68 protein-coding genes and 1 tRNA gene (1 of these 69 cut by a window edge) are annotated in these 54,115 nt (G+C 54.6%); 54 read left to right on the top strand and 15 right to left on the bottom strand.

The window, feature by feature from the left end; all coding sequences use genetic code 11:
• From rplC to ABJM03_RS13435, 13 genes are all read left to right on the top strand, one after another.
• On the top strand, nt 1-411 hold the 3' portion of the coding sequence (rplC, locus tag ABJM03_RS13495) for a 50S ribosomal protein L3 (protein WP_348418308.1). Its footprint begins 324 nt before the window's first position; the window shows 411 of its 735 coding nt (coding positions 325-735); the start codon falls outside the window, past its left edge; the stop codon is at nt 409-411.
• Nucleotides 408-1,025, top strand: a complete 618-nt coding sequence (rplD, locus tag ABJM03_RS13490; RefSeq protein ID WP_348418306.1) for a 50S ribosomal protein L4 — start codon at nt 408-410, stop codon at nt 1,023-1,025. The genes rplC and rplD overlap by 4 nt, the downstream gene beginning before the upstream one ends.
• Complete coding sequence (locus ABJM03_RS13485; RefSeq protein ID WP_348418304.1) at nt 1,022-1,318, top strand: 50S ribosomal protein L23; 297 nt, start codon at nt 1,022-1,024, stop codon at nt 1,316-1,318. Before rplD ends, ABJM03_RS13485 begins: the two co-directional genes overlap by 4 nt.
• A gap of 413 nt (nt 1,319-1,731) precedes the next feature.
• Complete coding sequence (locus ABJM03_RS13480; protein ID WP_267167296.1) at nt 1,732-1,938, top strand: cold-shock protein; 207 nt, start codon at nt 1,732-1,734, stop codon at nt 1,936-1,938.
• A 167-nt stretch (nt 1,939-2,105) separates the two neighbouring features.
• Nucleotides 2,106-2,516 carry a hypothetical protein gene (locus ABJM03_RS13475; protein ID WP_348418302.1) on the top strand — a complete coding sequence of 137 codons (411 nt, stop codon included), beginning with the start codon at nt 2,106-2,108 and terminating at the stop codon, nt 2,514-2,516.
• Nucleotides 2,517-2,522: 6 nt separating this feature from the next.
• On the top strand, nt 2,523-3,431 hold the full coding sequence (locus ABJM03_RS13470; RefSeq protein ID WP_348418300.1) for a hypothetical protein: 909 nt from the start codon (nt 2,523-2,525) through the stop codon (nt 3,429-3,431).
• A 195-nt stretch (nt 3,432-3,626) separates the two neighbouring features.
• Nucleotides 3,627-4,469: a 50S ribosomal protein L2 gene (rplB, locus tag ABJM03_RS13465; RefSeq protein WP_348418298.1), complete on the top strand. Its 843-nt coding sequence runs from the start codon at nt 3,627-3,629 to the stop codon at nt 4,467-4,469.
• Nucleotides 4,470-4,472: 3 nt separating this feature from the next.
• Nucleotides 4,473-4,751 (top strand): 30S ribosomal protein S19, encoded by a 279-nt coding sequence (gene rpsS, locus ABJM03_RS13460; protein ID WP_348418296.1) that lies wholly within the window; start codon nt 4,473-4,475, stop codon nt 4,749-4,751.
• Between the two features lie 3 nt (nt 4,752-4,754).
• Nucleotides 4,755-5,135, top strand: coding sequence for a 50S ribosomal protein L22 (gene rplV, locus ABJM03_RS13455; RefSeq protein WP_348418294.1), 381 nt, complete (start codon nt 4,755-4,757; stop codon nt 5,133-5,135).
• On the top strand, nt 5,135-5,842 hold the full coding sequence (rpsC, locus tag ABJM03_RS13450; RefSeq protein ID WP_348418292.1) for a 30S ribosomal protein S3: 708 nt from the start codon (nt 5,135-5,137) through the stop codon (nt 5,840-5,842). Before rplV ends, rpsC begins: the two co-directional genes overlap by 1 nt.
• An 11-nt stretch (nt 5,843-5,853) precedes the next feature.
• Nucleotides 5,854-6,267: a 50S ribosomal protein L16 gene (gene rplP / locus ABJM03_RS13445; RefSeq protein ID WP_348418291.1), complete on the top strand. Its 414-nt coding sequence runs from the start codon at nt 5,854-5,856 to the stop codon at nt 6,265-6,267.
• Nucleotides 6,268-6,401: 134 nt separating this feature from the next.
• Nucleotides 6,402-7,025: a hypothetical protein gene (locus tag ABJM03_RS13440; protein WP_348418289.1), complete on the top strand. Its 624-nt coding sequence runs from the start codon at nt 6,402-6,404 to the stop codon at nt 7,023-7,025.
• A 133-nt stretch (nt 7,026-7,158) separates the two neighbouring features.
• Entirely contained in the window at nt 7,159-7,356 is a 198-nt protein-coding gene (locus ABJM03_RS13435) for a hypothetical protein (RefSeq protein WP_348418287.1), read from the top strand.
• A 51-nt stretch (nt 7,357-7,407) separates the two neighbouring features.
• On the opposite strand, the gene ABJM03_RS13430 is transcribed toward ABJM03_RS13435, so the two are convergent.
• Nucleotides 7,408-8,016, bottom strand: a complete 609-nt coding sequence (locus tag ABJM03_RS13430; protein ID WP_348418285.1) for a 2OG-Fe(II) oxygenase family protein — start codon at nt 8,014-8,016, stop codon at nt 7,408-7,410.
• A gap of 169 nt (nt 8,017-8,185) precedes the next feature.
• On the opposite strand from ABJM03_RS13430, the gene rpmC reads away from it, so the two are divergent.
• The 15 genes from rpmC (at nt 8,186) to ABJM03_RS13355 (ending at nt 16,512) form a co-directional block, all read left to right on the top strand.
• Nucleotides 8,186-8,392 (top strand): 50S ribosomal protein L29, encoded by a 207-nt coding sequence (gene rpmC, locus ABJM03_RS13425; protein ID WP_335750290.1) that lies wholly within the window; start codon nt 8,186-8,188, stop codon nt 8,390-8,392.
• A 15-nt stretch (nt 8,393-8,407) separates the two neighbouring features.
• The gene (rpsQ, locus tag ABJM03_RS13420) at nt 8,408-8,644 is read left to right on the top strand and encodes a 30S ribosomal protein S17 (RefSeq protein WP_348418283.1); all 237 of its coding nucleotides are present in this window, start codon (nt 8,408-8,410) and stop codon (nt 8,642-8,644) included.
• Between the two features lie 113 nt (nt 8,645-8,757).
• The gene (gene rplN, locus ABJM03_RS13415; RefSeq protein WP_025045929.1) at nt 8,758-9,126 is read left to right on the top strand and encodes a 50S ribosomal protein L14; all 369 of its coding nucleotides are present in this window, start codon (nt 8,758-8,760) and stop codon (nt 9,124-9,126) included.
• Between the two features lies 1 nt (nt 9,127).
• Nucleotides 9,128-9,433 carry a 50S ribosomal protein L24 gene (gene rplX / locus ABJM03_RS13410; RefSeq protein ID WP_348418280.1) on the top strand — a complete coding sequence of 102 codons (306 nt, stop codon included), beginning with the start codon at nt 9,128-9,130 and terminating at the stop codon, nt 9,431-9,433.
• Nucleotides 9,433-9,996: a 50S ribosomal protein L5 gene (gene rplE, locus ABJM03_RS13405; RefSeq protein ID WP_348418278.1), complete on the top strand. Its 564-nt coding sequence runs from the start codon at nt 9,433-9,435 to the stop codon at nt 9,994-9,996. Before rplX ends, rplE begins: the two co-directional genes overlap by 1 nt.
• A 19-nt stretch (nt 9,997-10,015) precedes the next feature.
• A complete protein-coding gene (rpsN, locus tag ABJM03_RS13400) occupies nt 10,016-10,321 on the top strand; it encodes a 30S ribosomal protein S14 (RefSeq protein ID WP_348418276.1) in 306 nt (101 codons plus the stop codon).
• Between the two features lie 12 nt (nt 10,322-10,333).
• Nucleotides 10,334-10,726 (top strand): 30S ribosomal protein S8, encoded by a 393-nt coding sequence (gene rpsH, locus ABJM03_RS13395; RefSeq protein WP_348418274.1) that lies wholly within the window; start codon nt 10,334-10,336, stop codon nt 10,724-10,726.
• A 10-nt stretch (nt 10,727-10,736) separates the two neighbouring features.
• Nucleotides 10,737-11,270, top strand: coding sequence for a 50S ribosomal protein L6 (rplF, locus tag ABJM03_RS13390; protein ID WP_348418272.1), 534 nt, complete (start codon nt 10,737-10,739; stop codon nt 11,268-11,270).
• A gap of 12 nt (nt 11,271-11,282) precedes the next feature.
• Nucleotides 11,283-11,642 carry a 50S ribosomal protein L18 gene (gene rplR, locus ABJM03_RS13385; protein WP_348418270.1) on the top strand — a complete coding sequence of 120 codons (360 nt, stop codon included), beginning with the start codon at nt 11,283-11,285 and terminating at the stop codon, nt 11,640-11,642.
• Between the two features lie 102 nt (nt 11,643-11,744).
• Entirely contained in the window at nt 11,745-12,326 is a 582-nt protein-coding gene (gene rpsE, locus ABJM03_RS13380; protein ID WP_348418268.1) for a 30S ribosomal protein S5, read from the top strand.
• Between the two features lie 2 nt (nt 12,327-12,328).
• The gene (gene rpmD, locus ABJM03_RS13375; protein ID WP_299025152.1) at nt 12,329-12,517 is read left to right on the top strand and encodes a 50S ribosomal protein L30; all 189 of its coding nucleotides are present in this window, start codon (nt 12,329-12,331) and stop codon (nt 12,515-12,517) included.
• A 178-nt stretch (nt 12,518-12,695) separates the two neighbouring features.
• Nucleotides 12,696-13,712: an acyltransferase gene (locus tag ABJM03_RS13370; protein ID WP_348418266.1), complete on the top strand. Its 1,017-nt coding sequence runs from the start codon at nt 12,696-12,698 to the stop codon at nt 13,710-13,712.
• A gap of 190 nt (nt 13,713-13,902) precedes the next feature.
• Nucleotides 13,903-14,388 (top strand): 50S ribosomal protein L15, encoded by a 486-nt coding sequence (gene rplO / locus ABJM03_RS13365; RefSeq protein ID WP_348418264.1) that lies wholly within the window; start codon nt 13,903-13,905, stop codon nt 14,386-14,388.
• Nucleotides 14,389-14,503: 115 nt separating this feature from the next.
• Complete coding sequence (secY, locus tag ABJM03_RS13360) at nt 14,504-15,868, top strand: preprotein translocase subunit SecY (RefSeq protein ID WP_348418263.1); 1,365 nt, start codon at nt 14,504-14,506, stop codon at nt 15,866-15,868.
• Complete coding sequence (locus ABJM03_RS13355; RefSeq protein WP_348418262.1) at nt 15,865-16,512, top strand: adenylate kinase; 648 nt, start codon at nt 15,865-15,867, stop codon at nt 16,510-16,512. Before secY ends, ABJM03_RS13355 begins: the two co-directional genes overlap by 4 nt.
• Before the next feature lie 61 nt (nt 16,513-16,573).
• Here ABJM03_RS13355 and ABJM03_RS13350 read toward each other — a convergent pair whose 3' ends face one another.
• Entirely contained in the window at nt 16,574-17,251 is a 678-nt protein-coding gene (locus ABJM03_RS13350) for a DUF2461 domain-containing protein (RefSeq protein ID WP_348418261.1), read from the bottom strand.
• 273 nt (nt 17,252-17,524) lie between these two features.
• Here ABJM03_RS13350 and rpsM point away from each other — a divergent pair, with 273 nt between their 5' ends.
• The 14 genes from rpsM (at nt 17,525) to ABJM03_RS13280 (ending at nt 30,384) form a co-directional block, all read left to right on the top strand.
• Nucleotides 17,525-17,893, top strand: a complete 369-nt coding sequence (rpsM, locus tag ABJM03_RS13345; protein WP_348418259.1) for a 30S ribosomal protein S13 — start codon at nt 17,525-17,527, stop codon at nt 17,891-17,893.
• Between the two features lie 15 nt (nt 17,894-17,908).
• Nucleotides 17,909-18,298, top strand: a complete 390-nt coding sequence (gene rpsK / locus ABJM03_RS13340) for a 30S ribosomal protein S11 (RefSeq protein ID WP_007206630.1) — start codon at nt 17,909-17,911, stop codon at nt 18,296-18,298.
• 117 nt (nt 18,299-18,415) lie between these two features.
• Nucleotides 18,416-19,432 carry a DNA-directed RNA polymerase subunit alpha gene (locus ABJM03_RS13335; protein ID WP_025059518.1) on the top strand — a complete coding sequence of 339 codons (1,017 nt, stop codon included), beginning with the start codon at nt 18,416-18,418 and terminating at the stop codon, nt 19,430-19,432.
• Between the two features lie 140 nt (nt 19,433-19,572).
• On the top strand, nt 19,573-19,989 hold the full coding sequence (gene rplQ / locus ABJM03_RS13330) for a 50S ribosomal protein L17 (RefSeq protein WP_025059519.1): 417 nt from the start codon (nt 19,573-19,575) through the stop codon (nt 19,987-19,989).
• Nucleotides 19,990-20,123: 134 nt separating this feature from the next.
• Nucleotides 20,124-21,497 carry a trypsin-like peptidase domain-containing protein gene (locus tag ABJM03_RS13325; RefSeq protein WP_348418256.1) on the top strand — a complete coding sequence of 458 codons (1,374 nt, stop codon included), beginning with the start codon at nt 20,124-20,126 and terminating at the stop codon, nt 21,495-21,497.
• Nucleotides 21,498-21,501: 4 nt separating this feature from the next.
• The gene (locus tag ABJM03_RS13320) at nt 21,502-22,809 is read left to right on the top strand and encodes a replication-associated recombination protein A (RefSeq protein WP_348418254.1); all 1,308 of its coding nucleotides are present in this window, start codon (nt 21,502-21,504) and stop codon (nt 22,807-22,809) included.
• 42 nt (nt 22,810-22,851) lie between these two features.
• Nucleotides 22,852-23,232, top strand: coding sequence for a fluoride efflux transporter CrcB (gene crcB, locus ABJM03_RS13315; RefSeq protein ID WP_348418252.1), 381 nt, complete (start codon nt 22,852-22,854; stop codon nt 23,230-23,232).
• On the top strand, nt 23,229-24,278 hold the full coding sequence (locus tag ABJM03_RS13310; protein ID WP_348418250.1) for an RluA family pseudouridine synthase: 1,050 nt from the start codon (nt 23,229-23,231) through the stop codon (nt 24,276-24,278). Before crcB ends, ABJM03_RS13310 begins: the two co-directional genes overlap by 4 nt.
• Nucleotides 24,275-24,955: an HAD-IA family hydrolase gene (locus ABJM03_RS13305; RefSeq protein WP_348418249.1), complete on the top strand. Its 681-nt coding sequence runs from the start codon at nt 24,275-24,277 to the stop codon at nt 24,953-24,955. Before ABJM03_RS13310 ends, ABJM03_RS13305 begins: the two co-directional genes overlap by 4 nt.
• A gap of 3 nt (nt 24,956-24,958) precedes the next feature.
• On the top strand, nt 24,959-25,672 hold the full coding sequence (locus ABJM03_RS13300) for an ATP12 family protein (protein ID WP_348418247.1): 714 nt from the start codon (nt 24,959-24,961) through the stop codon (nt 25,670-25,672).
• 198 nt (nt 25,673-25,870) lie between these two features.
• Nucleotides 25,871-26,887, top strand: a complete 1,017-nt coding sequence (locus ABJM03_RS13295; protein ID WP_348418245.1) for an amino acid ABC transporter substrate-binding protein — start codon at nt 25,871-25,873, stop codon at nt 26,885-26,887.
• A gap of 125 nt (nt 26,888-27,012) precedes the next feature.
• Complete coding sequence (locus tag ABJM03_RS13290; protein ID WP_348418243.1) at nt 27,013-28,251, top strand: ABC transporter permease subunit; 1,239 nt, start codon at nt 27,013-27,015, stop codon at nt 28,249-28,251.
• Between the two features lies 1 nt (nt 28,252).
• Nucleotides 28,253-29,578 carry an amino acid ABC transporter permease gene (locus ABJM03_RS13285; protein WP_348418241.1) on the top strand — a complete coding sequence of 442 codons (1,326 nt, stop codon included), beginning with the start codon at nt 28,253-28,255 and terminating at the stop codon, nt 29,576-29,578.
• Nucleotides 29,579-29,619: 41 nt separating this feature from the next.
• Nucleotides 29,620-30,384 (top strand): amino acid ABC transporter ATP-binding protein, encoded by a 765-nt coding sequence (locus ABJM03_RS13280; protein ID WP_348418239.1) that lies wholly within the window; start codon nt 29,620-29,622, stop codon nt 30,382-30,384.
• A gap of 47 nt (nt 30,385-30,431) precedes the next feature.
• On the opposite strand, the gene ABJM03_RS13275 is transcribed toward ABJM03_RS13280, so the two are convergent.
• From ABJM03_RS13275 to rpmH, 11 genes are all read right to left on the bottom strand, one after another.
• The gene (locus ABJM03_RS13275; protein ID WP_348418237.1) at nt 30,432-30,926 is read right to left on the bottom strand and encodes a histidine phosphatase family protein; all 495 of its coding nucleotides are present in this window, start codon (nt 30,924-30,926) and stop codon (nt 30,432-30,434) included.
• Nucleotides 30,923-31,585, bottom strand: a complete 663-nt coding sequence (locus tag ABJM03_RS13270; RefSeq protein ID WP_348418236.1) for a ferredoxin — start codon at nt 31,583-31,585, stop codon at nt 30,923-30,925. The genes ABJM03_RS13275 and ABJM03_RS13270 overlap by 4 nt, the downstream gene beginning before the upstream one ends.
• Nucleotides 31,586-31,590: 5 nt before the next feature.
• Nucleotides 31,591-32,454, bottom strand: coding sequence for an acetylglutamate kinase (gene argB, locus ABJM03_RS13265; RefSeq protein ID WP_348418235.1), 864 nt, complete (start codon nt 32,452-32,454; stop codon nt 31,591-31,593).
• Between the two features lie 36 nt (nt 32,455-32,490).
• Nucleotides 32,491-33,141, bottom strand: coding sequence for a ribosome biogenesis GTP-binding protein YihA/YsxC (gene yihA, locus ABJM03_RS13260; protein ID WP_348418233.1), 651 nt, complete (start codon nt 33,139-33,141; stop codon nt 32,491-32,493).
• Nucleotides 33,141-33,878 (bottom strand): MOSC N-terminal beta barrel domain-containing protein, encoded by a 738-nt coding sequence (locus ABJM03_RS13255; protein WP_348418231.1) that lies wholly within the window; start codon nt 33,876-33,878, stop codon nt 33,141-33,143. The genes yihA and ABJM03_RS13255 overlap by 1 nt, the downstream gene beginning before the upstream one ends.
• On the bottom strand, nt 33,878-35,704 hold the full coding sequence (yidC, locus tag ABJM03_RS13250; protein ID WP_348418229.1) for a membrane protein insertase YidC: 1,827 nt from the start codon (nt 35,702-35,704) through the stop codon (nt 33,878-33,880). Before yidC ends, ABJM03_RS13255 begins: the two co-directional genes overlap by 1 nt.
• A gap of 119 nt (nt 35,705-35,823) precedes the next feature.
• Nucleotides 35,824-37,383, bottom strand: a complete 1,560-nt coding sequence (locus ABJM03_RS13245; protein ID WP_348418227.1) for a bifunctional diguanylate cyclase/phosphodiesterase — start codon at nt 37,381-37,383, stop codon at nt 35,824-35,826.
• Between the two features lie 105 nt (nt 37,384-37,488).
• Nucleotides 37,489-38,319: a tRNA 2-thiocytidine(32) synthetase TtcA gene (gene ttcA, locus ABJM03_RS13240; protein ID WP_348418226.1), complete on the bottom strand. Its 831-nt coding sequence runs from the start codon at nt 38,317-38,319 to the stop codon at nt 37,489-37,491.
• A 66-nt stretch (nt 38,320-38,385) separates the two neighbouring features.
• Complete coding sequence (yidD, locus tag ABJM03_RS13235; RefSeq protein ID WP_348418224.1) at nt 38,386-38,622, bottom strand: membrane protein insertion efficiency factor YidD; 237 nt, start codon at nt 38,620-38,622, stop codon at nt 38,386-38,388.
• Nucleotides 38,619-39,038 (bottom strand): ribonuclease P protein component, encoded by a 420-nt coding sequence (gene rnpA, locus ABJM03_RS13230; protein ID WP_348418222.1) that lies wholly within the window; start codon nt 39,036-39,038, stop codon nt 38,619-38,621. The genes yidD and rnpA overlap by 4 nt, the downstream gene beginning before the upstream one ends.
• Before the next feature lie 22 nt (nt 39,039-39,060).
• Entirely contained in the window at nt 39,061-39,195 is a 135-nt protein-coding gene (gene rpmH / locus ABJM03_RS13225; protein WP_025063397.1) for a 50S ribosomal protein L34, read from the bottom strand.
• Nucleotides 39,196-39,493: 298 nt separating this feature from the next.
• On the opposite strand from rpmH, the gene ABJM03_RS13220 reads away from it, so the two are divergent.
• The 11 genes from ABJM03_RS13220 to ABJM03_RS13170 all read left to right on the top strand — a co-directional run bounded on the left by ABJM03_RS13220 (nt 39,494) and on the right by ABJM03_RS13170 (nt 51,017).
• Nucleotides 39,494-40,222 (top strand): TVP38/TMEM64 family protein, encoded by a 729-nt coding sequence (locus tag ABJM03_RS13220; RefSeq protein ID WP_348418221.1) that lies wholly within the window; start codon nt 39,494-39,496, stop codon nt 40,220-40,222.
• A gap of 1 nt (nt 40,223) precedes the next feature.
• Complete coding sequence (locus ABJM03_RS13215; protein ID WP_348418220.1) at nt 40,224-41,642, top strand: FAD-dependent oxidoreductase; 1,419 nt, start codon at nt 40,224-40,226, stop codon at nt 41,640-41,642.
• Nucleotides 41,643-41,709: 67 nt separating this feature from the next.
• The gene (locus tag ABJM03_RS13210; RefSeq protein ID WP_348418218.1) at nt 41,710-43,095 is read left to right on the top strand and encodes a HAMP domain-containing sensor histidine kinase; all 1,386 of its coding nucleotides are present in this window, start codon (nt 41,710-41,712) and stop codon (nt 43,093-43,095) included.
• Nucleotides 43,096-43,173: 78 nt separating this feature from the next.
• Nucleotides 43,174-43,250: transfer RNA gene (locus ABJM03_RS13205), tRNA-Arg, on the top strand.
• Nucleotides 43,251-43,497: 247 nt separating this feature from the next.
• Nucleotides 43,498-44,337, top strand: coding sequence for a hypothetical protein (locus tag ABJM03_RS13200; protein WP_348418217.1), 840 nt, complete (start codon nt 43,498-43,500; stop codon nt 44,335-44,337).
• A 32-nt stretch (nt 44,338-44,369) separates the two neighbouring features.
• Complete coding sequence (locus tag ABJM03_RS13195; RefSeq protein WP_348418215.1) at nt 44,370-45,197, top strand: abortive infection family protein; 828 nt, start codon at nt 44,370-44,372, stop codon at nt 45,195-45,197.
• Between the two features lie 617 nt (nt 45,198-45,814).
• On the top strand, nt 45,815-47,119 hold the full coding sequence (locus ABJM03_RS13190) for an extracellular solute-binding protein (RefSeq protein ID WP_348418213.1): 1,305 nt from the start codon (nt 45,815-45,817) through the stop codon (nt 47,117-47,119).
• A gap of 70 nt (nt 47,120-47,189) precedes the next feature.
• The gene (locus ABJM03_RS13185; protein WP_348418211.1) at nt 47,190-48,071 is read left to right on the top strand and encodes an ABC transporter permease subunit; all 882 of its coding nucleotides are present in this window, start codon (nt 47,190-47,192) and stop codon (nt 48,069-48,071) included.
• Nucleotides 48,072-48,083: 12 nt separating this feature from the next.
• Entirely contained in the window at nt 48,084-48,965 is an 882-nt protein-coding gene (locus ABJM03_RS13180; protein WP_348418209.1) for an ABC transporter permease subunit, read from the top strand.
• Nucleotides 48,966-48,975: 10 nt separating this feature from the next.
• A complete protein-coding gene (gene ugpC / locus ABJM03_RS13175) occupies nt 48,976-50,013 on the top strand; it encodes a sn-glycerol-3-phosphate ABC transporter ATP-binding protein UgpC (RefSeq protein WP_348418207.1) in 1,038 nt (345 codons plus the stop codon).
• Nucleotides 50,010-51,017 (top strand): endonuclease/exonuclease/phosphatase family protein, encoded by a 1,008-nt coding sequence (locus ABJM03_RS13170; protein ID WP_348418205.1) that lies wholly within the window; start codon nt 50,010-50,012, stop codon nt 51,015-51,017. Before ugpC ends, ABJM03_RS13170 begins: the two co-directional genes overlap by 4 nt.
• 487 nt (nt 51,018-51,504) lie before the next feature.
• On the opposite strand, the gene ABJM03_RS13165 is transcribed toward ABJM03_RS13170, so the two are convergent.
• On the bottom strand, nt 51,505-52,458 hold the full coding sequence (locus ABJM03_RS13165; RefSeq protein ID WP_348418203.1) for an SDR family oxidoreductase: 954 nt from the start codon (nt 52,456-52,458) through the stop codon (nt 51,505-51,507).
• 160 nt (nt 52,459-52,618) lie between these two features.
• Here ABJM03_RS13165 and ABJM03_RS13160 point away from each other — a divergent pair, with 160 nt between their 5' ends.
• A complete protein-coding gene (locus tag ABJM03_RS13160) occupies nt 52,619-53,500 on the top strand; it encodes an AraC family transcriptional regulator (RefSeq protein WP_348418202.1) in 882 nt (293 codons plus the stop codon).
• A gap of 266 nt (nt 53,501-53,766) precedes the next feature.
• On the opposite strand, the gene ABJM03_RS13155 is transcribed toward ABJM03_RS13160, so the two are convergent.
• Nucleotides 53,767-54,115: M24 family metallopeptidase (locus ABJM03_RS13155; protein ID WP_348416964.1), on the bottom strand; the 349-nt coding region annotated here is incomplete at its 5' end.

The raw sequence follows: 54,115 nt of genomic DNA, 5'->3' as shown, positions 1-54,115 counted from the left end.
GTCGACGTTGCAGGCACTTCTATCGGTAAAGGTTTTGCCGGTGCGATGAAGCGTCACAACTTTGGCGGTCTTCGTGCGACACACGGTGTTTCCATCTCTCACCGTTCGCATGGTTCCACAGGTCAGTGTCAGGATCCCGGTAAGGTTTTCAAAGGCAAGAAAATGGCCGGTCACATGGGTGCTGCCCGTGTTACCACTCAGAACCTTGAAGTTGTTAAAACAGACGCAGCACGCGGCCTGATCATGGTCAAAGGCGCTGTTCCTGGCTCCAAAGGTGGTTGGGTGACTGTTAAGGATGCGGTTAAAAAGCCCTTCCCTGACGCCGCTGTTGTCCCTGCTGCTCTGAAATCAGCAGCTGCTCCTGCAGCTGAAGCACCCGCAGACGCTCCTGCGGAAGGTGGTGAAGCATGAAACTAGACGTCATCAAACTCGACGGCGGCGCCGCCGGATCTATTGATCTGGACGAAGCGCTGTTCGGTCTTGAGCCACGTGCAGACGTTCTGCACCGTGTGGTTCGCTGGCAGCGTAACAACGCTCAGGCGGGTACGCACAAGGTTAAGACACGCCGTGAAGTCAGCTACTCCACCAAGAAGATCTATCGCCAAAAAGGCACCGGTGGCGCACGCCACGGCGCTCGCTCGGCTCCGATCTTTCGTGGGGGCGGTATCTACAAGGGTCCAACTCCTCGTAGCCACGGCCACGAGCTGACCAAAAAGTTCCGTAAACTGGGTCTGCGCATGGCGCTCTCCGCTAAGGCAAAAGCCGGCGCGTTGGTCATCATCGACGATGCAGCATCGGACGGGAAAACATCCGCACTGGCCAAACAGGTTAAATCCTTGGGTTGGAAGCGGGCGTTGATCATTGACGGCGCAGCCGTGAATGAGAACTTCCTGCAAGCCGCGCGCAACATTGACGGTCTGGACATCCTGCCGACAATGGGCGCTAACGTATATGATATCCTCAAGCGTGATACGCTCGTCATCACCAAAGCAGGTATCGAAGCACTGGAGGCCCGTTTGAAATGAGCGCGAAGCCAGAACATTACGACGTGATCCGCAAGCCGATCATCACAGAAAAAGCGACAATGGCATCAGAAGCCAATGCCGTGGTTTTCGAAGTGGCGATCGACAGCAACAAGCCAATGATCAAAGAAGCTGTTGAAGCTCTCTTTGGTGTTAAGGTGAAGGCCGTGAACACGTCCATCACCAAAGGCAAAGTAAAGCGCTTCCGCGGCCGCATTGGTACACGTAAAGACGTGAAAAAAGCCTATGTGACGCTGGAAGAAGGCAACACAATCGACGTATCCACCGGCTTGTAAGCCTAAAGGATGCTGAATTTAGAAGGCCCTGCTGGCAACAGCGGGGCCTTTTTCCGTTTGGCCTGTGACGGATCGCTTCCAGCACCACTCAGGCGCCGCACTGTCCTCCAGTCCTTCTCGTGGGGGCATTGCTCATTGTCGGGGGGGGGGCGTCCATGCTCTCCTACGCCTCGTCACTGTGTACGACACCCCGATAGATCAACGGTTCGGCCGGGCTTTGCCCGAGCTTGGTGCGCGACAATTGGCGGGCAACAGAGATAGCGCTTGCGTTCGAACTCACAAAGGCGCATGGCAGGGGTGCGACGTTACTATATCTATCGGAATTACTGCTCCTTACGGCTCAGTCTTACGATCTTTGAACGACTTAGCCGACCTGCCGCATTTCGTGGGCAGTTAAAACAAGGAATACACTAATGGCCACTGGTACAGTAAAATGGTTCAACACAACTAAAGGCTTCGGCTTTATCGCTCCCGATGGCGGCAGCAAAGACGTGTTTGTACACATCTCTGCAGTTGAGCAAGCAGGCCTCACAGGCCTGTCCGATGATCAGAAAGTTACTTTCGACATCGAAGCCGGCCGCGACGGCCGCGAATCCGCGACAAACATCGCACTGGCATAAGCTGGTTCGGCCCTGCGAGGGGCTGAGGTTTTAGAGAATTTGGAAGGGCGTAGCTGTGAGGCTGCGCCCTTTTTGTTTGGTTTGAGGTGTCCCATTACATTGAAGTCTTCTTGTGCTTAGTAAGTAACTCTGAAATCACTGCGGGTTATCAGACTTGAGGATTTGAAATGGCGAGCGACTTTCAGCTGAAGCGCATTGACGATAGAAGTTTATTCAAAATTTTGAAAAAGGCTAAGGAGGCTGGGCAGTCCAAGCTGAATTCTCTTGAGGGGGATATCGGCGGGAGCGCAGCCGAAATTAAAATGACCTTTTCTTCCGCGTTGCCATGGACGATTTCCGAAGAGGACTTGCAGTCGGCGCCATCGGGGCAGTTTGTGATATCGGCAGCAAGCCTCACATTCACGGTGCAAGTCGCTGAGCGAAATCAATCTCGACAAGAGAGCGTTAGTTTTCAGTTCTCAAGAGGTGGCAATGGCACACTGCTTGATAAACTAAGTATCTCACAAAGTAGTCAAATTTCTGCTATGAACAAAGAGAGCAATCAAGCTGTGCAAAAGGCAATACATGCTGAGCTATAGACGCTATTGCAGCCAGTTGCACCGGAGGACGGAGGTTTAATTCCGACACTCTCAAATTTATCTGAAGCCTTTAATACTACCTATCAGCGGATTGCTGAGGAACTGTCTGATGCAGTTGCTTCAGTTAGTAAGGAGCGGACCGCGCAAATTACTGAGTTTGAAGCTGAAAGGAAACGTCTTCAAGAAGTAGTTGCAATCGAAAAGGCTTCAGTTCTGAAAGACGCGCGCGCCGAAATTGAAATGCAAAAAGAAGACCTGGCGAAAGAAAAAAGAAGAATTTCAGAAGAGTGGTTAAAGCTTGAGGTGAGTAGTCATAAAGACTCTCGACGAAAGCAGTTTGAGTTACTTCAAGATAATCTTAAGCAGGATCTACTTGAACCTTTGGCAGATAGGGGGCTTCGCAAGACACGGTGGGCTGTATTTGTAGCACTTGTTTTTGCAGGTTTTGGAGCGGGTTTTTTTTCCTATATCAGCATTGTTGCCCAGCCAGCCAATCTAGAAACTACTGCAGGCTGGGTGTTCCCCGCAATTCGGTCTTTGGTGCTTACGTTCGCTTCACTTGCTTCGTTTCTTGGTGCAGCTGCATGGTTGAGGTACTTTTATATTCGAGACTTTCAGGCTCAGGAGGAATTGCGACGATTCCGTAACGACATGGCTCGTGCATCATGGGTAATGGATGCAGCGCTTGAAATAAGGAAAGAGCACGATGAGGAAATTCCACCGGAATGGATAGACGGCGTCACCGAAGGACTTTTTTCGTCTCAGAAAAAGGATGCCCTTGAAGATGGCGCGCAGGCACTTGCTGCGCTGTTGGGGATGAGTGCTTCAGCTTCATTCGGGCCGAACGGAACATCTGTTGAGCTTGGAAAGAAAGGTGCGAAGGCAATAGCCACAGCCGCTAAAGATCGAGAATAGTACATAATAACGTTCTTCACTCTTCCTCTCCCTTGACCCCGCTCCCACCACACCCTAAGGAACCCCATCGGCACAGCCCCAGATTCGTCTGGGGTTTTGTTGTTGTTCGCAAGAACATCTCTACTGGGACCTTCGGGGCCCTCTAACCACAGCGGACCTACGGGGCCGCATACAAGCAAACGGAAGACAGAGAACATGGCACTCAAGTCGTACAAACCGACGACGCCAGGCCAGCGCGGGCTGGTACTGATTGACCGTTCGGAGCTTTGGAAAGGCCGCCCAGTTAAAGCCCTCACAGAGGGTCTTAGCAAGCATGGCGGACGGAACAACACCGGACGGATCACAATGCGTCGCAAGGGTGGTGGTGCAAAGCGCCTCTACCGCATCGTAGATTTCAAGCGCAACAAGCTGGACGTAACAGCAACTGTTATGCGCATTGAATATGACCCTAACCGGACCGCGTTCATCGCACTGGTAAAATACGCAGACGGCGAGCAGGCTTATATCCTCGCGCCTCAGCGGATCGCGATTGGTGATCAGGTCGTGGCATCTGCCAAGGCAGACATCAAACCCGGTAACGCAATGCCCTTCTCCGGCATGCCGATCGGTACAATCATTCACAACATCGAGATGAAGCCAGGCAAAGGCGGCCAGATCGCCCGTGCAGCCGGTACATACGCCCAATTCGTTGGTCGTGATGGTGGCTATGCGCAGATTCGTCTGTCATCCGGTGAATTGCGTCTTGTCCGTCAGGAATGCATGGCCACTGTTGGTGCCGTGTCCAACCCCGACAACTCCAACCAGAACTACGGTAAAGCGGGCCGCATGCGTCACAAGGGCATCCGTCCAAGTGTTCGTGGTGTGGTCATGAACCCGATTGACCACCCACACGGTGGTGGTGAAGGTCGTACGTCTGGTGGTCGTCACCCGGTTACTCCATGGGGTAAGCCAACCAAGGGTGCCAAGACTCGTAACAAGAAAAAAGCGTCAAGCAGCCTGATCATCCGGTCGCGCCACGCCAAGAAGAAGGGGCGTTAATTTATGTCTCGTTCAGTATGGAAAGGTCCTTTTGTTGACTCTTATGTCCTCAAAAAGGCCGAAGCTACTCGTGAGAGCGGTCGTAACGAAGTGATCAAAATCTGGTCGCGCCGTTCCACGATCCTGCCTCAGTTTGTTGGCCTGACATTCGGTGTCTACAACGGTCACAAGCATATCCCTGTAAACGTCACAGAAGACATGATCGGTCAAAAGTTTGGTGAGTATTCGCCAACGCGTACCTATTATGGTCACGCAGCTGACAAAAAAGCGAAGCGGAAATAAGCCATGAGCAAGGATAAAAATCCCCGCCGCGTGGCAGACAATGAAGCACGTGCAAAACTGCGCATGTTGAAAACGTCGCCGCAGAAACTTAACCTCGTCGCCGCGATGATCCGTGGCAAGAAGGTAGACAAGGCCCTCACGGACCTGACCTTCTCCAAAAAGCGTATCGCTGTTGACGTGAAGAAATGCCTTCAGTCCGCGATCGCCAACGGCGAAAACAACCACAACCTCGACGTGGATGAGCTGATCGTGGCCGAAGCCTATGTCGGCAAGAACATGACACTCAAGCGCGGTCGCCCGCGTGCACGTGGCCGTTTCGGTAAACTGCTCAAGCCGTTTGCAGAAATCACCATCGTCGTACGTCAGGTTGAGGAGCAAGCATAATGGGTAATAAAGTAAATCCGATCGGCATGCGTCTTCAGGTCAACCGCACCTGGGACAGCCGCTGGTACGCTGATACCAAAGACTATGGCGATCTGCTTCTTGAAGACCTCGCAATCCGCGCGTTCATCAAGAAAGAGTGCCATCAGGCCGGTATCTCCCGTGTGATCATCGAGCGTCCGCACAAAAAGTGCCGTGTTACGATCCACACAGCACGTCCTGGTGTGATCATCGGCAAAAAAGGTGCGGACATCGAAGGTCTGCGCAAGAAACTTGCCGCGTTCACAGATTCTGAATTGCACCTCAACATCGTTGAAGTTCGCAAGCCAGAGCTGGATGCTGCTCTTGTTGGTGAATCCATCGCGCAGCAGCTCGAGCGTCGTGTATCCTTCCGTCGCGCTATGAAGCGTGCGGTACAGAACGCCATGCGTATGGGTGCCCTTGGTATCCGTGTGAACCTTGCTGGCCGTCTTGGCGGTGCAGAAATCGCGCGTACCGAATGGTACCGTGAGGGTCGCGTTCCGCTCCACACACTGCGTGCGGATATCGACTATGCACATGTCGAAGCAATGACTGCCTATGGCATCATCGGCATCAAGACGTGGATCTTCAAAGGCGAGATCATGGAACATGATCCAGCTGCCCGTGACCGTAAGGCACAAGAAATGCAAGACGGCCCAGCACCTCGTGGTGCCGGCGGTCGGCGTTAAGGAGTAGATAGATGCTACAGCCAAAACGTACGAAATTCCGTAAGCAGTTCAAAGGCTCCATCAAGGGGCTGGCGAAGGGCGGGTCTGACCTGAACTTCGGTACTTACGGCCTCAAGGCGCTGGAGCCCGAGCGGGTTACAGCACGCCAGATCGAAGCTGCACGCCGTGCCATGACGCGTCACATGAAGCGTCAAGGCCGTGTCTGGATCCGCATCTTCCCTGATGTTCCAGTAACCTCCAAGCCCGTCGAAGTTCGTATGGGTAAAGGTAAAGGTTCCGTGGACTTCTGGGCATGCAAAGTGAAGCCTGGCCGCGTGATGTTTGAAATCGATGGCGTCACTGACGACATCGCCCGTGAGGCCTTGCGCCTTGCTGCGATGAAGCTGCCGATCAAAACACGCGTCGTAGTCCGCGAAGACTGGTAAAGGACGAAAACGCTTAGCGTTTTCTGTCCAGCCGGAGGCAGGGTATTTCTACGAAATGCCCGTTCCGGCACCGCTTGAAATAAGGAGCCCCCGCTGTGATGAACGGCGGGGGCTTTTCCCATTGGAGTGACGAGATGCGTATTACGTTTGACTGGAATTGTATAATCGAAGTTGAAGAAGGTAGGTCGCAAGCGGGGTCCGTGCGAAAATTAGTTGAGCACCACCGTATGGGGAATGTTGAGGTGGCTTTGCTAGCGGCATCCGCTTCTGAGAACACTCCATCCACGGATTTGAGCGGAGGGCGCAAATTTCCGGGAAGTGCACTACTATTTAAGGAACGTGTAGACAGCTTGGGATGGGGCGATTTACCAATCGTGCTGATGCCAGCGGTATTCGGTCTGAGCTATTGGGATTATTGCTACTTTGTTGGTGATGGAGACGCCTTTGAGAGTGATATTGATGCTCTGTGGGCTGTGATTGCACCGAAAGTACCAAGAAAACCGAAAGATTTTCTACCAGCTGGAGAAGAGATGAACGATGAGATGGTTCAATCACCACAGTTAGCAAAATGGCGAAACACTTGGTGTGACGTGATCTCAGCGTACTCACATATTAATGATGGCCGCGACGTATTCATAACTCGGAACACTAAAGACTTTCAGAAAAAGTCGGAAGCATTAGCCGAATTGGGAATGCGCGATATTGCTGATCCAAATGAAATGCTCAAACGAATAGTTGGTAGTCAGCATTACGACTAAAGACCATTCCTCTCCCATCAGTTGCGCTCGAACATTGGAAGAACGGAACCTCATTTTAATGTCACTACTGGATATTAGCTGTTTCCAAGGGTAGCGTCGACTTACTTCGAGAGCCACACCCAAAGGACACCCCATGAAACACGTCCCAAAGCCCACCACAGACGAAGACCTTATCAAAGCCTTCCTCGACAAAGGTGGTGAGATCAAGAAGGGCAAGACCAAGCCCATGCCCGAGGACCTTGGCCTGTCCAACAATCAGTGGGGCAATAAGATGACCAAGGAAGAGAAGGCCTTGGTCAAGGAGCAGGAAGAGGCGCGCAAAAAGCGGTAGGGTGGGTGCAACCCATCACTTTGCCTCGCTCAAAGGTGGGTTTTACCCACCCTACGCCCAGCTGTAGTTAAAACTCACCGAAATCCGGTCGTCCTCGGACATATTCATCGGCACCTCGTGGCGGATGAAGCTTTCCCAAAGCAGCACATCGCCCACAGCCGGCGCGACATAGTGAAAGTTCTTCAGCTCCTCTGGTGCGTCTTTCTGGCGGGCAGGGGAGGCCATCATCATTGGCAGGCGGGGGTCTTCGAATTTTATCGCGCTGGCATCTTCTGGCATTGCGACATAGGTTGTGCCGCTGATCACCGAGTGAGGGTGGATGTGGCCGGTGTGGATGCCGCCTTCGGGTAGGATGTTAATCCAGATATCTTCCAGCTTCAGTTCGCGGCCATCCAGATTCAGGGCCAGATCCTTTGCAAAGGCCGCGACATGTGCGTCCAATGCCTTGATCACCTCGGCAAAGATCGGAAAGCGCCAACCTAGATCGGTGAGGGAGGCATAAGACGTATAGCCCGGATATCCGTTTTCCTCACACCATTCCTGGCCGGCCTCGTCATCCTCGGCAATGGAGTAACAGGAGGCCTCCAGTTCATTTGCATCAATCGGGCCAAGGGGCGCTTGGTACAGGCGGGTCACGAAGAGGGATTTGATCTGTGTCATAGGCTGTCTTTATGCTGCAATTGCCAATACCACCAGTAGGTATGGTCGATAAGGTGCAATAGGGGTTGCGTCAAAGGGGGATTGCGCCTAAACGGCAGCTTCATCATGAACTCCACCAGAATCATGGTCACCCTCTTGGGGCCTACTGGTGATGTTGAAAGGAAGCGATATGATCGCCAAAGAACTGCATGACAAGACGCCGGACCAGCTCCGTGACGAACTTGTTAACCTGAAGAAAGAAGCGTTCAACCTGCGTTTCCAGCAAGCCACCGGCCAGCTGGAAAACCCAGCACGCCTGCGCACAGTCAAACGTGACGTGGCCCGTGTGAAAACAGTGTTGAACCAAAAAGCAGCATCCGCTGCGACAGACGCGTAAGAGGAGCCTAGACCTATGCCAAAGCGTATCCTGACAGGCACCGTAACCTCGGACGCCAATGAACAGACAGTAACTGTATCCGTAGAGCGTCGCTTTACGCACCCGGTTCTGAAAAAGACCATTCGTAAGTCCAAAAAATACCGGGCGCACGATGAGAACAACACATTCAAAGTGGGCCAGCAGGTCCGCATTATTGAATGCCCACCACGTTCCAAAACCAAGCGTTGGGAAGTAATCACTGCGGAAGCATGATTCTTTGCGCGGTCACCCTTGTGGGCGGCCGCGTTACTCGTTCCTGAGTAACAACTTAATCGAAACCCTAGGGATCAGGCACGCATCGCCCCCTACAGGTCGGGAGAAACCAAATGATCCAGATGCAGACCAACCTGGATGTTGCTGACAACAGCGGCGCTCGCCGTGTTCAGTGCATCAAGGTCCTGGGTGGTTCCAAGCGTAAGTACGCATCCGTTGGCGACATTATTGTCGTCTCGGTAAAGGAAGCCATTCCACGCGGCCGTGTTAAGAAAGGTGACGTGCGTAAAGCCGTTGTCGTTCGTACCGCAAAAGAAGTTCGTCGTGACGATGGCACAGCCATCCGTTTTGACCGCAACGCAGCTGTTATTCTGAATAACAACAACGAGCCAGTCGGCACCCGTATCTTTGGGCCGGTTGTTCGTGAGCTTCGCGGCAAAAACTTCATGAAAATCATCTCGCTCGCTCCGGAGGTGCTGTAATATGGCTGCCAAGCTGAAAAAAGGTGACACTGTCATCGTGCTGGCCGGTAAGGACAAAGGCAAAGAGGGCAAAATTGCCTCCGTTGATCCTAAATCCAACAAAGCTGTCGTAGACGGGATCAACGTCTATGTCCGCGCCACACGTCAAACCCAAGAGTCCCAGGGCGGCCGCATCCCCAAAGCGATGCCAATCGACCTGAGCAACCTCGCAATCAAGGATGCCAACGGCAAGCCTTCGCGTGTCGGGTTTAAAATGGATGGCGAAAACAAAGTTCGTTTCGCCAAGACAACAGGGGATGTAATCTGATGCTCGACACTGCAACATATACACCCCGCCTTAAGGCCGATTTCCAGAACCGCATCCGTGCGGCGCTGAAAGAAGAGTTCGGCTATAAGAACGACATGCAGATCCCACGTTTGGACAAAATCGTTCTGAACATCGGTTGTGGCGCAGAAGCTGTTCGTGACAGCAAGAAAGCCAAATCCGCTCAGGAAGATTTGACAGCGATCGCTGGTCAAAAAGCACTCACCACCATTGCCAAGAAATCCATCGCGGGTTTCCGGGTACGTGAAGAGATGCCTTTGGGCGCGAAAGTTACCCTTCGCGGTGACCGCATGTATGAATTCCTTGATCGTCTGATCACGATTGCAATGCCACGTATCCGCGACTTCCGCGGCATCAAAGGCACCTCTTTTGACGGCCGTGGCAACTATGCCATGGGCATGAAAGAGCACATCGTGTTCCCTGAAATCGACTTTGATAAAGTTGATGAAACATGGGGTATGGACATCATCATCGCCACTACGGCGAAAACCGACGCAGAAGCGAAAGCCATGTTGAAGCTCTTCAACATGCCGTTCAACTCGTAAGCGCGGGAAGGGAAAAGATATGGCTAAGAAATCCATGATCGCACGCGAGAAAAAGCGTGAAGCACTGGTCAAGAAATACGCCGCCAAGCGTGCGGAGTTGAAAGCAATCATCTCCGACGAGACAAAGCCAATGGAAGAGCGTTTCCGCGCCTCCCTGAAGCTGGCGAAACTGCCACGCAACTCTTCTGCTGTGCGTCTGCACAACCGTTGCCAGCTGACAGGTCGTCCTCACGCTTACTACCGTAAACTGAAAATCTCGCGTATCGCGCTTCGTGATCTTGGCTCCGCAGGCCAGATCCCGGGCATGGTCAAGTCGAGCTGGTAAGGAGCGCATCACATGAACGATCCTATCGCAGATATGCTGACACGCATCCGCAACAGCCAACTTCGCGGCAAGTCCACAGTCATGACACCAGCTTCCAAGCTGCGTGCGTGGGTGCTCGACGTGCTGGCCGACGAAGGCTACATCCGTGGCTATGAAAAGATGACAGGTGCCGATGGCCACCCCGCCATCGAGATCAGCCTGAAGTATTACGAAGGCGAGCCCGTCATTCGTGAACTCAAGCGTATCTCCAAGCCAGGCCGCCGCGTCTATTTGGGCGCACAAGACATCCCAACAGTCCGTCAGGGCCTGGGTGTGTCGATTGTCTCCACCCCTCAGGGTGTGATGTCGGACGCAAGCGCACGCGCAGCCAACGTTGGCGGCGAAGTGCTCTGCACCGTATTCTAAGGAGAAATTGATGTCTCGTATTGGTAAAAAAGCGGTCGAACTGCCCAGTGGCGTTACTGCCTCTGTCAGCGGCCAAACCATCGAAGTGAAGGGCCCTAAAGGGGTCCGGACCTTCAAAGCAACCGATGATGTCACGATGACCGTTGAAGAGAACGCTGTAAGCGTTACTCCTCGCGGGAAGTCCAAGCGCGCGCGTCAGCAGTGGGGTATGAGCCGCACAATGATCGCAAACCTGGTCACTGGTGTAACAGCGGGTTTCAAGAAAGAGCTTGAGATCCAAGGTGTTGGTTACCGTGCTGCCATGACTGGCAACACATTGAAACTGAACCTCGGCCTGTCCCACGACGTTGACTACACCGCACCTGAAGGTGTGACTGTAACAGCGCCAAAGCAGACCGAAATCGTTGTGGAAGGCATTGACGAACAGCTTGTTGGTCAAGTCGCTGCGAACATCCGCGCATGGCGCAAGCCCGAGCCCTATAAGGGCAAAGGCATTCGCTATAAGGGTGAATTCGTCTTCCGCAAAGAAGGCAAGAAGAAGTAAGGAACGCAAAAGATGGCAAACAGCAAAAGACAACTGTTCATCAAACGCCGCTTGCGCGTTCGGAACAAACTTCGTCGTACCAACCGTGGGCGCATGCGTCTTTCGGTTCACCGCTCCAACAAGAACATCAGCGTTCAGCTGATTGATGATGTAAACGGCGTAACAGTCGCTTCCGCATCCTCGCTTGAAAAGGATTTCGGTGTTGTTGGTAAAAACAACATTGAAGCGGCTCAAAAAGTAGGCGCGGCAATTGCCGAGCGTGCGAAAGAAGCTGGCGTTGAAGAAGCGTATTTCGATCGCGGTGGTTTCCTCTTCCACGGTAAAGTGAAGGCCTTGGCCGACGCTGCCCGTGAAGGTGGTTTGAAAATCTAAAACTTGTAGGCGGCCCTCGTGGCCGCCTCGATGACCCGGGAGCATCCGCTCACCAAGGGTTGAGACAGAAGGGCAATTGCCCGCAAAACTAAGGAGGCCAAGATGGCCAGAGATGAAAACCGCGGCGGTAACCGCCGTAACCAGCGCGACGAAGCGCCAGAATTCGCTGACCGTCTGGTCGCGATCAACCGCGTATCCAAAACTGTAAAAGGCGGTAAGCGCTTTGGTTTTGCTGCGCTCGTCGTTGTTGGCGACCAAAAAGGCCGTGTAGGTTTCGGTAAAGGTAAAGCGAAAGAGGTTCCTGAAGCCATTCGCAAAGCCACCGAGCAAGCCAAGCGCCAAATGATCCGCGTGCAACTGCGCGAAGGTCGTACGCTGCACCACGACATGTCCGGCCGTCACGGCGCAGGCAAGGTGATCATGCGCACAGCGCCAGAAGGTACTGGTATTATTGCTGGTGGTCCAATGCGCGCCGTGTTCGAGATGCTGGGCGTCAAAGACGTTGTGTCCAAATCGATCGGTTCGCAGAACCCTTACAACATGATCCGCGCCACCATGGACGGATTGAAAAAAGAACAGTCCCCACGTTCTGTTGCGCAGCGTCGCGGTAAGAAAGTGGCTGACATTCTGCCCAAGCGTGAAGATGCATCCGATTCTTCCGCTCAAGTGGCTGAGGAGGCATAAGCATGGCCAAGACAATCGTGATCAAGCAGGTAGGTTCCCCTATCCGCCGCCCCGCAAAACAGCGTGCAACGCTGGTAGGCTTGGGCCTGAACAAAATGCACCGTGTGCGTGAGCTGGAAGATACACCTTCCGTCCGCGGTATGATCAACAAGATCAGCCACATGGTCGAGATCATCGAAGAAAAAGGCTAAGCTACTTTAGCTTTGACCCTTTAAGTTACAAAAGCCCTGCACGGTTGTGTGGGGCTTTTGCGTTTCATGTGTCCAAAAGTGTTCTGTGCTTGGAAATATCAATATATTGACGAAAAGTTTCATCGAATTCCCCTAATCTCATGGTTTAGTCTGAGCCATGACTGGTGGAATGCAACCGATGACGAACACACTGGGCGGATCAACTCCGCACGATCCGACACGTAGGGCCTATGCGATCGACAGCGCAAAGGGCGTCGGAATCCTGTTGGTGGTTTTCGGGCATGCGTGGCGTGGTTTGATGGGGGCAGGGGGGCTGCCTGACGGCGTTCTTTTCCGCACCGTTGATTATGCAGTCTATGCATTTCACATGCCGTTGTTCTTCTTCCTGTCCGGCTTACTGTTTCTCGATGTGCTCCGGCGATATAAGGGGCGAACATTGCTGCGGGGCAGGGTGGTGCGCCTGCTGTGGCCGATGGCCTTGTGGAGCTGGGTGTTCTTCGGGCTCAAGCTAGCCGCCGGGTCTGATGCCAACACGCCTGTGACCCTTGCTGATTTTCCACTTATTCCACTTCCACCCTATGAGCATCTATGGTTTTTGTGGGCACTGTTTTTATGCCAGACGTTGGTGATCGGAGCCTACGTCATTTGTGGTAAGCGACTTAACAACGGCGGCATTCAGGCAGCGGCGGCTGTTGCCGCTGTTGGCCTTGCGCTTTTGAACCCTTTCCTCTCGGTCCCCTCGCTAATTTGGGGGCCAATGGTCGAACATCTTCCTTATTTCCTAGCTGGTATTGGGGCCGGACGCTTTGTTTACTGGCGACCACGCGCCTTTATCGGGCTTTGTGCAGGGTTCGGTTTTGCATTGATGATTGCGTTACTCGGCCCGCAAAAGGCCAGTGTGCTCTGGTCGCTTGTTCTGGTGCTGTTGGGCTGGACCGTATGGCAAGCACTTGATCGAAGCGGCGATCATAGCGGGCTGATGTTGCGGCTGTTACGTTACCTCGGGGAGGTTTCAATGGTAATTTATCTGACCCATACAGCCTTTTCCGCAGCTTTGCGTATCGTTCTTATCAAGGCGGGCGTTGACGGGGTTACGGTGCTATTGGTGCTGACAGTTCTTATTGGGGTCGTGGGGCCGATTGTCGTCGGGATGATTGCGCGGCAACTGCGGTTTGCACGGGTTTTGGGCTTCTGACGGCTGGCTTTTGATCAACACGTTTTATTGAGTGGTGTCGCTGTTGTGTTTAGGGGGGACAAGCGACTTGATCCGGTCGCGTGCGGCGTCTATACGCCACCGGTAGCCTTGATTCCGGCTACACTAATTGAAACGCCGAGGTCATCCGCTCCCGTCGCTGGGGGGTGTATCCGGCAATAGGAGAAGCGACATGAAACTTCACGAACTTTCAGACAACCCGGGCGCAACCAAACCACGCAAACGCGTAGGCCGCGGTCCTGGTTCCGGCACCGGTAAAATGGGTGGCCGTGGTATCAAAGGTCAAAAATCCCGCTCGGGCGTGGCGATCAAAGGGTATGAAGGCGGCCAGATGCCCCTCTACCAACGTCTGCCAAAGCGTGGCTTCAGCAAGCCAAACCGCAAGACATACTCTGCCATCAACCTGGGCCTGATCCAGAAATTTGTTGATGCCGGCAAAATCGATATCAAAGCCGTCATCACCGAAGACGCGCTGGTCGCGGCAGGTGTTGTGCGCCGCAAGCGCGACGGCATTCGTATTCTGGCCAAAGGCGACTTTTCCGCCAAGCTGAACCTCGATGTAACAGGCGCGTCCAAATCCGCGGTTGAAGCAGTCGAGAAAGCGGGCGGTTCGTTGACCGTCAAAGCAGCGGCACCTGCGGCAGAAGCCTCCGAATAAGTCTTCGGTCTTGTGAGCGGCGCTCAAGCCGCTTACATTAAAGCTTAATGTTTTCCTTACGCCGCCCACCGGAAAACGGTTCGGGCGGCGTTTCGTTTATAAAGAGAGCCCTCACATGGTATCTGCCGTCGAGAATATGGCCGCCAATTCAAGCTGGTCTGCCTTTGGTAAGGCGACTGACTTGCGCCACCGCATCCTTTTTACGCTGGGTCTGTTGATCGTCTACCGTCTGGGGACCTTTATCCCTGTGCCTGGTATTGACGGTACCGCACTGCGCCAATTTATGGAGCAAGCGGGACAAGGCATTGGTGGCATGGTCTCAATGTTTACCGGTGGTGCTTTGGGGCGGATGGGTATCTTTGCTTTGGGTATTATGCCCTACATCTCGGCCTCGATTATCGTGCAGCTTCTGACGTCCATGGTGCCGTCGCTGGAGCAGCTCAAGAAAGAGGGTGAGCAGGGGCGTAAGAAAATCAATCAATACACCCGCTGGGGTACGGTGGCTCTGGCCACGGTGCAGTCCTACGGGCTTGCTGTTTCGCTTCAGGCCGGTGAAATCGCGGCTGATCCGGGCGCGTTTTTTATCGCTTCCTGCATGATCACGCTGGTTGGCGGTACAATGTTCCTGATGTGGCTGGGTGAACAGATCACAGCGCGCGGCATCGGCAACGGTATCTCACTGATCATTTTTGTCGGCATCATCGCCGAAGTTCCCGCTGCGATCGCACAATTCTTCGCCTCCGGCCGTTCAGGTGCGATCAGCCCTGCGGTGATTGTTGTCGTATTGGCAATGGTAATTGCGACGATCATGTTTGTGGTCTTCATGGAGCGCGCATTGCGCAAGATCCATATTCAATACCCGCGCCGTCAGGTGGGGATGAAAGTCTATGACGGCGGCTCCAGCCACCTGCCGATCAAGGTGAACCCAGCCGGTGTGATTCCCGCGATCTTCGCAAGCTCGCTATTGTTGCTACCGGTCACCATCAGCACATTCTCGGGTAACTCCACCAGCCCTGTAATGTCTTGGCTGCTTGCCAATTTCGGTCCCGGTCAACCGCTGTACCTGCTGTTCTTTATCGCGATGATCGTGTTCTTTGCATATTTCTACACGTTCAACGTAGCGTTCAAACCGGATGATGTGGCTGACAACCTCAAGAACCAGAATGGCTTTGTGCCAGGTATCCGTCCGGGTAAGAAAACAGCTGAGTATCTCGAGTATGTGGTGAACCGTATCCTCGTTCTTGGTGCAGCTTACCTTGCCGCGGTCTGTATCCTGCCCGAGATCCTTCGCGGCCAGTTTGCGATACCATTCTACTTTGGCGGTACATCGGTGCTGATCGTTGTTTCGGTGACGATGGACACCATTCAACAAGTTCAAAGCCACCTGTTGGCACATCAATATGAAGGTCTTCTGGAGAAGTCGCAGTTGCGCGGCAAGTCCGGCAAGGGCCGTAAAAAACGGAGCCCGGCGCGTAAATGAATATTATCCTCCTTGGGCCCCCAGGCGCGGGCAAAGGCACGCAAGCACGGCATCTGGTCGAGACCCGTAATATGGTCCAGCTCAGCACAGGTGACATGCTTCGCGAGGCCAAAGACAGCGGTTCGGAGATGGGCAACATCGTTGCTGATGTGATGGCGCGCGGTGCGCTCGTTACGGACGAGATCGTGATTGGTCTTATCCGTGAAAAGCTCACTGATAAATCGGAGCATGGCGGGTTCATTTTTGACGGCTTCCCACGGACGCTGGCCCAAGCGGACGCATTGGGTGAGCTGATGGCTGATGAGGGGCAGACCCTTGATGCAGTCATCGAAATGCGGGTGGATGATGAGGCTCTTGTTGGCCGTATCACGGCTCGTTCGACCTGTGCGGGCTGCGGTGAGGTTTATAACGACAACACCAAACCAATCCCTGCTGACGGCAAATGCGCCAATTGTGGTGCAACAGAATTCAAGCGTCGTGCGGACGACAATGAAGAAAGCCTGAAGACGCGTCTGATGGCCTACTACAAACAGACTTCGCCGCTGATTGGCTATTATTATGCCAAAGAGATGCTTAACGGAGTGAACGGTTTGGGTGAGATCGAAGATGTGCAGGCTGAAATCGCATCGGCGCTAGACGTTTAAATCAACCCACATCGCGAATGAAACGGGCCGGAGCGGTTAACGCTACCGGCCCGTTTCGTTTCTATCGCGCGTCATAGCTTAGGGCATTGCGCAGCCACGCATTCATGGGGCCGATAATCTCGGCGAGTGCGACCAACCGTTCAACAATATCCCCATTAAGCCACACCTCCTTGGGCTGATCCTGCCGGACGGTATATCCTTTGAGCTTTAGATAGGGGGCTAAGGCATGGCCTTCATGCTGTTTAAAGCCGCGCGGCATAGTTTTTAGGGTGTTATGGGTGCTAAGCGGATATCCTTTTGCTTCCAGAGTTTCGGCTATTTCGGCAAAATTTTCCGCATCTGCGATAATCCGGTCGCGCACGAGATTAAGCTGTGCTGTCTCCAGTTGGTAAAAGCCTGCCGCAAGGCGGCCATCTAACGGACCAACCTGAGCATAGACAACACCTGCTCTTTCCTTATTTGTTCCGGTCGGGGTGAGCATCCCGGACACATAGGATTTATAAAGTGTTTTATCCTTGGAAAACCGAATATCGCGGTTTTGCCGGAACATGGTTTTTTCACTGCCGATCAGGGGATAGCGGCTCCCCTCCAATAGCATGGTCGAAATGGATAGCATCCCCGCAAAGGGAAGGCGTGCATGTTCCTTGAGTGCGGCTTTGTTTTCCTCATACCACATGCGGTTGTTATTTTTCTCAAGCTGTCCCAACAGCTCAAAGGTCTTTTCGGTAAAGCCGGTCACATGCGCATCCTGTGTCAAAATTTTGATGGTTGACCGCAGAAGGTTGCAGTAATTAAGCAATCGTCAATTCCTGCTACCCCTGCGGGTTGACGCTTGGCATAAAACGACCTAGTCAGCAATATCTCGAAAGAGAATCAACCTGCGGAGTTGGTTGCTCCAATTCCCGCAAGATCACCTGATCAGCTTTAGCCCGTTGGCCATATTATGCCTCGGGCTTCATGTTGTGAAAAAAGGGTCCGGCATTACGGACCCGCAACGAAAAGGAAAGCTCACGTGGCACGTATTGCCGGCGTAAACATCCCGACTGCAAAGCGGGTTCCAATCGCCCTCACATATATCACCGGTATCGGTAACTCTTCGGCTCAGGCCATCTGCGAAGCTGTAGGCATCGACCTGACACGCCGCATCAACGAGTTGTCGGACACCGAAATCCTGAAAATCCGCGAGCACATCGACGAAAACTATACCGTCGAAGGTGACCTGCGTCGTGACACACAGATGAACATCAAACGTTTGATGGATCTGGGTTGCTACCGTGGCCTGCGCCACCGTCGTAACCTGCCTGTTCGCGGCCAGCGGACACACACCAACGCTCGCACTCGCAAAGGCCCCGCAAAGGCCATTGCCGGTAAGAAGAAATAAGGGAGGGCATAGATCATGGCACGCGATACAAAACGCACCAAGAAGAAGGTCTCCAAGAACATCGCCGCAGGTGTGGCGCATGTTAATTCTTCTTTCAACAACACAAAAATCCTCATCTCCGACGTGCAGGGCAATGCAATCGCATGGTCGTCTGCGGGTACAATGGGCTTCAAAGGGTCGCGTAAATCGACACCTTACGCTGCTCAGATGGCCGCCGAAGATGCAGGCAAAAAAGCACAAGATCACGGCGTGAAAACGCTGGAAGTCGAAGTGCAAGGCCCCGGTTCGGGCCGCGAGAGCGCGTTGCGCGCTTTGGCTGCTGCCGGTTTTAACATCACCTCGATCCGTGATGTAACGCCAATGGCCCACAACGGCTGTCGCCCACCAAAGCGTCGCCGCGTATAATTACGCCGAATTAATATTGGGGTCCGCGTTATTTTGCGCGGGCCCCGCACGAATTTCTGAAACCTCGGGAGTTTGCCCCGGACGGACATACGGGCGCGAACAAGAATGGAGGGACTAATGATCCACAAAAATTGGGCCGAACTGATCAAGCCAACACAGCTTGATGTAAAACCCGGCAACGATCCTGCACGTCAGGCGACCGTGATTGCAGAACCGCTCGAGCGCGGCTTTGGTCTCACAATGGGTAACGCGCTGCGCCGCGTTCTGATGAGCTCGCTGCAAGGTGCGGCCATCACATCTGTACAAATTGACAATGTTTTGCACGAATTCTCCAGCGTTGCTGGCGTTCGTGAAGACGTGACTGACATCATCCTGAACCTCAAAGGTGTTTCCATTCGCATGGAAGTCGAAGGGCCAAAGCGCCTGTCGATTTCGGCGAAAGGCCCTGGCGTTGTGACGGCGGGCGACATCAGCGAATCCGCTGGTATCGAAATCCTGAACCGTGACCACGTGATCTGCCACCTTGATGATGGTGCAGACATCTACATGGAGCTGATGGTTAACACTGGCAAAGGCTATGTGTCCGCGGACAAGAACAAGCCAGAAGACGCGCCAATCGGTCTTATTCCGATCGATGCGATCTACTCGCCTGTGAAAAAAGTCAGCTACGATGTTCAGCCTACCCGTGAAGGTCAGGTTCTGGACTATGACAAGCTGACAATGAAGGTTGAGACGGACGGCTCCCTGACACCTGACGATGCTGTAGCATTCGCTGCGCGCATCTTGCAGGATCAGCTGGGCATTTTCGTCAACTTCGACGAGCCTGAATCAGCTTCGCGTCAGGACGACGACGACGGCCTCGAGTTCAACCCGCTTCTGCTCAAGAAAGTGGACGAGCTGGAGCTGTCTGTACGTTCGGCGAACTGTCTCAAGAACGATAATATCGTGTATATTGGCGATCTGATCCAGAAAACCGAAGCAGAAATGCTGCGCACCCCGAACTTTGGCCGCAAATCTTTGAACGAGATCAAAGAAGTGTTGTCAGGCATGGGTCTGCACCTTGGCATGGACGTTGAGGACTGGCCACCGGACAACATCGAAGATCTGGCCAAGAAGTTCGAAGACAACTTCTAAGAACATGCGGGTTTCACCCACCCTACAGGGTGAAACCCGCCACAAACGATGGGCATCTGCCCCAAGGAGAGTTGACGCTACGCACGTCAGCCAGACAAAGCAAAACCGCCCGTAGAGGGCATATCTATTGGAGAACTAAAATGCGTCACGCACGTGGATACCGCCGTCTTAACCGCACACATGAGCACCGTAAGGCGCTCTGGGCCAACATGGCCGGCTCGTTGATCGAGCATGAGCAGATCAAGACAACCCTGCCAAAAGCCAAAGAATTGCGCCCGATCATTGAGAAAATGATCACGCTTGCCAAACGTGGTGATCTGCACGCACGCCGTCAGGCCCGCGCACGCCTTAAAGAAGACCAGTATGTCACAAAATTGTTCGACATCCTCGGCCCCCGCTACAAAGACCGCCAAGGTGGTTACGTGCGCGTGCTGAAAGCGGGCTTCCGTTATGGCGATATGGCGCCAATGGCGATCATCGAATTCGTAGACCGTGACCGCGACGCCAAAGGCGCTGCAGACAAGGCACGGGTTGCAGCTGAAGAAGCCGCAGAATAAGATTTCTCACTTTGTTGAGACGGAAAGCCCTGCCATTTGGCGGGGCTTTTTTTGTGTCGGTTGTGCATGAGTATTTTGGGCTAAGGGAAATAGAGTGGTTGCATGAACGCAGAGGGCTGCGCATATCTTAAGCTATGAAATATCTAGCTCTCATCCTCGCCTTTTGTGCCAGCACCCTTAGCGCACAAGAAGTCCCTCAATCGGCCGCACAGATGCAGCTCAGTTTTGTACCATTGGTCAAGCAGGCCACCCCGGCGGTGGTCAGCATCTATGCCAAGATCATAACGCAGGAACGGCGCACACCGCTCCAAAGTGATCCGTTTTTCGAACGCTTCTTTCGAGAGCAGGCCGCACCACGGCCAAGAGTTCAGAATTCGCTCGGATCCGGTGTGATCCTGTCGGCTGACGGGATTGTTGTGTCGAACTACCATGTGGTGGGCATGGCGACGGAGATCACGGTTGTGCTGAGTGACCGGAGGGAGTTTTCTGCGCATGTTCTGCTTGGGGATGCCGAGGCTGACCTTGCTATTCTCAAGATTGATGCCCCCGAAGATCTTCCGTTTTTGCCTTTGCGTGACAGTGACAGCGTCGAAGTGGGAGAGCTGGCCTTGGCCATCGGGAACCCTTTCGGTGTCGGGCAGACAGTCAGTAGCGGGATCGTGTCGGGGCTTGCGCGGTCAGGCGTGTCCGGTGACACGGGAAGGGGATATTTCATCCAGACTGACGCGCCGATTAACCCCGGGAACTCCGGAGGCGCGTTGATTGACATGGCGGGGCGGCTGATCGGTGTGAATACCTCTATTTTGACGCGCTCTGGCGGCTCTAACGGGATTGGTTTTGCCATTCCGGCGGATCTGATTGCGGCCTTTGTGGCGCAAGCGGAGGAGGGCCAGACCGAGTTTGCGCGCCCGTGGGCTGGTGTGAGCGGTCAGTTGCTTGATTCGGATATGGCTGCGACGCTGGGCCTTGATCGTTCGGGAGGTATTATTCTGTCAGGATTGCATCAGGCCAGCCCGTTCCGGCAGGCGGGGCTAGAGGTGGGGGACGTGATTGTTGAGGTCGGCGGCGAGCAGGTAAATACCCCCTCCGAGATGATCTACCGGATGGGGGTGGCCGGCGTGGAAAAGCAGGTCGAGATACGCTATCTACGCGGCAGCCAGGAGCACAGCACGCGGGTCCGTTTGATGCCCGCACCTGATTTGCCCTCGCGCGATATGCGGATCATGAAGGAACCACATCCCTTTGCGGGCTTGACGCTTGTGCGGATTAATCCGGCAGTCTTGGCCGAGTTGAGCCTGCGGCTGGAGATCGAAGGTGTGGCGGTTTCCGAGACTGGTGCGGGTGCAGCGCGGGCCGGGCTGCGCGTTGGTGACGTGATTCAGGCTATTAACGGTGTAGAGATGGCGCACCCTGATGAGGTGGTTGATGCTCTGTCACAGGGGCAGCGGCATCTTGAGATGGTCGTCCTGCGCGGCACACGGCGCATTACCATGCGCTTCAGAGGTTAGGCGGTTGGCCGATTTATTTGGCAGCGCTTCCGTGCCGGAACAAACCGGCCACCGTCCGCTTGCCGATCGCTTGCGACCGCAGACATTGGGGGAGGTAATTGGCCAGCCTCAGGTCATCGGCCCCGAAGCACCTCTCACGGTGATGCTCGAAGGTGGCGCATTGAGTTCGTTGATTTTCTGGGGGCCGCCCGGTGTTGGAAAGACGACCATCGCGCGCTTGCTTGCGGATGAAACTGACCTTCATTTTGTTCAGATCAGTGCGATCTTTAGCGGGGTGCCAGAGCTGCGCCGCGTTTTTGATGCGGCCAAGATCAGGCGGCAAAACGGACAGGGGACGCTGTTGTTTGTGGATGAAATCCACCGGTTTAACAAAGCACAGCAGGACGGTTTTTTGCCACATATGGAGGATGGCACGATCCTGCTGGTGGGCGCGACAACCGAGAACCCTAGTTTTGAGCTGAACCGCGCGGTTTTGAGCCGCGCTCAGGTCTTGGTGCTGGAGCGGCTAGGTCAACAGGATTTGGAGCTGCTGGTGGCCCGTGCTGAGGCCGAGCTCGAGGTGGGTTTGCCGTTGGACGCGGGCGCGCGGCAGGCGTTGTTGGATATGGCTGATGGTGACGGGCGTGCTTTACTTAACCTGATCGAACAAGTTGCTGCATGGAAAACGGACGCCCCGTTGGATAAGGCGGCGCTTGGGAGGCGGTTGAGCAAACGTGCCGCGCAATATGATAAAGGCGGGGATGAGCACTATAACCTGATCTCGGCGTTGCATAAATCAGTGCGGGGCAGTGACCCCGATGCGGCGGTCTATTGGTTTGCGCGTATGTTGGAGGGTGGCGAGGATCCGCGCTATCTTGCGCGGCGGTTTGTGCGGATGGCGGTTGAGGACATCGGTTTGGCCGACCCGCAGGCACAGGCCGTATGCCTGCAAAGCTGGGACACCTACGAGCGGCTCGGCTCGCCGGAGGGCGAGTTGGCACTGTCGCAGGCGGTGATCTATCTTGCCTTAGCCCCCAAGAGTAACGCGAATTATGTGGCCTATAAAGCAGCGCGGCGCGCGGCCAGGGCAACGGGATCGGCACCGCCGCCAAAGCATATCCTCAATGCGCCCACCTCTATGATGAAAGAACAGGGGTTCGGTGCGGGTTATGCTTATGATCATGATGCAGAGGATGGGTTTTCGGGGCAGAACTATTTCCCCGATGAAATGGAGCGACCGGCGCTGTATCAACCGGTCGAGCGCGGGTTCGAGCGGGATTTGAAAAAGCGGGTCGACTATTTCGCCAAGCTGCGTTTGCAGCGCGAAACGTAACACACAGTTGACTCTGCGGGCCATGCGCGCGATGGGGACTGCATGATTTCAACTGTTTCTCTTGTCGCCCTTGGTGGGGCTATTGGTGCTTCACTGCGCTATCTTGTCGGGCTTGGCATGATCCGTTTGATTGGTATCACGGCATTTCCGCTGCCTATTATAACGGTCAATATTCTTGGCTCGGTTATGATGGGGGTGTTTGTCGTGGCTGCCGCTCAAAAGGGGCTGACCCATCTTAGCCCGCTTGTGATGACCGGTATGCTGGGTGGGTTTACGACATTTTCGTCCTTTTCGCTTGAAACAGTGAATTTGATCGAACGCGGGCAGATTGGAACGGCGGCGACCTATGTGGCGCTGTCAGTGGGGCTTAGCATCGGTGGGCTGATGTTGGGGCTGTGGTTTGCCAGAGGAATATTCGTATGAGCCGTGTTCAAATTCTTACCATTGCCGAGGGCGACGGCGACCAACGGTTGGACCGTTGGTTTAAATCGGTCTTTCCGCATGTGCCTCAAGGGCGGATCGAGAAAATGTGCCGCAAGGGTGAAATCCGTGTGGATGGAGGGCGTGTAAAGGGCTCTACCCGTGTGGAGGTTGGCCAACAGGTGCGGATTCCTCCGCTGCCAACGGGCGAGGCACCACCGCCGCCAAAACGGACGACCGTCACGGATGCCGAGGCCAAGATGATCCGCGCTTGCGTCATTTACCGTGACGATCATGTGATTGCATTAAACAAGCCGCCTGGTCTGCCTGTTCAGGGTGGATCAGGGCAGGGGGAGCGGCATGTTGATGCGCTCTCTGAGGCGTTGATGTTTGATCTGGATGAAAAGCCGCGGCTTGTGCACCGTTTGGATAAAGATACCTCTGGTGTTTTGGTCCTCGCGCGCACGCGCGAAGCGGCCAAGGCATTGACCGCCAATTTCCGCCACCGCGAGACCCGCAAGATTTACTGGGCGGCTGTCGCTGGTGCACCGCATCCGCGCAATGGCACGATTAAATTTGGTTTGGTCAAAGCAGGCGGTCATGGCCAGCGTGGCGAAGGTGAGAAAATGTATGCCGTCCATCCTCGCGATGTTGATGACACCGAAGGAGCAAAGCGCGCTACAACCGATTATTCCTTGATGGAACAGGTGGGCACGCGTGCGTCTTGGATGGCGCTGAGCCCTGTTACGGGGCGTACCCACCAGCTGCGTGTGCATATGGCCGAGATCGGGCACCCGATCATTGGCGACGGTAAATACGGCGGCTCTGGTCAAGAAAATATGGGCGATGGATGGGGCGCGCAGCTGGGAGGGGATATCTCGAAGAAATTGCACCTGCATGCGCGTAGCTTGACGATTCAGCACCCTGCGACAAAAGCGATGCTTAATCTGGTGGCCCCGCTGCCGGATCACATGCAGCGCACGTGGGATACTTTTGACTGGCACACGAAATTCGCGCCTGCCGATCCGTTTGGAGACACATGGGGATGAGCGGGACGCCTTTGCGTTTGGTCATCTTTGATGTGGATGGCACGCTGGTCGACAGTCAGGGTGATATTCTGGGGGCGATGCAGCTTGCGTTTGCATCTGAAGGCTTGCCTGTGCCCCCGCGTGAGGCCGTTCTTGGCGTTGTTGGTCTGTCACTTGATATCTTGATGCCACAGCTGGCACCGGAGCAGGATGCGGGCACACAGGCGCGTTTGGTGCAGGCGTATAAGGATGCTTATATGACCCTGCGTGCTGATACATCGCGCGGGCCTTCTTCGCCTTTCTATCCCGGTGCACGTGCCGCGCTAGAGCAGTTGCAGGCACAGCCGGATACGCTTTTGGGTGTTGCCACGGGTAAATCGCGGCGCGGCTTGGACAAGTTGCTTGAGGCGCATGATCTGCAGGACATGTTTGTGACCCAGCAGGTTGCGGATTTTCACCCCTCCAAGCCAAATCCCGCAATGCTTTTGGAGGCATTGCGTGAGACCGGGGTACGGGCACAGGACGCTGTTATGGTGGGTGATACGAGTTTTGACATGGAGATGGCAGCTTCGGCCGGCATTTGTGGAATCGCGGTGGACTGGGGCTATCACCCGGCATCCCGGTTGGGTGCTGCGCGGCATAAATTGGCGCGGTTCGAAGATCTGGCTCCCCTGCTTGATACGATCTGGACGGAGTGAGACATGGGTGATTGGAAAGCCAAACGGTTCTGGAAAACGGTGGACGTTGTATCGGGTGATGACGGCTTTGCTGTCGTTCTGGATGGCCGCCCGGTCAAGACACCTGCAAAGCGCCCTCTGCAACTGCCCACGCGGGGCTTGGCGGAAGCGGTTGCTGTTGAATGGGATGCCCAAGAGGATGTGATCAATCCCGCCACAATGCCAGCGACCCGCACGGCGAATGCGGCACTTGATAAGGTGAGCATACAACACGCCGAGGTCGCAGAGATGCTGGCCGCCTATGGCGATAGTGATCTGTTGTGCTATCGTGCAGAATCGCCAGAAGAACTGGTGGCACGGCAGGCCGCGCATTGGGATCCGATGCTGGCATGGGCCGAGGCAACACTGGGGGCGCCTTTGGCCTCTCGCACCGGTGTGATGCATATCCCTCAAGCGGCTGATTCTATTTCTGTCCTACGGGCGCGAACACATGCGCTGAGCGATTTTGAACTGGCCGCCTTTCACGATCTGGTCAGCCTGTCCGGTTCGCTTGTTCTTGGCTTTGCCGCGGCCCTTAAAGCACGTCCTGTGGATGAGCTTTGGGCGCTATCGCGGTTGGATGAGACATGGCAGGAAGAACAGTGGGGCGAGGACGATGATGCCACCGCTCTGGCCTTGGTAAAACGGGAAGCATTTATGCACGCGGATCGTATGTTTGCCCTCGCTCAGGTTGAATAGCTGATAATTCAATCTGAGTAGCGTTTCATGAGGAATGAGACTGGTGTTTTTAGTACAGCGGCACTTGACCTTCCTGTGCAAAGTAGAAGACACTTACTGCCACTATGCAGGGCGAACCTGCGGAGTATCACCACCGGTGTTGTAAAAAGCATCGGAGTATTCGCCCAAAAAGTGGCGGAAAATCAGGAAGAGGTACAAATGAAAAAATCAATTATTCTTGGCGCACTCACGATTGCCGGTTTGACTGCAGGTGCAGCAGCCGCCGCAACGCTGGATGACGTCAAAGCGCGCGGCAAGCTGAACTGCGGCGTGACAACAGGTCTGGTTGGCTTTGCTGCACCGGACGCAAACGGCGAATGGCAGGGTTTTGACGTTTCCGTATGTCGCGCTGTTGCCGCGGCTGTTCTGGGCGATGCGACTGCTGTCGAATTTATCCCGACAACCGGTAAGACTCGCTTTACTGCTTTGGCATCGGGTGAGATCGACCTGCTGGCGCGTAACACCACATGGACATTCTCCCGTGACGTCGACCTGAAGTTCGATTTCGTCGGCGTGAACTACTATGACGGCCAAGGCTTCATGGTTCCAAAAGAGCTGGGTGTTTCCTCGGCCAAAGATCTTGATGGTGCGACAGTCTGTATCCAGACCGGTACAACAACCGAGCTGAACCTTGCTGACTTCTTCCGCTCCAACAACATCAGCTACGAGCCTGTGCCAATCGAGACAAACGCCGAAGCACAGCAGCAGTACCTTGCCGGTGCATGTGACGTTTACACAACCGATGCGTCCGGCCTTGCGTCCACGCGTGCCACATTCGAAAACCCCGATGAGCACATTCTGCTGCCGGAAATCGTATCCAAAGAGCCACTCGGCCCACTGGTACGTCACGGTGACAACGAATGGGGCGATATCGCTCGCTGGACACTCAACGCACTGATCGCAGCTGAAGAGCTGGGTGTGTCTTCCACAAATGTTGCTGAAATGGCCACAAGCACCACAAACCCAGAAGTCGCGCGTCTGCTCGGCTCCGAAGGTGGCCTGGGCGAAATGCTTGGCCTCGACGCTCAATGGGCGATGCGTGCGATCCAAACGCAAGGCAACTACGGTGAGATCTTCGAGAAGAACATCGGCGAATCCACACCAATCGGTCTGGCGCGTGGTTTGAACGCACAATGGACAGACGGCGGCCTGCTGTACACTGCTCCTTTCCGCTAAACTCTAATGCAAAGGGCGCGGTGTATGCCGCGCCCTTTGTGCATTGCTACACCTAAAAAAGTAAACTGATCCGGCACAGACGTCACAAGGCGCAAGTACTATCCGGATCTACGGGGATACATCTAATGTCAACACTCTCGGACCCTCCAAAGGGCTCGTTCCGGCTATCTATGCTGTTGAACGACACGCGTTACCGATCCATGACATTGCAAGCCATTGCGGCCATTTTGCTGGCGCTTGCGCTGGCTTATCTTTATCGCAACCTTGCTGCAAACCTATCCGCTGCGGGTCTGAATATCTCATTCTCGTTTCTGGGAAGTTCAGCCGGTTACGACATTAACCAAACGCTGATTGATTACAACAGCCAGGATTCGAATCTGCGCGCTGCTGTCGTCGGTATCTTGAATACGCTGCTTGTTGCATTTCTGGCCTGCGTGACCGCGACTGTTTTGGGCGTGATCGCGGGGGTTTTGCGCCTGTCCAATAACTGGTTGGTCAGCAAATTGATGGCCTTTTACGTTGAGATTTTCCGTAATATCCCAGTGCTGATCTGGATCATTATTATCTTCACGATCATGACCGCTGTGATGCCAAGCCCTCGGGATTTCCGCGGCGATGATCCTGCCAGCTCCATGCTGCTGGATTTGTTTGCCTTTACCAATCGCGGCGTTTATGTGCCCGGGCCCTATTTCACACGCGGTGTTGGCGGGGCGGACGGCAGCATTATCAATTGGCTTCTGGTTATCGCGACACTTGTTGGTTCGTTGTTCGCCACACGTTTCTTTACGAAACGGGCCAACAGCATTCAGGAAGACACCGGCGTACGCCCCAATACACTCTGGGTTAATCTGGCCATCTGGTTCGCTCCGATCATCATCCTGTGCTTGATCCTTGGCCTTAGCTGGGAAATTCCTGCGCTCAAAGGCTTCAACTTTTCTGGTGGCATTAAGGTCGGTGGCCCATTGATCGCTCTTTGGTTCGCTTTGTCGATCTATACCGGTGCTTTTATCGCGGAAAACGTTCGCGCAGGTATTCAGGCGGTGTCCAAAGGTCAGACAGAAGCTGCGGCCGCGCTTGGCTTGCGCTCTGGCCGGATTATGAATCTTGTTGTGCTGCCACAAGCATTGCGGGTGATTATCCCCCCGCTGATTTCGCAATACCTCAACATCACTAAGAACTCGTCTTTGGCGATTGCTGTTGGCTATGCCGACATCACCGCCACTCTGGGGGGCATTACGCTTAACCAGACGGGTCGTGCGATTGAATGTGTACTGCTGTTGATGTTGTTCTATCTTGTGATCTCGCTGCTGATCTCGACGTTTATGAACATCTACAACAGCTCAATGAAACTGAAGGAGCGCTGAGATGTCAGACACACATGAACATGCCAACATCGCTTTTGTGCGTACTGACACGCTTCCCCAGCAGGCGGCTCCGGCGAGTGCTGCGGGGCCTCTGAAATGGGTGAAAGACAATCTGTTTGCCACATGGCCTAACGCGCTGCTCACGGTTGCGGCTGCTTATATCATCTATTTGATCTTAGGTGGGGCGTTGCCCTGGATTGCGGGCGGCGTATGGTCGACGACGTCTTTGGCCGAATGCCGCGAGATTTTGCAGGGCCAGTCGGCTGCGTGCTTCTCTGTTCTTACAGAGCGTTGGCACCAGTTGATCTATGGGTTCAAATACCCAACGGACGCGCGCTTTGAGAACGTTATCATGCAATATTGGCGCCCGAACTTGGCGTTCTTGCTGATCGCTCCTGCGCTGGCTCCTGTGCTTTTCTTCGACCTTCCACGCAAGCTGCTGATCTTTACGGCCTTGTTCCCCTTTGTTGCTTTCTGGTTGATCTGGGGCGGGACAATCTGGACGCCAATTTTTGCTCTGGTCGGATTTGTTGCGGGCTATGTGGTTTATTCCCGTCTTGTGACGCGTAGCTTTGCGTTTGGCTTCTTTGGCGGCATCGCTGCAGCCTTGGTTGTCTGGTATATCGGCGGGGCAATTGCTGCAGCGCTTGCGCCGGAAACCCCATTGCTCCCAAGTGTGAATTCGCGGGATCTGGGGGGCTTCATGCTCAACTTGATGCTGGGTCTGGTCTGCGTTTCCTTGTCGGTTCCGTTGGGCATCGCTTTGGCATTGGGACGGCAAAGCTCCATGCCGCTGATCAAGTGGATTTGCGTGATCTTCATCGAATTTATTCGTGGGGTACCGCTGATTACACTGCTCTTCGTGGCAAGCGTGATGCTGTCTTATTTCTTCCCGCCTGAGCAGACCGTTGATCTGTTTATCCGCGTGGTGATCATGATCACCATGTTCTCCGCTGCCTATATCGCCGAGGTGATACGGGGTGGTTTGGCAGCGTTGCCTAAAGGGCAGTATGAAGCGGCAGACAGTCTGGGCCTCGATTACCCGCAAGCGATGCGTTTGATCATCTTGCCTCAAGCGCTGAAGATTTCGATTCCGGGCATCGTGAATATCGCCGTGGGTCTGTTCAAGGACACCACATTGGTTTCGGTCATCTCGATGTTCGATCTTCTGGGCATGATCCGCGGTCCAATTCTGGCCTCCACCGAGTGGAACGGGGTCTATTGGGAGCTTTTGGGCTTCGCCGCGCTTTTGTTCTTCGTCGTCTGCTACGGCATTTCTCAATATTCGCAGTGGCTGGAACGCCGCCTTGCGACTGATCACCGCTAAGTGCGTCTTAGTGGATCTGTATAAAATAGGGAGGCCACATCATGGCTGATACCAAACTCAAAGTGTCCGACAAGGTCGCAATTTCCATCCAGAACATGAACAAGTGGTACGGTACGTTCCACGTGCTGCGTGACATTGATCTGACGGTGTATCAGGGCGAGCGTATCGTGATCTGCGGGCCGTCAGGCTCGGGTAAATCCACGCTCATCCGTTGCATTAACGCGCTGGAAGAGCATCAGAAGGGCTCGATCGAGGTCGACGGCACGCTGCTGTCATCTGATCTCAAAAACATCGACAAGATCCGTTCAGAAGTGGGCATGTGCTTTCAGCACTTCAACCTGTTCCCGCATCTGAGCATTCTGGACAACCTCACATTGGCTCCGATCTGGGTACGTAAGACACCCAAGAAGGAAGCCGAGGAAGTCGCGATGCACTACCTCGAAAAGGTGAAGATCCCTGATCAGGCGGACAAGTTCCCTGGCCAGCTTTCGGGTGGTCAGCAGCAGCGTGTGGCCATTGCGCGTTCCTTGTGCATGAAGCCGCGTATCATGTTGTTTGATGAACCAACCTCGGCGCTTGACCCTGAGATGATCAAGGAAGTGCTCGACACTATGATCGAGCTTGCCGAAGAAGGCATGACCATGCTCTGCGTTACCCATGAGATGGGTTTTGCCCGTCAGGTGGCCAACCGCGTTATCTTTATGGACCAAGGCCAGATCGTTGAGCAGAACGAGCCGGAAGCCTTCTTTAACAACCCGCAAAGCCCACGCACACAGTTGTTCCTGAGCCAGATTCTGGGCCACTAAGCGCGGCTTAATGCGAGAAGTTGAAGGGCGGCGGGAAACCTCCGCCCTTATGCGTTCAGATCACGGGGCACTATGAAATCGACAACTGTCCCTGTGTTCATGCGCAATGAGGCCCATGTTTCGATGTCAAAATCGGCAACCAGAAGGGCACATGTCGGATAGCGAAAGAATTGCGGATGATCCGGCACTTTATCCAGAAGCATTTCGGCCAGCATCGCACACCCGGGATTATGCCCGATAATCATCACACATTCTTCAGACTGGCGTTTGAGGGTTGCCGCCATTTGGTCAGGCTCAGCCAGATAAAGCTTGCGGGTGATCGTTTGCTCGACGTTTTGTAATGCGAGAAGGTCAAGCGTTTCCACCGTCCGTTTGGCATCCGAGCACAGCACGTGATCGGGGGACAGGTGTTGGCTGTGCAGGTATTGGCTCATCAGTTGTGCCGCCTGTTGGCCGCGTGCATTCAACCGGCGTTCATGGTCCGAAGCATCCAGATCGGACCAGTCGGATTTGGCGTGTCGTATGAGGATTAGGCGTTTCATCCAAGCTCTCCTTTGAATGCGCGCATGTGGTGTGCGGATTGCGCTATGGCGCGGCCGAATGATTGGCTGACAGGGCATGCACGACGGACTGCACAGCCGAGAGTGACACAGCTATCCCCCTTGTCTGTGGCCAGATAGGATTTGCATGCAGGCACATCATAGGGATGCAGCTCCGACAGTGCATCAACAGGGCATGCCGTCAGGCAAGGGCGGTCGGTGCAGTCATCACAGGGATTGCTGAGGCGCATGTCGGGCAGGGGGAGGCATCGGTCAAATACCAATGCGCCTCGGTAAGAGATCATAAGGCCGCTACGGTAATGGACCAACATTCCAACAGGGCTGTCAAAAGCCTCACCCGTTTGTTTGGCCCAGGATAGGAACGGGGCATAGGGCGGACCACCAAAGGGGAAGATGACGTCTTGGGCACCAGCAGCCTGCATTATCTCGGGCATAACCCGCTTCGACCAGCGATCTACCGGATCAACCTTGGCATCCGAAAACTCTCGCGTTTCGATAAATTTGTCCCAGAATGTCGCGGCTGTTCCTAGCAGTACAATAGTTTGCTCAGCCTCAATATGGCCACCCCCCATGGTCATCAGGCCGTAAGGGGCTGCAATGCCTTCTATCCTGTCCAACAGGGGCTGTGAGGGAGCGGACAAGGTGCTTATCCTGCGCGAATGATCGAGCCCGCACCATGTTCCGTAAACAGCTCTAGCAAGCAGGCATTGGGGGCGCGACCGTCAAGAATAACACTGGCTCGCACCCCGGCACTAAGCGCGTCCAGAGCGGTCTGTGTTTTGGGGATCATGCCACCGGCGATAGTGCCGTCAGCTGTCATTTCGCCGATTTGTGACGCAGTCAGCTCGGTCAGCACCTCGCCTGCGGCATTCTTTACGCCTGAGACATCAGTCAACAGCAGCAAGCGGTCGGCCTTGAGCGCGGCAGCAATCGCGCCGGCAGCTGTGTCACCATTGATGTTGAAGGTCTCGCCATTCCGTCCCATGCCCAAGGGCGCGATCACGGGGATCAGCTCTTTCTCGGCCATGTCTAGCAATAGGCGTGGATTGACCGCTGTGGGCTTGCCAACAAGGCCAAGCGCTGGGTCTTCGGGCTCGCAGATGATCAGGCCGCTATCCTTACCGGAAACCCCCACGGCACGGCCGCCCTGAGATGAGATGGCTTGCACGATTTTGGCGTTCACGAGGCCAGAGAGGACCATCTCGACCACTTCCATGGTCGCGGCATCGGTGACGCGTTTGCCGTTCACAAATTCGGATTTGATGTTCAACCGGCCAAGCATGTCGTTGATCATTGGGCCGCCGCCATGCACGATCACGGGATTAACCCCCACCTGCCGCATCAGCACAACATCGCGCGCGAACTCTTCCATGGCCTCATCGCTGCCCATGGCATGGCCGCCTAATTTGATCACAACAGTCGCGTCATTATAGCGCTGCATATAGGGCAGCGCTTGTGAAAGAGTGGCAGCGGTGGCGGCCCAGTCGCGGTTCATTTCTTGTTTTCTCATATCTGTGGTCCCGTTCTCTTGCGGGATCATAGGCGCTTATTCGAGCGTGGCAATCACAGAGCGCAATGTAGGGATGCCCCAGCCCTTTTCTGACGAGGTCACGATAATCTCGGGGTAGGCTGCGGGGTGTTTGGCCAGCGCGCCGCGAACCTGTGTCAGGATTTTTTCCCGCTCTACCTCTTTGACCTTATCCGCCTTGGTCAATACCGCCTGAAATGTCACAGCGGAACTGTCGAGGAGGCTCATAATTTCATCATCGACGGCTTTCACGCCGTGGCGTGCATCAATCAGAACAAAGGCGCGGCGCAGGGTCTGACGGCCTTGGAGGAATTGTTTAAGCAGGCGCTGCCATTTTTCGACAACGGGCAGGGGGGCATTTGCATAGCCATAACCGGGCAGATCGACGAGGTAGAGCGATTCGCCAGCGGTGAAATAATTGATCTCTTGGGTCCGGCCGGGGGTGTTTGACGCGCGTGCCAAGGCCTTCATGCCCGTAAGCGCATTGATGAGGGTGGACTTCCCCACATTCGAACGGCCAGCAAAGCATACTTCGATCCGGTCTGCCTCTGGCAGGCCAGACATGGCGACAACGCCTTTAACGAACTCGGTCTCCCCCGCGAATAACAGGCGTCCGCGTTCGAGTGTGTATGCGTCGGGTTCTTCAGCAAGCGGGAAGGGCAGTTGCATCAAATAAGCTCCAATTGGTCGCCAATAGCGACTTCGCCGGATTGGATAACACTGGCGTAAACGCCGAAATCCTGATGGCCAAGTGAGTTGAGTGCCTTGAGCGTATCTACATCACGCAGGCCGGTGTCAGTGTTTGCTGTAGTCGCCTTACAACGTTTGATGCGGTCTACCACTTTGAGCCGTGCCGTGCCAAGCGTTAGCTCGCGTCCGATCCAGTCGAATTCTTGCCAAGCCTTATCACCGTCAAACCAGAAGTTGCCGCGCCAGCGCTCGGGCTGGAGCTTGGTGCCGGTGATCGCGTGGACGGCGGCGTGCGACGCGATGTTGTTGAGAGACACCGAAGGGAAGGGCGTATCGGTAAAGCCGCGCGCGGCTAGTTTGAATACATGGGCAGGCATCGCACGGTTCGGGGCACACAACGCGCTTACCCATTCGAGCAGCTTTGCGCTTTGGGTGTCGGGCTGCACGGTGAGGTCGGGCTGGTCCGGGTGGCTTAGGGTGATTGTTTGGCTGGCTTCATCCAGCCTTGCAGAAATAGCCATCAAGGCCGGCGTTTTTGAGCCGATGCTGAAGTTTTGGCAGGCGGCCCAACTGCTACCGTCTGCCTTTGTCGCGTCATGGGCAATGGCCCAAAGACGGTCATAGGGCATGGATTGCCCCTCAAGTAGGGAAACACGATCTAGCGTTTCACGCCCATGGCTTTTTATCGGGTGGCGCCAGATCGTGTTGATTTTCATTACTTGCTCGTTTCAGTGTCGGCCTTTTTGCCACGGCTGCCTTTGATATTGCCCAAAAGGTCGGGTTTGTAGCCCTGTGAGCGCATGATCAAATACTGCTGGGTAAAGGTGATTGTGTTGTTGGCGATCCAGTACACAACAAGGCCAGAGGCAAAGCCACCCAACATGAACATGAAGACCCAAGGCATCCAGGCAAAGATCATCTTTTGTGTGGGGTCCGTAGGAGCGGGGTTCAGCTTTTGCTGCAGGAACATCGAAATCCCCAGCAGAAGCGGCAGAATGCCGATGAACACCAGCGCCATTACGCTACCGGCTTCGGGGGCACCCCAGGGCAGAAGGCCGAACAGGTTAAAGAGCGATGTCGGGTCAGGGGAGCTGAGATCACGGAAGGGGCCGAAGAAGGGTGCGTGACGCAGTTCGATTGTGACAAAGATCACTTTGTAGAGCGAGAAGAAGATCGGAATCTGCATGAGGATTGGCAAACAACCGGCAGCAGGGTTCACTTTTTCCTTTTTGTACAGCGCCATCATGCCCTGTTGAAGTTTTGCACGGTCGTCGCCGGCATCTTCTTTGAGCTTCTCCATTTTTGGTTGAAGCTCTTTCATCTTGGCCATTGAGACGTATGATTTATAGGCCAGCGGGAACAGCAGCGCCTTGATAAACAACGTCAAACCAATGATCGCGATCCCCATGTTGCCAATCAGGATGTTGAGGTGGTGCAACAGCCAGAAGATCGGCTTGGTCAGGAATGAAAACCAACCCCAGTCAATCGCGTCGACGAAGTTGTATACGCCTGCATCCTCGTAAGCTTTGAGAACATCCCATTCCTTGGCACCGGCAAAGAAGCGGCTGGTGTTTGTCGCTGTCTGGCCGGGGGCAATCGTTTGAACGGGGTTAACGGCTTCGGTCTGGTAGATATCGCGACGCTCGTCGTATTTTGAGACCGACTTGAAGGGGCTGTTCTGATCGGGGATCAGCACACTCATCCAGTAATGATCCGTGAAGCCGATCCAGCCATTGTCGAGAATGTCTTGTTCTTCGGTACGTGCGCCGGCATTTTGGTTGAAATCAAAATCCTGCATTTTATCCCATTCGGTCTCGGAATATTCGCCATCAGCCATGGCGACGACGCCTTCATGCAGAATGAAGAAATTCTTGAGGTCTTGTGGAATGCCATGCCGGGCGAGCACGGCGTAAGGAGCCATGGAAACTGCTGCGCTGCCTGTGTTTTCAACGCTTTGCGTGATCGTAAACATAAAGTTGTCGTCGATCGAGATTTCCTTGCGGAATAAAAGGCCTGCGCCATTATCCCATGCGAGGGTTACAGGTGTGTCCGTGCGCAGAACATCGCCCTCGGCCAATGTCCAGGGTGTGTTTGGACCGGGCACGCTTGCGGGATCCAGCCCTGCAGTGCCTGCCCAACCATGGAGCGCATATTGCGCGCCGGGTTCGGTGGCAGGAAACAGAATCTCTACGATAGACGCATCATCGTCCAGCGAGGTGGAATAATCATTGAGCGACAATTCGTCGATGCGCCCACCAAGCAGGGACAAGGATCCGCTGACGCGGGATGTTTCGATTTCAACACGTGCCGCTGTGGCAAGAGCGCTCGAAGACGTGCTTGTGTCGGCGTTCGTCGCGGCAGGGGGCGTCGTTGTTGCCGCACTTGGTGGCGTAAGTGTGCCGTCCAAAGCGGCGCTTTCCGATATGGCCGCCTGTTCGAGTGGTGTTTCCGGCTCTGGTGGAGGGAAGAGGACAAACCATACGAGGATTACAACAAAGCTGAGTGCTGTCGCAATGATGAGGTTTTTGTTCTGGTCGTCCATTGGCACCGCCACCTGATGTCTGAAAACTGTCCGGTCGGTACACAACGCAGCGCACCAAAGGTCAAGCAGATTCGAGGTGGCTGCACCGGTTGGCGCGGAGGTTTTGCGCAAGTTTCAGGTTATTTTTGTCTGCTTTGAAGAATCTCGGGTACCTCGACCTTTTTCGCACCGTGGGCTTTGATCCACTCAAGCGTTTGGTCAAATGGCATTGGACGGGCGATGCCGAAGCCTTGGACGTGGTCGCACCCAAGCTGCGAGAGCAAAGCATGCTCTCCGACAGTTTCCACACCTTCGGCGAGCGTTTCCACCCCGAGGCGTTCAGCCATAGTCAGGATTGCGCTGATCATGCGCTGTTGTTCAGGATCGCGGTCGGCTTTCATCACAAAACTACGGTCGATTTTGATCCGGCTAACGGAAAAACGGCGAATCGATGCGATGGAGGCGTTACCGGTGCCGAAATCATCCAGATCTATCCGGCACCCTAATGATGCTAATGCATTGATGTTGCGTGTGATGATATCGTCCGGAGCAGAGGCGACAACGGTTTCCAGAACCTCGATTGCCAATCTGTCCGGGCTGAGCTCAAAGCGGTCCAAATCCCATTTTATCTTTTCGAGCAGGCGAGGGTTACTCAGTTCGGAGCCCGCGAAATTCACCCCGACTTGCGGGATTTTGACACCGGCAGTGTCCCACTGCTTGAGCGCGCGGAAGCTGTGGAACATCATCACTTCGGCCAGCCGTTCAAGTAGGTTAGCCGATTCCAATGCCGGTAAGAAAATCGCGGGGGAGATGACACCGCGAACGGGATGCACCCAGCGGGCTAGAGCTTCAAAACCGGTAATCTGGCCCGTGTCGGTGCAGATTTGCGGCTGGAACCAAGGTAGGATTTCGCCACCTTCAAGGGCTGCGGCGACATCCACATTCAGGGATTGGCGGCTTTCCCGATCTTGGTGCATCTGCTCGGAGTAGGCTCGAATGGATGAAGCCCCGTGAGCTTGGGCGCTGCGTAGAGCAATACAAGCCGCTTCAAGCCATGTGCTGCTATTTTTGGTGGGGCTACGCGCGCTTTGGCAAAATCCGATGCAAACATCACAATAGACGATTGCACCATCAACGGATATCGGCTCTTCGGCTGCGACCTGAAGCCGGCTGGTCAGTTGTATGCATAACTCCAGTGAGAGGTGGCGCACTGGTGCCGTGCAAATTGCAAACCTAGCATCGCCAATCTGGCCAACTGTATCGCCGTCGCGCATGGCTCCAATCAGCCGCTCGCCTATTCTGGTAAGGATGGTATCGGCTGCGGCAGGGCCGTAGCGATCTATAATCTCGGGAAAGCCTTCGATTTCCACTACATGGATACACGATTGTAGCCCGTCCATATGAGCATCGTTCCATATGGCCTCACATTTGGCTTTCATCGGGCCACGCCCGAGTAATCCCGTTTTATATGTGGACGGATTAAGCAGATTGATGGTTGAGCCCAGCCCGCTGGAGGCCAGATACAAGGCAGGTAGCAAGGCGGCCACAACAAGCAACGCACCTTCGCCGCCAAACCAGAAAGCGGCAAGCGAGAGCGCCGGAACAAATGCAAGGGCAGGGGGGCTGGTTAACAGGTCAAAAAGGCGTTTGCGTATTCTTACCAGATCAAAGGATCGGTTTTCGTTCTGGTAATTTGACACGCGTACACCTCCATCCGAACAACGTGTCCGGTTCTCGGAGGTTACAAAGAATCATTACAATCTTGGGTTAACGCCAGGACGATTATTTGAGGTTTCTTGGAATTATTAATCCGGGTCGCGCATGAGACCTGCAAAGTCGAACAATTTCGGATCAAGCAGGTGAGACGGGCGGGCGTTCGTCAGGGCGCGAAACATCACCTGCCGACGGCCAGGGCTGTTGCGCTCCCATTGGTCAAGGATTGCTTTGACCTGCTGGCGTTGCAATCCATCCTGCGAGCCGCATAAATCACAGGGGATGATCGGGTAATTCATGTCGGATGCAAATTTTTCGCAATCTGCCTCGGCCACATGGGCGAGAGGACGATAAACGAACAGGTCGCCTTCTTCATTCAAAAGCTTGGGCGGCATCGTGGCGAGCCTGCCGCCATGAAAGAGATTCATAAAGAATGTCTCGAGGATGTCATCGCGGTGATGGCCGAGCACAACTGCCGAACACCCTTCCTCGCGCGCTATGCGATAAAGATTCCCGCGACGCAGCCGTGAGCAGAGCGCACAGAATGTGCGGCCCGTAGGGATTTTATCCATAACGATGGAATAGGTATCCTGATATTCGATCCGGTGTTCGACACCCATTTTCTCAAGGAACGCGGGCAGCACGGTCGCAGGAAAGCCGGGCTGACCCTGATCGAGATTACAGGCAAGAAGTTCTACTGGGAGCAGGCCGCGCCATTTCAGCTCGTGCAGGACTGCGAGCAGGGTGTAGCTGTCTTTCCCGCCCGATAGGCATACCAACCACTTGGTGCCTGGTTCGATCATGCCATATTGTTCGATGGCTTCGCGGGTCTGGCGGACGAGGCGCTTGCGTAGTTTTTTGAATTCTGTCGTTTGCGGCGCGCCATTGAATAGCGGGTGGATTTCTTCGGGCTGGTCCAGCATTGCGCGCTCCTTGAGTGGTTGGTTTTGTTTACCGCAGGCTAAAACGAAACAAAAGATCAGGGCGTGTTATGGTTGGTCGTCTTTTTCCGGGACCGGATCGTATCCGTCAGCGCCGAACGGGTGGCACCGGCCGATCCGCCGCGCCGCCAGAATCCCGCCTTTTAATGCGCCGTGACGCTCTAGCGCCTCAAGTGCATAGGCCGAACAGGTGGGTTGAAAGCGGCAGTTGAAGCCCACCCATGGGCTGAAAATCAAACGGTACGCATGCACGGGCAGGGCGACAAGGCGGGCGGTAATGCTCATTGTTGCTTGCCGTGCAGGATGTTCAGGGCTTTTTCCATATCCGCAAGCAGCCGATCAAAGGGCAGGGCGGCTGTCGCTGATTTGCGTCCGATGAGTACGTAATCATGGTTCATTTGCCCCTGCGCAGTCAGAACCGCACGGGCAACTTCGCGCAAGCGGCGCTTGGCGCGATTGCGGGCGACTGCATTGCCAACTTTTTTTGAACAGGTGTAGCCGACACGTATGCCTGCATCATCCGCCTCGGGGCGTTTGAGCATTTGCAGAACAAATCCGGGCATAGCCACGCGCTTAGCACGCGCCGCGCGTTGAAAATCGCGGCGTTGGGTCAAAACAGTAAGCCCAACGCATGACGAAACCGCCGGAGACATGTCCCCGTTGGCGGATGAGCCAATCAGGTGTGTCTCCGGCGGTGTCATAGCATAAGCCTATGGCGCGTGATTACGCGCTCAGCTCTTTGCGGCCTTGAGCGCGGCGCGCATTGATGATCTTGCGACCCGCTTTTGTTGCCATACGTGCACGGAAACCGTGGCGGCGTTTGCGGACGAGGTTGCTGGGTTGAAAGGTGCGTTTCATCGCTCCGTCTCCATCTAGTATTGCCTGCGCACGGCGGAATCGCTCGCACACGTCATTTCAGACCCGTCCTCTAAAGGGGTGTTGTGCTCAAGTCAAACCCTCTAAGCGGGGTAAATCGTAAGCGTTGCAATAAATTTGCCTGCGTCAGCGGGAATATGTTTCATAAAGGGCGTGAAACTGACCTGTTTTCTCACGAAGCCACACATGAGATCACTCGCGCGTGAATGGGCTATCGGTAGAGCTGTGAAAGCATCATGTATGAGCCTGTACCCGAACCAAGCACAGAGAGTTAATCGCTATGAGCCAAACTGAACAGACCAAATCACCAATTGCACGTTATGGCCCGCTGGCGCTGATTGTGATTGTCGCAGCTGTCGGTGCTTTTGCTTTGCGCGATTACCTCAGCTTTGACGCGTTGCGGGATAATCGTGAGGTCCTACTGGCGTTTAGGGACGAGAATTTCATTCTGACAGTGCTGTTGTTCATCGTCGCTTATATCCTGATTGTCGGTTTCTCGCTGCCCGGTGCGGCGATTGCGACCCTGACGGGCGGTTTCTTGTTCGGCACTGCATTAGGTACGGTGGTAAATGTAACCGGTGCGACCCTGGGTGCGACCGCGATTTTTCTAGCTGCGCGAATGGGCTTGGGGGAAAAGTTGAAGGCGCGGATGGATGCCTCTGAGGGGTTGGTTTCTAAAATCAAGAAGGGGCTGGACGAGAATCAGTGGTCGATGCTGTTCTTTATCCGTCTGGTTCCTGCTGTGCCGTTCTTTGTGGCGAACCTGATCCCGGCATTCCTTGGTGTGCCGCTGCAGCGCTTTATGATTTCCACATTTCTCGGGATTATCCCAGGCTCGTTGGTCTATACTTCGGTTGGGGCAGGGTTGGGTACTGTGTTCGCCAATGGCGAGACGCCGAACCTCGGGATCATTTTTGAGCCGCATATCCTGCTGCCAATTCTGGGTCTGTGTGCCCTGTCGCTGATGCCCGTTGTTATTAAGGCCGTGACCGGCAAAAAGGATTTGTAAGATGGAAAAGATTAAAACTGACGTTCTGGTGATTGGCGCGGGCTCTGGTGGTTTGTCTGTCGCGGCGGGTGCTGCGCAGATGGGGGCAAAGGTTGTCCTGCTTGAAGGTCACAAGATGGGTGGCGACTGCCTTAACTTTGGCTGTGTGCCCTCCAAGGCGCTGATTGCCACGGGCAAGGCGGCCTATGCGCAAACCCATGCCGAGCAATACGGCGTGGCGAATGCAGCCGGTACCGTCGATTATGCCGCGGCCAAGGATCATGTCGCCGATGTTATTGCCACGATCGAACCAATGGACAGCCAGGAACGGTTTGAGGGCTTCGGTATCAAGGTTATTCGTGAATTCGGCACATTTATCTCCCCGACCGAAGTGCAGGCGGGTGACACCGTTATCACTGCGCGCCGGATTGTGATTGCGACCGGATCGTCTCCGATGGTGCCGCCCATCGAAGGGTTGGAGGGTGTGCCGTTCCAGACCAATGAAACCATTTTCGAGTTGCGCGAAGCGCCCGAGCATCTGCTGGTGGTCGGCGGCGGCCCTATTGGTATGGAAATGGCTCAGGCGCATATTCGTATGGGCTGCAAAGTGACAGTGATTGAGGGCGGAAAAGCGCTGGGCAAGGATGACCCGGAACTGGCCGAAGTGGTTCTTGCGGCACTCAAGGAAGAAGGCGTTGTAATCGAAGAGGGCGCAAGGGTCGCCAAAGTAGGTGGCACTGCCGGCGCAATCGAAGTCGAGACCGAGGATGGCCGCGTGTTCAAGGGGTCCCATTTGCTGATGGCGGCCGGACGCAAATCAAACGTCGACAAGCTGAACCTTGAGGCCGGCAACATCAAACCTTCGCGCACGGGGATTGAGGTTGATGACAGCATGCGCAGCAGTAACAAGCGCGTCTATGCCATTGGCGATGTGGCTGGCGGGCTGCAGTTTACCCATGTGGCTGGTTATCACGCAGGGGTCATCATCCGTTCGATGCTGTTCGGTCTGCCGTCCAAAGCCAAAACATCACATATTCCATGGGCGACCTACACAGACCCTGAGCTGGCCCAAGTCGGCCTGACCGAAGCGCAAGCCAAAGATAAGCATGGTGCCGGGCTGGAGGTTGTTCGTTTCCACTTTAGTCACAATGACCGCGCTCTGGCCGAGCGTAAATCTAAGGGGTTTGTTAAGGTCATGGTCGTAAAAGGCCGTCCTGTTGGGGCATCCATTGTTGGATATCAAGCAGGTGAGCTGATCAACCTTTGGGCTTTGGCGCTGGCCAATAACATGAAAATGAGTCAGATTGCAGCCATGGTGGCCCCCTATCCGACAATCGGCGAAATCAACAAGCGTGTTGCCGGGGCATACTTTAGCCCGCGCTTGTTCGAAAGCGATTTGGTTAAAAAGGTTGTGGGGTTCGTGCAGAAATATGTGCCGTGATGGTGAACGGCGGGCGTCTGTGCAGGCACCCGCCGCCTCGCTGTCCGGAGGAGTAATGGACTAGGACATGATTCACTCGCTGTCTGGCAGGTTGCTGGTTTTAACGACAATTTTTGTCATGTTGGCCGAAGTGCTCATTTTCGTCCCGTCTATTGCCCGTTTTCGCGAAGACTATATGCGCAACCGGTTGGAGCGTGCGCAGATTGCATCGCTGACGCTTCTGGCTGCAGATATGCTCGATCCAAGGCTCGAAGCAGAACTGCTTTCGAATGCAGAGGTGCTGAATGTTGTGCTGCGGCGCGATCAGGTGCGCCAGCTTGTATTGAGCTCACCCATGCCGCAAGAGATCTCGGGTACTGTCGACCTTAGGGACGACTCGGCTGTAGTTTTGATCCGCGACGCCTTGAAGCGCTTGATTAATCCGGCAGATGAAGTGACCCGCGTCTTGGGGGTGCCGTCACGGGATGCGGGTTTGTTGATCGAAGTGACAATGGAAACGCGGCCGTTGCGTGATGCGATGATTGATTATGGCCTGCGTATTCTCGCGCTGTCTGCTGCGATTTCTGTCTTTACCGCCCTGTTGCTTTTTGCTGCGATGCGCGTGCTGTTGGTCAAGCCGATCAAAGGCGTGGTGGGACATATGCAAAGCTATGCTGCGGCCCCCGAAGATGCGCGGCGTGTCATTGAACCCTCTGCAAGCGTTACCGAGCTACGCGAAGCAGAAGAGGCTCTCAAGTCGCTGCAAACCCAGCTGACATCGGCGCTCAGGCAAAAGGAACGTATGGCGCAACTGGGGTTGGCCGTAAGTAAGATCAGCCATGATCTGCGCAATATCCTGACCTCGGCGCAGTTGTTTGCAGACCGTATTGAAAACTCCGAAGACCCTGTGGTGGCTCGAATGGCCCCCAAACTGTTGGGCTCGATTACCCGTGCGGTGCACCTGTGTGAAACAACACTCGCTTTCGGTCGCGCCGAAGAACCGGGGCCAACCCTTACGCTGGTTCAGCTCGCGCCGATCGTCGAAGACGTGCTGAGCAGCGAGAAGTTGGCGGCGGGGGAGTTCCCGCTTGAAGTGGTCAAGGATGTCCCGTCCGACATGAACATTAGGGTCGACCCCGAACAGATGCACCGTGTGATCAGCAATCTGGTGCGCAATGCGCGGCAGGTGATGATGGCCGCTCAGGCTTCGGGGCAAATTACAGTGCGCGCACGAGAAAAGCAGGACACTTGGGAAATCACCCTGAGTGATACCGGCCCCGGGTTGCCGCCAAAAGCACAAGAACACTTGTTTTCGGCCTTTCAGGGCTCAGTTCGCAAAGGCGGCTCGGGGCTTGGCCTCGCGATCTCGGCCGAGTTGGTGCGAGGGCACGGTGGGGACATAAAACTGAGCCGTACAGGGAGTGAAGGCACTGAGTTTATGATTTGTTTGCCCAAGGGCGATGGCCTGAGTTAAGGAATTTTATATTCTTTTCCAATAGGTGTATTTGAGGGCTTGCAAAGCCTGCACGCTCACTCTAAACCGCCTCTCAACGGACCGATAGCTCAGCTGGATAGAGTACCTGACTACGAATCAGGGGGTCGGGGGTTCGAATCCTCCTCGGTCCGCCACTACTTTAATGTCGAACGTCACACGACTTTGACCTTTACGTCATCAACTGACCTTATTCAAAAAAAGAGATAGGTTGTCGAGCGTCAGATGACTTTGACCTTTCCGTCATGACATTGACCCAAGCGATCTGGCAGACGGATAACGCCCGCATTTCGAGTGATGCTCATCCACATTGAAAAAGCAGACAGAATTGAATAAGCGAATGGTTCATCTTTGAACGAAGCAAGTAATTGAAATGGGCGCTAAATGTTTAATCTAATCGTTGCTGGCGGAACGCGAAGTAGCCGCCAGGATACGCTCCCAGCTAGTCGAATTTTCGAATATACGGAAGACTGGATCAGTGATGCTTTTCGAGGCAACGGTGTTGTCGATTTTGCACGACTTTGTAACCTTCCGACGCTGTTCATGGAGGAAGGTACGGCTGATGAAATAGCACGCCTTGGCTGGCTGTCTCGCGTTGAGCAGGTCGGCAAAGAGCTGCGCTTTCACTATACCTTTGAAGCTGATGTGCCGCCAATCACCAACGCGCAGATTTATGAACTATCAGATGATCTTCAAATAGCTGACTGGGAGTTTTCTCGGAACCATTGGGCAGTTAAAAACGTAGACCTAGGCTGCGTTCTCCTTAAGAGCCAATTTAGTAGTGTGCCAAAGCCGTCAGTCTTCAAGCTTAGCGATGCACCCGTAAATCCTCGCCTGATTTCTTTGATGATGCCATTTGGCGGTTTCGATGGTGTACATCAAGCGCTTAGAGGTGCTATCGAGGCGGCTGGCTTTGAATGCCGACGCGCGGATGATTTTTGGCAACATGCCCATATCATGCAAGATATCATCGAGCTAATCTGTAGGTCGCGCGTGGTGGTGTGTGACCTATCGGGAAAAAATCCGAACGTATTCTACGAAGCTGGTATCGCTCATACATTGGGCAAGGAAGTCATTCTAATCACTCAGTCTATGGATGATATTCCTTTCGATCTGAAGGCGCTAAGATGCATCACGTATCACAACAATGGCGAAGGCCAAGCGAAGCTTGCAGCTGACGTCGTCAACCGCATCGCAACGGTAACTGGAATGCGGCACGCGTAGGCCCGTCTATTCAGTCAGATTAGGAATTTGCATTGAACAGCTCAGAGAAAATCCCTTCACCGATCATCGGTCTGTTGGGCGATGTATTTAACGACGTGCACACCCACGCCGAGATTGATCGGCTTTTTGCATATGCGGACGCGCCAATAGAAAAACCCGAAGGCAATAAAGTTCAAAAGACCGTGGATTGGTTGAGGTTAACGAATAAACGCAGTTCAAACCCCTTGAGTGTTTTGGGCGCACTTTTGGAAGATTTGCTAGAGCGGGATCCTTCGGTGCGAAACTATTGGCAGGATGAGGCCTGGTCAAAACTGCTAGAACAAAATCAAGCGAAAATTCGGGCTGCTCTGACGAAAGCAGGGCTGTCCTATAGAACAGGTGGGAATATTGATACGGCTTCTGCCTCACCTGTGGCCTCTTTGCAGGAAATAGTCGCCATGGGTGGTCTCAAGGCGATAGAAATTGAGATGGATCGAGCGTTGAAGATGGTCAATGATGATCCTAACGCGGCGGCACATTACGCGGGAAATATCCTAGAAGCCAGTTTGAAAGCGTACCTCAATGCTAAGTTGATTGCGTTCAACGATGAAACAGCAACGCTATCTGATTTGTGGCCGCTAGTTAGGGGTGACATTGGCTTAAACCCAAAGGACTTAGAGAGCAAAGACTTGAAGAAGATCGCCTCTGGCCTGAACAGCATTGTGGACGGGACAATGTATCTTCGGAATAAAAAGAGTGGGGCGCATGGTCGAACCGAAGAACAGACCAAGGAGATAGCTTTACGGCCACGTCACGCCCGCTTGGTGGTTCATTCGGTACACACCCTCTCGATGTATGTTCTTGAGTGCATGGCCGGGTAAGGACAGAAATGCTTGACGTTTGGGCCAAAATTGAATGACGCGGCCCACTGATAAAATTCAGAAAATCAGCGGCATTGAGTCAAAGGTGCGCGACGTTCCACATTTAAATTAAGTGTTTGATCTCAAGCAGGAATGTTTGAGTAGGTGGAGCCTGATCCCCCATACGATCCCCCTTGTTTCTTCGGAACTGATCCTGACCCTTCGAGGGTTAGTGGTCTCTACGTTATTATTTTTTGACGTCGAGGATAGGGAAGCACGTCACAACCTGTGGCCACACACGCGAACGTCGACGTCATGCCGATAAGTCTAGGTAGCTTCTATATTCCCTATGAATGATTTCCTGCGCGCAGAAAGGGAGGTTTTGTGACGCTTTGGTGACAGGAACGTAACAGGCAAATGAAACCTTTCGGCGGGCCGGCGTTTTTACAAAACTTATACAAATCCTTCACAGACCAGTCACTCAGCGACCGTAGTCGTCCGGCGTGCGGACGAGCCCCATGTCTGTCAGGCAAGGGTTCTCTCGGCCATGACGATCTTCCCAAACATGGGCACGCCACTACGCCTGAACAAAAATGCGCGCCAAGGGGGCGTGCGAAACATGACACCGGAGTACGATCATGAAGAACATCGCGATAAGCTCAGCTGCTGCGCTTAGCATGTTGGCAAACACAGCCTTTGCCGAAACCGAAATCACTTGGTGGCACGGCATGGGCGGCGCTCTTGGTGAAACCGTCAACCAGATCGCCGAAGGCTTCAACGCGAGCCAGGACGACTACACCATCACGCCCGTTTTCAAAGGCACCTACGAAGAGACGTTGACTGCAGGCATTGCTGCCTTTCGCGCAGGCGAGCAGCCCAACGTAATGCAGGTGTTTGACGCCGGTGCAGCCACTGTTATCGCAGCCGAAGGTGCAACCATTCCTGTGCAGGACCTGTTGGAAGCCAACGGCGTGGACTTCGACATCGAAGACTACATCTCAGGTGTGCGTTATTTCTACGCTGATGCCGATGGCAAGATGATCGGCATGCCGTTCAACTCCTCTTCGCCAATCATGTATTACAACGTGCAAGCCCTCGAAGCGGCTGGCGTTACACCGCCCGTCACGTGGGAAGAGTTCGAAACGGTCACTGCCCCCGCCCTGAAAGAGGCAGGCTACACCGCAATGTCGCAATCGCACCTGCCATGGATTTTCGTCGAGAACTTCATGTCCCGCAACAATCTGCCCTTTGCGACCAACAACAACGGGTATGATGGCGCCGACGGCACTGAAATCCTCATTAATATCGACCCGTTGAAGGATCACTTCACCGCGCTGACCAAATGGCAGGACGCGGGGTATTTTGAATGGTTCGGCACAGGCTGGAACGACAACCAGACACCGTTCGAAGAAGGCGACGTGGCCATCTGGTTCGGATCTTCCGGCTCTTTCGGTGGTCTGTCCCAAAAGGACCTCGGCTTTGATTTCTCTGCGACTTATCTGCCCTATTGGGAAGCGGTCACAACCGAGCCAAAGCAAACCTTCATCGGCGGCGCGGCGCTGTTCGCGATGTCTGGTAAGTCTGATGAAGAAAACGCCGCCACTTCTGCGTTCTTCCAATACCTGGCTTCTCCCGAGGTGCAGTACATGTGGCACCGTGAAACAGGCTATGTGCCTATCACGACGGCTGCTTATGAGATGGCAACTGCCGACGGCCACTATGAACGTTTCCCAGCTGCTGAAACCGGCATCCTTCAGCTGTCACTGGACGCGAGCGAAAACACACGCGGTTATCGCATGGGCTTCTACGTTCAGATCCGTGACGTGATGAACCGCGAATTCGGTCGCATTCTGACCGGTGAAACATCCGTAGACGATGCTTTTGACACGATCGAAGCTGAATCAAACGATCTACTCGCCCGTTTTGCACAGACCCAGAACTAAGCCCTTGGCTTAACTCCGGCGGTCGCACCCTAAGTGCGGCCGCCCCCACTGAATACCCCCTGAGGAACTTATGAAACGAGCAGGCTTCGCCACGCGCTGGCTACCGATCCTATTGTTGTTACCGCAGCTGGCGATTATCGCTGTGTTTTTTTATTGGCCTGCCGCCCATGCGGTGAAGTCGTCGTTCTATCTCGAAGACCCTTTCGGGTTCGGCTCAAGTTTTGTGGGGTTTGACAATTACACCCACCTCACGGGCAGCTCGGAATACGGGCGGATTGCCCAGTTTACTCTGCTGTTCACGGTGCTTGTGGCGTTCTTTTCCCTCGCGCTGGCGCTGTTGTTGGCGGTGAAGGCCGACAACGTGATCCGCGGCGCGAAGGCCTACCGCACGCTGTTGATGTGGGTCTATGCAGTGGCGCCACCCGTTGCGGGCTTTATCGGGTTGTTGATGTTCAACCAAAGCTGGGGGCCGGTTGCAGAACTGGCCAAATCCTTTGGTTGGGATTTCAAACTGGGTGTGAATTTTGGCGATACAGCAACGGCGATGGTAATCGTCGCGGTTTGGAAACAGGTCCCCGTGAATTTCATCTTTTTCCTGTCGGGCCTGCAATCCATTCCCAAATCCGTGCGCGAGGCGGCGTTGATTGACGCCAAATCATCGTTCCGCCGCTTCTGGGATGTGATCTTCCCGCTGCTGGCCCCCACGGGCTTCTTTTTGCTGATCATCAACATCACTTACGCCCTGTTCGACACTTTCGGCGTGATCGACGTGCTGGTCAAAGGCGAGCCGGGTAACAATCCGATGACGCTGGTTTACAAGGTTTATGTTGACGGCTTTCGCGGCAACGACATTGGCGGATCCTCCGCGCAGTCCGTAATCCTGATGGTGCTGGTCCTTGCTTTGACCATCTTCCAGTTCCGGCTGGTCGAACGCCGCATACATTATACTTGAAAGGGGCCGGACATGACCGAGACCACCCATATTCCCGTTGCCAAACGCCCCTTGAGATGGGGCCGCGTGATGGACCATAGCATTTTGATCCTTGGATCACTGTTTATGCTGGTGCCGTTGCTGATGGTGCTACAAACGACCACTACAACTGACATTGAAACCATCAAGAACGGACCTGAATTCATCATCGGCGACCGCTTCGATGAAAATTTCATGGCGGCGATGTTCAAGGCTTCCGGCTTTTCGGGCGAGAATACCGGATTGCGGATGCTGATAAACTCCCTGATCCTTGGTATCGGCTTTGCAGTCGGCAAGATCGTCATCGGGATGATGGCCGCCTATGCGTTGGTCTACTTTCGCCTGCGGTTTGCAACGCTTGCATTCTGGCTGATCTTTACCACCCTGCTTCTGCCGCTCGAGGTGCGCATCCTGCCGTCCTTCGAGATCGCGCAGCAACTGGGGCTGCTGAACACCTATACCGGACTGATCATGCCGCTGATTGCCTCGGCCACGGCGACCTTTTTCTTTCGCCAGTTCTTTCGCTCGGTGCCCGAAGAGCTGGTCGAAGCCGCGCGGATTGACGGGGCAGGGCCGGTGAAATTCTTCATCGATATCCTTGTGCCGCTGTCGCAAACCATGATCGCTGCGATGTTCATCATCATGTTCGTCTTCGGCTGGAACCAATACCTCTGGCCGACAATGGTGACGACCCAAGAGGGTATGTACACCCTTGTGCGCGGCATCAAACAGCTGACCCAAGACCTCGAGGGGACAAACATCCCCGAATACGGCCGTGCCAATATGTTGGCCCTCATCGCGATCCTGCCGCCCGTGCTGGTCGTCATCATTTTCCAAAGCTGGTTCGTCAAGGGCCTCACAGAATCCGACAAATAGGACAGAAGACATGGCGCAAGTATCGCTTAACAATATCCGCAAAATTTACCCCAACGGGTATGAGGCCGTCGTGCCCACCAGCTTTGACATTGCAGACGGGGAATTCGTTGTGCTGGTCGGGCCGTCGGGCTGTGGCAAGTCCACGCTGTTGCGCATGGTCGCAGGGCTGGAAGACATCTCCGAAGGGGCGCTGTCGATCGGGGATCGCAATGTGAATCACGTTGATCCAGCAGATCGCGACATCGCGATGGTGTTCCAGAACTACGCGCTCTACCCGCATATGAGCGTTCGCAAGAACATCGGCTACGGTCTCAAGAACCGCAAAATTCCCGCGAGCGAGATCGAAGACAAGGTTCAAACCGCCGCCAAGATGCTGAACCTGACAGAATATCTGGACCGCAAGCCTAGCCAGCTCTCTGGCGGGCAACGTCAGCGGGTGGCGATGGGGCGCGCTGTGGTGCGTGATCCTGCATTGTTCCTGTTTGATGAGCCGCTGTCCAATCTGGATGCCAAACTGCGTCACCAGATGCGCATCGAGATCAAAGCGCTGCAGCGCCGTCTTGGTGTGACGTCGATCTATGTCACCCACGACCAGGTCGAAGCGATGACCATGGCTGATCGGATCATCGTGTTGAATGGCGGCCGCATCGAACAAATCGGCACGCCTGCGGAAATCTACCATCAACCCGCGTCGACCTTTGTCGCGAGCTTCATGGGCGCGCCGCCGATGAACCTGATTGAGCGAGAAAAACGTGATGGACGCGTGATGGTCGGCGATACTGTGGTGGCTACCACAGACAGCAGCGGCCCGGTTATCATGGGCATTCGCCCTGAAGACATTGAGATTGGTCCTAATTGCGCGATCCCTTTCACGGTAGACATCGTAGAAGAGCTGGGCGCACATCGTCTGGTGCATGGGCAGTTGGACGGGCAAGACCTGAGTGTCTATGTCGGAAAGGATGTTGACGTCTCGACTGGTCCAACCCGGGTTTCCATCACTCCGGACGCGGTTGTTCTATTTGATGCGGAAACAGGGTTAGCCCTATGATAACAAAGCAGGTGTTTGACCTGCAGCCTATCAGCGATGCGGATCGCGCGCGTATTTTAGCAACGCCTCGCACGCGTGATGCCCATCGACAACTCCTCGCTGAGACGCCAGCGATGAATGCGGTTCAGATCGGTGGAACCGCGTCTGACATCACCTTGCCGGGACAGTTCACTGTCGCTGCTTGGAACGTGGAGCGTTGTTTGTTTCCGGAAGAAACAGCGGCGCATCTTGCGCCCATCTCTCCGGACATTGTTCTGTTGTCTGAGGCTGATCATGGGATGGCCCGTACAAGCCAGCGTCACACCACCGAAGATGTGGCAGCACCGCTCGGCATGACCTACGCTTTCGGGGTAGAGTTTCACGAGCTTGATCTGGGAGGCGCAACCGAGAGGGCGTTTTGCAGTGATAATTTCAATGCGTTGGGATGGCACGGCAACGCGGTTCTTTCACGCGTTCCGTTTGAGCGCACGGCACTTGTCCGGCTGGATGACCACGGGCATTGGTTTGCGAGCGACATGGGGAACGTGGACCCTGATCAACCTCGGCTTGGAGGCCGCATGACGATCCTTGCTATTGTGCCAACCGAAAACGGGCCATTGTGCGTTGCGTCAACCCATCTCGAAAGCAACGCCGACGCGGCGCATAGACATAGCCAAATGCAGCGCCTGCTTGACGCCATTGACGTCTTTGCGCCCGATTTGCCTGTCATGATCGGTGGCGATCTGAACACGGGAAATCACCTGCCGCCGAACTTTGACTGGCGCGATGAGACCCTGTTTTCGTTCGCCGAAGATCGCGGTTATGCGTGGGATTTCACCGCCGATGGGAATACCACTCGCCCAAGCCTTATTACCCCTCATCCGGATCGTGTGATGAAGCTCGACTGGCTTTTAGGTCGTGGATTGAAACGTTTGGAAACCGGTCTGGTCGCCTCGACAACGGCGGATGGCAAGCCGCTGTCGGATCACGATTATGTCTGGTGCAAAGCTGAAATTCCGGAGTAACGGGAACGAAGACCTCCGCGAAAGCGCTCATGATGCGCTAACAAAAGCAGATGGAAACCCGTAGAGGTTACTCGATATTGGTGAGGTCTTGAGCAGGCTAGAGTGAACCTCTGGTTTGAGGGCCCTGCGCCGCACGACCATTATCAAAGCCAGCCACGACTCTGGGCTATCCTGACTTGCGATGTTGGTGCTCATGGGCGAGAAGTCGCAACGGATCTATTAGCGGCAGTCAGGACACCAGGCGAGCAGTACCTTAGACTTCCGAAAAGTTTTCTGTCCTGTATGCGATCTTAACGTGCAACGTTTTCAACTTTCCTCGAGAGCCTTCTGAGGACGACATAGCGTATCTCGGCCACACATGAATGCTGCGCTTCAATGTCCCCTTTTGAGAAAACTGCATCCCGGTATCCATGATCTCAACCTTGGTCGGCTTAGGGCTGGAAGCAAAGCCCCGCTCGTTGGGTAGCAGCGAACCCATGTCTCGGGGTCAAAGTTTCCACTCGAAGCCCACGGCTTTTTCGGACACCTCCCAGAGACGCGACATGACCGCTTTGTCATGGGCGTGCGCGTTTAAAGTGCCTTTGCCGACCGGGCCGACCGCTTCCATTCGACCCGTCGGGCCGTATAGGGCGCGTTGATCGGTCAGAGTCTCTTCTGTCGCGCACATGACCTCGGGGTAAGAGCCATGTTCCGCGGTCTGGACCATCGGTGTCTTGGTCATTAACCACCAGATGAAACGCATCGTGCGACTGCCGCTGGTTGTGATCAGCGAGGTTGCCGAGGAGCCGGGATGACAGACGAAAATCTCGACATCTTTGCGCCCCTCAGCGGTCAAACGGTCCTGCAATTCGTAGGCAAACATCATCTGCGCCAGCTTGCTCTGCGAGTAGGCGGTATTTGCGCCGTAGCCCTCATCCCAGTTCATGTCATCGAATTTGATGGCCTTCAGGCCCATGTTATAGCCTAGGCTGGCGACGACTACGATCCGACCTTTGCTTTCGGCGATGCGATCGAAAAGCAGGCCATTGAGCAGAAAGTGCCCGTAATGGTTTGTGCCAAGTTGGCTTTCGAACCCGTCGACGGTCAGCTTGCGCGTCGGTACCTGCGCGATGGCGGCATTGTTAATCAGCGCGTCGATGCGCGGCACGGTTTTGAGTACCTCTTCTGCGGCTTGGCGCACGCTCTCCAGCACGGACAGGTCCATGCGGATGAAACTTACCTTGGCATCCGTGCCGAATTCCTGTTTCAGGTCAGCAATTGCCGCTTCGGATCTATCCGCCGAGCGGTTGAGCATCACCACTTTGGCGTTCTTTTTCAGCAATATGCGCGCGGCCTGAAAGCCTGCACCGGCGTTTGCGCCGGTGATGATGTAAGTCTTGCCTGACTGATCACCAAGGCGTTCGGGTGTCCAGCCTTTGGGCCCAAATGTCGTATCTGCCATTTTGTCTCTCCTGCCAGCCCATGCTGGCGATTGCTTTTTTGTTGCCTGAATGCACAGATAGAACCTGATAGGGCACGAAAACAGGAGATATCCTCTCGATTACTTGCCTGATCGTATCAACCCGATTGCAAAGCTGAAACTCCTCTGCCAGCTAGTGTGCGTGAGTAAAGAACAGATCAAAGACCTTATCGAGCGCCATCTGCCAGAAGCAGGGCTGCTCGATACCGCACTGAAGGGCGTCCAGCTTTTCCGGGTGACCGAGGCCATGCCCTGCGTCCCTGCTGTCTACGAGCCCACTGTGGTGGCTATTCTTTCTGGTACCAAGGAAGCGGTGCTGGACGGTGAGCACCATGTCTATAGCTGCGACAAATACATGCTGTGCCCAATGACCTTGCCGGTCGAGGCGGGCACGCCATTGGCTTCCGAGGACGATCCTCTGCTCGGCGTGGTGATTTCGCTCGAGCCGCGAATGATGCGTGAGCTCACCATGGAAATCGAGACCGACGCAGGCGGCCGCACACAATCGCGGGGTGGCGCGCCATCGGCCTTGGCATTGGCGGCCTGGGATGTTGGTTTTACGCAGGCACTGCTGCGGCTTCTCGAACTGCTCGACAATCCTGTTGATCTCAAAGTGCTCGGACAGGGGCGAATGCGCGAATTGTGCTATGCAGTTCTCATGGGAGAGGCCCGGACCGCCGCAAGACGGGCCTTTGGCGTCGGCAACGAGATTGCGCGTACCATCGAGTATCTCTCGACCCACCTGAACGAACAGGTCACAATCGACGACATGGCCGACAACGTCGGTATGAGCCGTGCGGTCTTCCATCGGCGATTCAAAGAAGCCACGACAATGTCCCCGATACAGTTTGTCAAATCGATGCGGCTGAACAACGCCGCGATGAAAATTGCAGAAGGAAAGCCGGTGTCAGAGGCGGCCTGGGATGTTGGCTATCAAAGCTCCTCTCAATTCAGCCGCGAGTTCAAACGGATGTATGGCCAGTCGCCCCGTCAGTGGAGCAACACGGTGCAGGTGCCTCAATGATTGATTGAAGGGGTCCCTGTTTGCGGATCACACGTTACCCATTGCGATCAAACCTGCCGGGAGAAGCAGTGGGTACATCCCATTAGTGGTCATTGTCACTGATTGCTGTGGTGCAGTTTCGGCAGGCCGGACTTTCGCCGCACTGCCGAAAAAGTTGATTTTCTCGAACTCACCGCTGAGCGGAGGAAGCCCACTTTCGCTTTCTGTGCGCAGAGGTCGGCTTCGGTTTTAACCAGATGGAAGGTTGATCAACCCAAGAGGCATCGTCATGTGACCACGTTAAACTCTGGCCCGTAGGGATAGCCGGTGATATTCTCACCCCCTTCATCCGTAATGACTATGATGTCATGCTCACGGTAGCCGCCAGAACCAGGTGTTCCTTCAGGAATAGTCAACATCGGCTCCATTGAGATCACCATGCCTGGCGTCAGCACGGTATCTATGTCCTCGCGCAGTTCCAGACCCGCCTCGCGACCATAGTAGTGAGACAGCACGCCAAAGGAATGGCCATAGCCGAAAGTGCGATATTGCAGCAGATCACGTTCATCGAGGAATGTGTTGATCTGCTCCGTAACCTCGGCACAACTTACACCCGGCTTGAGCAGACTGATGCCC

It is taken from the genome of Sulfitobacter sp., assembly GCF_039977885.1.
GTDB lineage: Bacteria > Pseudomonadota > Alphaproteobacteria > Rhodobacterales > Rhodobacteraceae > Sulfitobacter.
Note: the sequence above shows the minus strand (reverse complement) of the source record. Positions and strands in the feature narration are given on the sequence as shown.

Excerpts from the sequence above, each read along its gene's own strand:
- ABJM03_RS13325 (WP_348418256.1), top strand. The coding sequence starts at position 20,124 with ATGAAATATCTAGCTCTCATCCTCGCCTTTTGTGCCAGCACCCTTAGC.
- ABJM03_RS13185 (WP_348418211.1), top strand. The coding sequence starts at position 47,190 with ATGAAACGAGCAGGCTTCGCCACGCGCTGGCTACCGATCCTATTGTTG.
- rplP (WP_348418291.1), top strand. The coding sequence starts at position 5,854 with ATGCTACAGCCAAAACGTACGAAATTCCGTAAGCAGTTCAAAGGCTCC.
- ABJM03_RS13280 (WP_348418239.1), top strand. The coding sequence starts at position 29,620 with ATGGCTGATACCAAACTCAAAGTGTCCGACAAGGTCGCAATTTCCATC.
- ABJM03_RS13165 (WP_348418203.1), bottom strand. The coding sequence starts at position 52,458 with ATGGCAGATACGACATTTGGGCCCAAAGGCTGGACACCCGAACGCCTT.
- ABJM03_RS13200 (WP_348418217.1), top strand. The coding sequence starts at position 43,498 with ATGTTTAATCTAATCGTTGCTGGCGGAACGCGAAGTAGCCGCCAGGAT.
- ABJM03_RS13295 (WP_348418245.1), top strand. The coding sequence starts at position 25,871 with ATGAAAAAATCAATTATTCTTGGCGCACTCACGATTGCCGGTTTGACT.
- rplO (WP_348418264.1), top strand. The coding sequence starts at position 13,903 with ATGAAACTTCACGAACTTTCAGACAACCCGGGCGCAACCAAACCACGC.
- ABJM03_RS13310 (WP_348418250.1), top strand. The coding sequence starts at position 23,229 with ATGAGCCGTGTTCAAATTCTTACCATTGCCGAGGGCGACGGCGACCAA.
- rplB (WP_348418298.1), top strand. The coding sequence starts at position 3,627 with ATGGCACTCAAGTCGTACAAACCGACGACGCCAGGCCAGCGCGGGCTG.
- secY (WP_348418263.1), top strand. The coding sequence starts at position 14,504 with ATGGTATCTGCCGTCGAGAATATGGCCGCCAATTCAAGCTGGTCTGCC.
- ABJM03_RS13210 (WP_348418218.1), top strand. The coding sequence starts at position 41,710 with ATGATTCACTCGCTGTCTGGCAGGTTGCTGGTTTTAACGACAATTTTT.
- rpmC (WP_335750290.1), top strand. The coding sequence starts at position 8,186 with ATGATCGCCAAAGAACTGCATGACAAGACGCCGGACCAGCTCCGTGAC.
- argB (WP_348418235.1), bottom strand. The coding sequence starts at position 32,454 with ATGAGAAAACAAGAAATGAACCGCGACTGGGCCGCCACCGCTGCCACT.
- ABJM03_RS13440 (WP_348418289.1), top strand. The coding sequence starts at position 6,402 with ATGCGTATTACGTTTGACTGGAATTGTATAATCGAAGTTGAAGAAGGT.
- rplX (WP_348418280.1), top strand. The coding sequence starts at position 9,128 with ATGGCTGCCAAGCTGAAAAAAGGTGACACTGTCATCGTGCTGGCCGGT.
- ttcA (WP_348418226.1), bottom strand. The coding sequence starts at position 38,319 with ATGCTGGACCAGCCCGAAGAAATCCACCCGCTATTCAATGGCGCGCCG.
- yidD (WP_348418224.1), bottom strand. The coding sequence starts at position 38,622 with ATGAGCATTACCGCCCGCCTTGTCGCCCTGCCCGTGCATGCGTACCGT.
- ABJM03_RS13180 (WP_348418209.1), top strand. The coding sequence starts at position 48,084 with ATGACCGAGACCACCCATATTCCCGTTGCCAAACGCCCCTTGAGATGG.
- rplD (WP_348418306.1), top strand. The coding sequence starts at position 408 with ATGAAACTAGACGTCATCAAACTCGACGGCGGCGCCGCCGGATCTATT.
- rpsE (WP_348418268.1), top strand. The coding sequence starts at position 11,745 with ATGGCCAGAGATGAAAACCGCGGCGGTAACCGCCGTAACCAGCGCGAC.
- rplR (WP_348418270.1), top strand. The coding sequence starts at position 11,283 with ATGGCAAACAGCAAAAGACAACTGTTCATCAAACGCCGCTTGCGCGTT.
- rplV (WP_348418294.1), top strand. The coding sequence starts at position 4,755 with ATGAGCAAGGATAAAAATCCCCGCCGCGTGGCAGACAATGAAGCACGT.
- ABJM03_RS13485 (WP_348418304.1), top strand. The coding sequence starts at position 1,022 with ATGAGCGCGAAGCCAGAACATTACGACGTGATCCGCAAGCCGATCATC.
- rpsN (WP_348418276.1), top strand. The coding sequence starts at position 10,016 with ATGGCTAAGAAATCCATGATCGCACGCGAGAAAAAGCGTGAAGCACTG.
- ABJM03_RS13305 (WP_348418249.1), top strand. The coding sequence starts at position 24,275 with ATGAGCGGGACGCCTTTGCGTTTGGTCATCTTTGATGTGGATGGCACG.
- ABJM03_RS13475 (WP_348418302.1), top strand. The coding sequence starts at position 2,106 with ATGGCGAGCGACTTTCAGCTGAAGCGCATTGACGATAGAAGTTTATTC.
- ugpC (WP_348418207.1), top strand. The coding sequence starts at position 48,976 with ATGGCGCAAGTATCGCTTAACAATATCCGCAAAATTTACCCCAACGGG.
- rnpA (WP_348418222.1), bottom strand. The coding sequence starts at position 39,038 with ATGACACCGCCGGAGACACACCTGATTGGCTCATCCGCCAACGGGGAC.
- ABJM03_RS13370 (WP_348418266.1), top strand. The coding sequence starts at position 12,696 with ATGACGAACACACTGGGCGGATCAACTCCGCACGATCCGACACGTAGG.
- rpsQ (WP_348418283.1), top strand. The coding sequence starts at position 8,408 with ATGCCAAAGCGTATCCTGACAGGCACCGTAACCTCGGACGCCAATGAA.
- ABJM03_RS13335 (WP_025059518.1), top strand. The coding sequence starts at position 18,416 with ATGATCCACAAAAATTGGGCCGAACTGATCAAGCCAACACAGCTTGAT.
- rpsS (WP_348418296.1), top strand. The coding sequence starts at position 4,473 with ATGTCTCGTTCAGTATGGAAAGGTCCTTTTGTTGACTCTTATGTCCTC.
- ABJM03_RS13190 (WP_348418213.1), top strand. The coding sequence starts at position 45,815 with ATGAAGAACATCGCGATAAGCTCAGCTGCTGCGCTTAGCATGTTGGCA.
- yihA (WP_348418233.1), bottom strand. The coding sequence starts at position 33,141 with ATGCAACTGCCCTTCCCGCTTGCTGAAGAACCCGACGCATACACACTC.
- ABJM03_RS13355 (WP_348418262.1), top strand. The coding sequence starts at position 15,865 with ATGAATATTATCCTCCTTGGGCCCCCAGGCGCGGGCAAAGGCACGCAA.
- ABJM03_RS13430 (WP_348418285.1), bottom strand. The coding sequence starts at position 8,016 with ATGACACAGATCAAATCCCTCTTCGTGACCCGCCTGTACCAAGCGCCC.
- ABJM03_RS13290 (WP_348418243.1), top strand. The coding sequence starts at position 27,013 with ATGTCAACACTCTCGGACCCTCCAAAGGGCTCGTTCCGGCTATCTATG.
- rplE (WP_348418278.1), top strand. The coding sequence starts at position 9,433 with ATGCTCGACACTGCAACATATACACCCCGCCTTAAGGCCGATTTCCAG.
- ABJM03_RS13255 (WP_348418231.1), bottom strand. The coding sequence starts at position 33,878 with ATGAAAATCAACACGATCTGGCGCCACCCGATAAAAAGCCATGGGCGT.
- ABJM03_RS13285 (WP_348418241.1), top strand. The coding sequence starts at position 28,253 with ATGTCAGACACACATGAACATGCCAACATCGCTTTTGTGCGTACTGAC.
- rplF (WP_348418272.1), top strand. The coding sequence starts at position 10,737 with ATGTCTCGTATTGGTAAAAAAGCGGTCGAACTGCCCAGTGGCGTTACT.
- rpsK (WP_007206630.1), top strand. The coding sequence starts at position 17,909 with ATGGCACGCGATACAAAACGCACCAAGAAGAAGGTCTCCAAGAACATC.
- yidC (WP_348418229.1), bottom strand. The coding sequence starts at position 35,704 with ATGGACGACCAGAACAAAAACCTCATCATTGCGACAGCACTCAGCTTT.
- ABJM03_RS13300 (WP_348418247.1), top strand. The coding sequence starts at position 24,959 with ATGGGTGATTGGAAAGCCAAACGGTTCTGGAAAACGGTGGACGTTGTA.
- ABJM03_RS13215 (WP_348418220.1), top strand. The coding sequence starts at position 40,224 with ATGGAAAAGATTAAAACTGACGTTCTGGTGATTGGCGCGGGCTCTGGT.
- ABJM03_RS13275 (WP_348418237.1), bottom strand. The coding sequence starts at position 30,926 with ATGAAACGCCTAATCCTCATACGACACGCCAAATCCGACTGGTCCGAT.
- rpmD (WP_299025152.1), top strand. The coding sequence starts at position 12,329 with ATGGCCAAGACAATCGTGATCAAGCAGGTAGGTTCCCCTATCCGCCGC.
- crcB (WP_348418252.1), top strand. The coding sequence starts at position 22,852 with ATGATTTCAACTGTTTCTCTTGTCGCCCTTGGTGGGGCTATTGGTGCT.
- ABJM03_RS13220 (WP_348418221.1), top strand. The coding sequence starts at position 39,494 with ATGAGCCAAACTGAACAGACCAAATCACCAATTGCACGTTATGGCCCG.
- rpmH (WP_025063397.1), bottom strand. The coding sequence starts at position 39,195 with ATGAAACGCACCTTTCAACCCAGCAACCTCGTCCGCAAACGCCGCCAC.
- rpsC (WP_348418292.1), top strand. The coding sequence starts at position 5,135 with ATGGGTAATAAAGTAAATCCGATCGGCATGCGTCTTCAGGTCAACCGC.
- rplQ (WP_025059519.1), top strand. The coding sequence starts at position 19,573 with ATGCGTCACGCACGTGGATACCGCCGTCTTAACCGCACACATGAGCAC.
- rplN (WP_025045929.1), top strand. The coding sequence starts at position 8,758 with ATGATCCAGATGCAGACCAACCTGGATGTTGCTGACAACAGCGGCGCT.
- ABJM03_RS13435 (WP_348418287.1), top strand. The coding sequence starts at position 7,159 with ATGAAACACGTCCCAAAGCCCACCACAGACGAAGACCTTATCAAAGCC.
- ABJM03_RS13480 (WP_267167296.1), top strand. The coding sequence starts at position 1,732 with ATGGCCACTGGTACAGTAAAATGGTTCAACACAACTAAAGGCTTCGGC.
- ABJM03_RS13170 (WP_348418205.1), top strand. The coding sequence starts at position 50,010 with ATGATAACAAAGCAGGTGTTTGACCTGCAGCCTATCAGCGATGCGGAT.
- rpsH (WP_348418274.1), top strand. The coding sequence starts at position 10,334 with ATGAACGATCCTATCGCAGATATGCTGACACGCATCCGCAACAGCCAA.